The sequence below is a fragment of the Streptosporangium sp. NPDC000239 genome, from assembly GCF_040300765.1.
Taxonomy (GTDB): domain Bacteria; phylum Actinomycetota; class Actinomycetes; order Streptosporangiales; family Streptosporangiaceae; genus Streptosporangium.
Genome location: NZ_JBEPEI010000038.1, coordinates 1 through 40,604, shown reverse-complemented (window position 1 = coordinate 40,604; position 40,604 = coordinate 1). Strand labels below are relative to the sequence as shown.

The 40,604-nt window shown below is 68.8% G+C and carries 39 protein-coding genes and 3 pseudogenes; 23 read left to right on the top strand and 19 right to left on the bottom strand.

The window, feature by feature from the left end:
* Positions 1-693: zinc-binding dehydrogenase (locus tag ABT340_RS42290; protein WP_352016599.1), on the top strand; the 693-nt coding region annotated here is incomplete at its 5' end.
* Positions 690-1,343 (top strand): MBL fold metallo-hydrolase, encoded by a 654-nt coding sequence (locus ABT340_RS42285; RefSeq protein ID WP_352016598.1) that lies wholly within the window; start codon positions 690-692, stop codon positions 1,341-1,343. The genes ABT340_RS42290 and ABT340_RS42285, both read left to right, overlap by 4 nt.
* Positions 1,344-1,358: 15 nt before the next feature.
* Here the strand turns inward: ABT340_RS42285 and ABT340_RS42280 are convergent, their stop codons facing one another.
* The 4 genes from ABT340_RS42280 to ABT340_RS42265 are packed head-to-tail and all read right to left on the bottom strand — an operon-like array spanning position 1,359 to position 4,937.
* Positions 1,359-2,579: an ABC transporter permease gene (locus ABT340_RS42280; protein ID WP_352016597.1), complete on the bottom strand. Its 1,221-nt coding sequence runs from the start codon at positions 2,577-2,579 to the stop codon at positions 1,359-1,361.
* On the bottom strand, positions 2,579-3,286 hold the full coding sequence (locus ABT340_RS42275) for an ABC transporter ATP-binding protein (RefSeq protein WP_352016596.1): 708 nt from the start codon (positions 3,284-3,286) through the stop codon (positions 2,579-2,581). Before ABT340_RS42275 ends, ABT340_RS42280 begins: the two co-directional genes overlap by 1 nt.
* Positions 3,283-4,410, bottom strand: a complete 1,128-nt coding sequence (locus ABT340_RS42270) for a peptidoglycan-binding protein (protein WP_352016595.1) — start codon at positions 4,408-4,410, stop codon at positions 3,283-3,285. The genes ABT340_RS42275 and ABT340_RS42270 overlap by 4 nt, the downstream gene beginning before the upstream one ends.
* The gene (locus tag ABT340_RS42265; protein ID WP_352016594.1) at positions 4,410-4,937 is read right to left on the bottom strand and encodes a hypothetical protein; all 528 of its coding nucleotides are present in this window, start codon (positions 4,935-4,937) and stop codon (positions 4,410-4,412) included. Before ABT340_RS42265 ends, ABT340_RS42270 begins: the two co-directional genes overlap by 1 nt.
* 206 nt (positions 4,938-5,143) lie before the next feature.
* Between ABT340_RS42265 and ABT340_RS42260 the strand changes: the two genes are divergently transcribed.
* Both ABT340_RS42260 and ABT340_RS42255 read left to right on the top strand, forming a co-directional pair.
* Positions 5,144-5,800: a response regulator transcription factor gene (locus tag ABT340_RS42260; protein ID WP_352016593.1), complete on the top strand. Its 657-nt coding sequence runs from the start codon at positions 5,144-5,146 to the stop codon at positions 5,798-5,800.
* Positions 5,797-7,116, top strand: a complete 1,320-nt coding sequence (locus ABT340_RS42255; RefSeq protein WP_352016592.1) for a sensor histidine kinase — start codon at positions 5,797-5,799, stop codon at positions 7,114-7,116. The genes ABT340_RS42260 and ABT340_RS42255 overlap by 4 nt, the downstream gene beginning before the upstream one ends.
* A gap of 105 nt (positions 7,117-7,221) precedes the next feature.
* On the opposite strand, the gene ABT340_RS42250 is transcribed toward ABT340_RS42255, so the two are convergent.
* On the bottom strand, positions 7,222-7,857 hold the full coding sequence (locus tag ABT340_RS42250) for a M23 family metallopeptidase (RefSeq protein ID WP_352016591.1): 636 nt from the start codon (positions 7,855-7,857) through the stop codon (positions 7,222-7,224).
* A 221-nt stretch (positions 7,858-8,078) separates the two neighbouring features.
* On the bottom strand, positions 8,079-8,567 hold the full coding sequence (locus ABT340_RS42245; protein WP_352016590.1) for a hypothetical protein: 489 nt from the start codon (positions 8,565-8,567) through the stop codon (positions 8,079-8,081).
* A gap of 560 nt (positions 8,568-9,127) precedes the next feature.
* Here ABT340_RS42245 and ABT340_RS42240 point away from each other — a divergent pair.
* The 4 genes from ABT340_RS42240 to ABT340_RS42225 all read left to right on the top strand — a co-directional run bounded on the left by ABT340_RS42240 (position 9,128) and on the right by ABT340_RS42225 (position 13,228).
* The gene (locus ABT340_RS42240) at positions 9,128-10,003 is read left to right on the top strand and encodes a DUF1963 domain-containing protein (protein WP_352016589.1); all 876 of its coding nucleotides are present in this window, start codon (positions 9,128-9,130) and stop codon (positions 10,001-10,003) included.
* Positions 10,004-10,599: 596 nt separating this feature from the next.
* Entirely contained in the window at positions 10,600-11,421 is an 822-nt protein-coding gene (locus ABT340_RS42235) for a CPBP family intramembrane glutamic endopeptidase (protein ID WP_352016588.1), read from the top strand.
* The gene (locus ABT340_RS42230) at positions 11,418-12,572 is read left to right on the top strand and encodes a sensor histidine kinase (RefSeq protein WP_352016587.1); all 1,155 of its coding nucleotides are present in this window, start codon (positions 11,418-11,420) and stop codon (positions 12,570-12,572) included. Before ABT340_RS42235 ends, ABT340_RS42230 begins: the two co-directional genes overlap by 4 nt.
* A complete protein-coding gene (locus tag ABT340_RS42225; protein ID WP_352016586.1) occupies positions 12,569-13,228 on the top strand; it encodes a response regulator in 660 nt (219 codons plus the stop codon). The genes ABT340_RS42230 and ABT340_RS42225 overlap by 4 nt, the downstream gene beginning before the upstream one ends.
* Here ABT340_RS42225 and ABT340_RS42220 read toward each other — a convergent pair.
* The 4 genes from ABT340_RS42220 to ABT340_RS42205 all read right to left on the bottom strand — a co-directional run bounded on the left by ABT340_RS42220 (position 13,204) and on the right by ABT340_RS42205 (position 15,292).
* A complete protein-coding gene (locus tag ABT340_RS42220) occupies positions 13,204-13,482 on the bottom strand; it encodes a hypothetical protein (protein WP_352016585.1) in 279 nt (92 codons plus the stop codon). The genes ABT340_RS42225 and ABT340_RS42220 overlap by 25 nt on opposite strands.
* Positions 13,483-13,621: 139 nt before the next feature.
* On the bottom strand, positions 13,622-13,822 hold the full coding sequence (locus ABT340_RS42215; RefSeq protein WP_352016584.1) for a hypothetical protein: 201 nt from the start codon (positions 13,820-13,822) through the stop codon (positions 13,622-13,624).
* A gap of 217 nt (positions 13,823-14,039) precedes the next feature.
* Entirely contained in the window at positions 14,040-14,516 is a 477-nt protein-coding gene (locus tag ABT340_RS42210; RefSeq protein ID WP_352016583.1) for a nitroreductase/quinone reductase family protein, read from the bottom strand.
* Positions 14,513-15,292 (bottom strand): SDR family oxidoreductase, encoded by a 780-nt coding sequence (locus tag ABT340_RS42205; protein WP_352016582.1) that lies wholly within the window; start codon positions 15,290-15,292, stop codon positions 14,513-14,515. Before ABT340_RS42205 ends, ABT340_RS42210 begins: the two co-directional genes overlap by 4 nt.
* Positions 15,293-15,436: 144 nt before the next feature.
* On the opposite strand from ABT340_RS42205, the gene ABT340_RS42200 reads away from it, so the two are divergent.
* Positions 15,437-16,081, top strand: coding sequence for a TetR/AcrR family transcriptional regulator (locus tag ABT340_RS42200; protein ID WP_352016581.1), 645 nt, complete (start codon positions 15,437-15,439; stop codon positions 16,079-16,081).
* 289 nt (positions 16,082-16,370) lie between these two features.
* Here ABT340_RS42200 and ABT340_RS42195 read toward each other — a convergent pair.
* Positions 16,371-16,580: pseudogene (locus tag ABT340_RS42195) on the bottom strand (helix-turn-helix domain-containing protein); the annotation flags it as partial.
* Between the two features lie 208 nt (positions 16,581-16,788).
* Between ABT340_RS42195 and ABT340_RS42190 the strand changes: the two are divergent.
* Entirely contained in the window at positions 16,789-16,989 is a 201-nt protein-coding gene (locus ABT340_RS42190) for a hypothetical protein (RefSeq protein ID WP_352016580.1), read from the top strand.
* A 35-nt stretch (positions 16,990-17,024) separates the two neighbouring features.
* Entirely contained in the window at positions 17,025-17,633 is a 609-nt protein-coding gene (locus ABT340_RS42185; protein ID WP_352016579.1) for a DUF2637 domain-containing protein, read from the top strand.
* Here the strand turns inward: ABT340_RS42185 and ABT340_RS42180 are convergent.
* Positions 17,599-18,222 (bottom strand): hypothetical protein, encoded by a 624-nt coding sequence (locus ABT340_RS42180; RefSeq protein ID WP_352016600.1) that lies wholly within the window; start codon positions 18,220-18,222, stop codon positions 17,599-17,601. The genes ABT340_RS42185 and ABT340_RS42180 overlap by 35 nt on opposite strands.
* A gap of 614 nt (positions 18,223-18,836) precedes the next feature.
* On the opposite strand from ABT340_RS42180, the gene ABT340_RS42175 reads away from it, so the two are divergent.
* From ABT340_RS42175 to ABT340_RS42160, 4 genes are all read left to right on the top strand, one after another.
* Positions 18,837-22,577: an nSTAND1 domain-containing NTPase gene (locus tag ABT340_RS42175; protein ID WP_352016578.1), complete on the top strand. Its 3,741-nt coding sequence runs from the start codon at positions 18,837-18,839 to the stop codon at positions 22,575-22,577.
* 350 nt (positions 22,578-22,927) lie between these two features.
* On the top strand, positions 22,928-23,635 hold the full coding sequence (locus ABT340_RS42170) for a site-specific integrase (RefSeq protein WP_352016577.1): 708 nt from the start codon (positions 22,928-22,930) through the stop codon (positions 23,633-23,635).
* A gap of 43 nt (positions 23,636-23,678) precedes the next feature.
* Positions 23,679-24,122, top strand: a complete 444-nt coding sequence (locus ABT340_RS42165; RefSeq protein ID WP_352016576.1) for a hypothetical protein — start codon at positions 23,679-23,681, stop codon at positions 24,120-24,122.
* Positions 24,119-27,820 carry a tetratricopeptide repeat protein gene (locus ABT340_RS42160; RefSeq protein ID WP_352016575.1) on the top strand — a complete coding sequence of 1,234 codons (3,702 nt, stop codon included), beginning with the start codon at positions 24,119-24,121 and terminating at the stop codon, positions 27,818-27,820. Before ABT340_RS42165 ends, ABT340_RS42160 begins: the two co-directional genes overlap by 4 nt.
* Before the next feature lie 194 nt (positions 27,821-28,014).
* Here the strand turns inward: ABT340_RS42160 and ABT340_RS42155 are convergent, their stop codons facing one another.
* Entirely contained in the window at positions 28,015-28,407 is a 393-nt protein-coding gene (locus ABT340_RS42155; protein ID WP_352016574.1) for a hypothetical protein, read from the bottom strand.
* 240 nt (positions 28,408-28,647) lie between these two features.
* The gene (locus ABT340_RS42150; protein WP_352016573.1) at positions 28,648-29,001 is read right to left on the bottom strand and encodes a hypothetical protein; all 354 of its coding nucleotides are present in this window, start codon (positions 28,999-29,001) and stop codon (positions 28,648-28,650) included.
* A 67-nt stretch (positions 29,002-29,068) separates the two neighbouring features.
* Here ABT340_RS42150 and ABT340_RS42145 point away from each other — a divergent pair, with 67 nt between their 5' ends.
* Positions 29,069-29,530, top strand: coding sequence for a bacterial transcriptional activator domain-containing protein (locus tag ABT340_RS42145; protein ID WP_352016572.1), 462 nt, complete (start codon positions 29,069-29,071; stop codon positions 29,528-29,530).
* A 90-nt stretch (positions 29,531-29,620) separates the two neighbouring features.
* On the opposite strand, the gene ABT340_RS42140 is transcribed toward ABT340_RS42145, so the two are convergent.
* Positions 29,621-29,986, bottom strand: a complete 366-nt coding sequence (locus ABT340_RS42140) for a DUF6223 family protein (protein ID WP_352016571.1) — start codon at positions 29,984-29,986, stop codon at positions 29,621-29,623.
* Positions 29,987-30,237: 251 nt separating this feature from the next.
* On the opposite strand from ABT340_RS42140, the gene ABT340_RS42135 reads away from it, so the two are divergent.
* Both ABT340_RS42135 and ABT340_RS42130 read left to right on the top strand, forming a co-directional pair.
* Entirely contained in the window at positions 30,238-31,455 is a 1,218-nt protein-coding gene (locus ABT340_RS42135; protein WP_352016570.1) for a sensor histidine kinase, read from the top strand.
* Between the two features lie 20 nt (positions 31,456-31,475).
* On the top strand, positions 31,476-32,150 hold the full coding sequence (locus tag ABT340_RS42130) for a response regulator transcription factor (RefSeq protein WP_352016569.1): 675 nt from the start codon (positions 31,476-31,478) through the stop codon (positions 32,148-32,150).
* A gap of 841 nt (positions 32,151-32,991) precedes the next feature.
* Here ABT340_RS42130 and ABT340_RS42125 read toward each other — a convergent pair.
* Entirely contained in the window at positions 32,992-34,062 is a 1,071-nt protein-coding gene (locus tag ABT340_RS42125; RefSeq protein ID WP_352016568.1) for a beta-propeller fold lactonase family protein, read from the bottom strand.
* A gap of 184 nt (positions 34,063-34,246) precedes the next feature.
* Positions 34,247-35,146: a hypothetical protein gene (locus ABT340_RS42120; RefSeq protein WP_352016567.1), complete on the bottom strand. Its 900-nt coding sequence runs from the start codon at positions 35,144-35,146 to the stop codon at positions 34,247-34,249.
* A 483-nt stretch (positions 35,147-35,629) separates the two neighbouring features.
* Between ABT340_RS42120 and ABT340_RS42115 the strand changes: the two genes are divergently transcribed.
* The 4 genes and pseudogenes from ABT340_RS42115 to ABT340_RS42100 all read left to right on the top strand — a co-directional run.
* The gene (locus tag ABT340_RS42115; RefSeq protein ID WP_352016566.1) at positions 35,630-36,322 is read left to right on the top strand and encodes an arsenate reductase/protein-tyrosine-phosphatase family protein; all 693 of its coding nucleotides are present in this window, start codon (positions 35,630-35,632) and stop codon (positions 36,320-36,322) included.
* Between the two features lie 138 nt (positions 36,323-36,460).
* The gene (locus ABT340_RS42110) at positions 36,461-36,922 is read left to right on the top strand and encodes an HIT family protein (RefSeq protein ID WP_352016565.1); all 462 of its coding nucleotides are present in this window, start codon (positions 36,461-36,463) and stop codon (positions 36,920-36,922) included.
* 58 nt (positions 36,923-36,980) lie between these two features.
* On the top strand, positions 36,981-38,186 hold the full coding sequence (gene chrA, locus ABT340_RS42105) for a chromate efflux transporter (RefSeq protein ID WP_352016564.1): 1,206 nt from the start codon (positions 36,981-36,983) through the stop codon (positions 38,184-38,186).
* Positions 38,187-38,216: 30 nt separating this feature from the next.
* Positions 38,217-38,363: pseudogene (locus tag ABT340_RS42100) on the top strand (IS3-like element ISMyma3 family transposase); the annotation flags it as partial.
* A gap of 60 nt (positions 38,364-38,423) precedes the next feature.
* Here the strand turns inward: ABT340_RS42100 and ABT340_RS42095 are convergent.
* A pseudogene (locus ABT340_RS42095) lies at positions 38,424-38,531 on the bottom strand (IS5-like element ISFal3A family transposase); the annotation flags it as partial.
* 130 nt (positions 38,532-38,661) lie between these two features.
* On the bottom strand, positions 38,662-38,970 hold the full coding sequence (locus tag ABT340_RS42090; protein ID WP_352016563.1) for a hypothetical protein: 309 nt from the start codon (positions 38,968-38,970) through the stop codon (positions 38,662-38,664).
* A gap of 609 nt (positions 38,971-39,579) precedes the next feature.
* Here ABT340_RS42090 and ABT340_RS42085 point away from each other — a divergent pair.
* Positions 39,580-40,263: a hypothetical protein gene (locus tag ABT340_RS42085; protein WP_352016562.1), complete on the top strand. Its 684-nt coding sequence runs from the start codon at positions 39,580-39,582 to the stop codon at positions 40,261-40,263.
* Positions 40,264-40,604: the final 341 nt, after the last annotated feature.

The window sequence follows — 40,604 nt, the reverse complement described above, 5'->3', positions numbered from 1 at the left end:
GGCGCCTTCGCCGAGAAGACCCTGGTCGCCGCCGGGCAGTGCACCAAGGTCGACCCGGCGGCCCCGGCGACGGCCGCCGGGCTGCTCGGCTGCGGCGTGATGGCGGGCATCGGCGCCGCGATCAACACCGGCGGTGTGACCAGGGGCGACAGCGTGGCCGTCATCGGCTGCGGGGGAGTGGGCGGCGCCGCGATCCTGGGAGCCTCGCTCGCAGGCGCGGCGAAGATCATCGCGGTGGACGTGGACGACAGGAAGCTGGAGTGGGCCCGCTCGTTCGGCGCCACCCACACCGTCGACTCCCGCGAGAGCGACCCGGTCGAGGCCGTCCGCGACCTCACCGGAGGATTCGGCGCCGACGTCGTCATCGAGGCGGTCGGCCGTCCCGAGACCTACGTGCAGGCGTTCCACGCCCGCGACCTGGCCGGGACCGTGGTCCTCGTGGGCGTCCCGACCCCGGAGATGACGATCGAGCTGCCGCTGCTCGACGTCTTCGGCAGGGGCGGGGCGCTGAAGTCCTCCTGGTACGGCGACTGCCTGCCCAGCCGTGACTTCCCCATGCTCATCGACCTCCACCTCCAGGGACGGCTGAACCTGGACGGCTTCGTCTCCGAGACGATCGGCCTCGGCGACGTCGAGGAGGCCTTCGCCAAGATGCACCGCGGCGAGGTGCTGCGCTCGGTGGTGGTCCTGTGATCGAGCGCGTGATCACCTCGGGAACGTTCTCGCTCGACGGGGGTACCTGGGAGGTGGACAACAACGTGTGGATCGTCGGCGACGACACCGAGGTGGTCGTCATCGACGCGGCGCACGACGCCGGAGCCATCCTGGAGGCGGTCGGTGATCGCCGGATCGAGGCGGTCGTGTGCACACACGCCCACAACGACCACATCAACGCCGCCGCCCCGCTCGGCGCGCCCATCCGGCTCCACCCCGCCGACGACGTGCTGTGGAGGCGGCACCACACGGACGGCCTGCCGTACCTGCCGCTGGAGGACGGTGAGACGATCACGGTCGGCGGGATCGAGCTTGAGATCCTGCACACACCGGGGCACACGCCCGGTGCGGTGTGTCTGTACGCGGCCGCCGAAGGGGTGGTATTCACCGGCGACACCCTGTTCAGGGGCGGTCCGGGAGCGACCGGACGGTCGTTCTCCTCCTACGACACGATCGTCGAGTCGATCCGGACCAGACTGATGACCCTGCCACCCGACACGGTCGTGTACACCGGTCACGGCGACACGACCACGATCGGTGCCGAAGCCGTCGCCCTCGCCCGCGTCAGAACGGCCAGTGGCGGTGACCCGAGCCCGGGCGGCTCGTCGACGCCACTGGCCGTTCGGTGACCGCTCGACCCCCGTCTACGGCGTGGACAGGGCCTCCGTCGGGGACAGGCGGGAGGCGCGGACGGCCGGGTAGAGTCCGGCGACTGCGCCGATGAGGAGGGTCGCGGTGAGGCCGCCGACCGTGGCCCAGGCCGGCACGACCGAGGGCCAGCCGCTGTAGAGCGCGTACCCCGTCGTCACCCCTGTCCCCAGCAGGGTGCCGCCGGCGCCGCCCAGCGCCGACAGCAGCAGGGACTCGACCAGGAACTGCGTCCTGATCTGCCCCCTGGTGGCCCCCAGCGAGCGGCGCAGCCCGATCTCGGCGCGGCGTTCCAGCACCGAGATGACCATCGTGTTGGCCACCCCGACCCCGCCCACGAGCAGCGCCACCGCGCCCACCCCCAGGAGAAGGCCGGTGAACGCCTGGCTGGTTGCCTGCTTGGCGGCCAGCGCGTCGGACGGGCGGGAGATGTCCACCTCGTTCGGCGCCTCCGGGTTGGCCGTGCCCGCCAGCACCTGGCGTACGGACTCCAGCTTGGCCTCCTCCGAACGGGTGTAGAGCGTGGTCGGGTGCCCGTCGAAGCCCAGCCGTTCCTCGGCCACCGGCCAGCCGACGAGAACCCCGCTGTCCAGCTCCGCGGCCAGCGCCACGGGCTTCAGGACGCCGACGACCGTGAAGCGGATGCCGCCGACGACAACCTGGGTGTCCGGCCCCGCCGCGCCGATACCCAGCCGTTGGGCGGTGGACGAGCCGATCACGGCGGCGGGATAACGTTCGGTGGCCGCGTTCAGCCAGGTGCCGCTGTGCAGGGTCGCGCCCACCGTGTCGAGCAGGTCGAGGCGGGCCGCGTACGTGTTGAGCCCGCCGGTCTGGGCCTGCGGGATGTGCTCCGAGCGGTAGACCTTGGCCTCGGTGATCTTCGCGATGGACGAGGCCGACTCGACGGGCCCGATCCGCTCGATCATCGCCTCCGCGCCCTTCGGCATCTGGGCCGCCTCGCCGGTGATCGTCGAGCCCGCGGAGACGGTGAGCAGGTTCGTGCCCAGCGCGGAGAGCTGACGGTCGAGCTCGGCGCCCGAGGAGGACGAGAGCCCGACCACGCCGACCATGGCCGCGATGCCGATGGCGATGCCCAACGCCGACAGGAACACCCGCAACGGCCGGGTACGCAGGCCGACCGCGCCGACCCGCATCACGTCGCCCGGCCGCATCCGGGCCGGGGCCGGTCTGGGCCGCCGCGTCTCGACGACCGCCATCACGCCACCCCTGGTTCCACGGGCTCGGGCTGCCTGGCGGAGTCGGAGACGATCTGGCCGTCACGCATGCTCACCCGCCGGGGCAGGCCGGCGGCGATCTCACGGTCGTGCGTGATGATCACGATGGTGGTGCCGCCCCCGTTCAGCTCGTGCAGCAGCTCCATCACCCCGGTGCCCGAGACGGAGTCGAGAGCACCGGTGGGCTCGTCGGCCAGGAGCAGCGGCGGATCGCCCGCCACGGCCCTGGCGATGGCCACGCGCTGCCGCTCCCCGCCCGACAGCTCGTGCGGCTCGTGGTCCATGCGGCGCTCCAGCCCCACCCGCCTGAGCGCCGCCGCCGCGCGGTGGCGCCGCTCGGACCTGGTCAGGCCGGTGTAGACGAGACCGTCGGCCACGTTGTCCAGCGCGGGGACCCTCGCGGCCAGGTGGAAGGACTGGAAGACAAACCCGATCGTGGTCGCGCGCAGCGCCGACAGATGGTTGTCGGACAGCTTGGAGACGTCGTAGCCGTCGATCTGGACGGTCCCCGAGGAGGGCTGGTCGAGCGTCCCGACGACATTCAGCATGGTCGACTTGCCCGATCCAGAAGGCCCGGAGATGGCGACCAACTCGCCATGCTCGATCCGCAGCGACACCGACTTCAGGGCCGCCACCCCGCCCGAATACGTCTTGGACACGTCCGTCAGCGCGATCATGGGGTACGTCATCTCGGCATCCCCACGATCATGCCCTCGCTCAGCCCGTCTCCGGACACCTCGACCCGACCGCCGGCAAACAACCCCGTCTCAACAGCGATATAGCTGGACTTTCCGCCCTTGATGACCTCCAGGCCGAAACCGCCCTCCCGCAGCGCCACCAGCGCCGCCACCGGCACGGTCAGCACGTCCTTGCGCTGCGACGCCGTGAACGTCACGTCCACCGACGCCCTGTCCAGCCTCCTGGCCGACCTGGCGGCCCCGATCGAGACCAGCGCCTCCACGCGCGTCTCCGGCTCAGCGTTCTGGCCGTCGCCCGGCTCGATGATCGTGGCCACCTCGGTGACCTCGCCCTTCACACTCCTGCCGTCCGGCAGCGTGACCTCGACCATGGCGCCCTCCTTGGCCATCGGCTGGTCCTCGGCCGCCAACCGCACCGTGATCACCTTGGACGTGCCCGTGTACGTCAGCACCTGCTGCCCTGGCCGGGCCGGCTGACCCTCCTCCGACTCCAGGCTCTCCACCCGCACCTTGCCGGGGGTGAAGACGACCCGGCCCAGCTCGACCACGCCGGTCTCGTCCAGGCCGCGGTCCTCCTGCCACTCCCTGACGGCCACATAGGTGGCGTAGGTGTACTCCTCGTCCACCGTGAAGCCGTCGTAGCCAAGCTTGCTGAGGTTGCGCTCCAGGTTCTCGACGTCCTTGCCCTTCATGCCGATCCTGAGATCCCGGTAGGCGGGCACATTCCCGTACAGAAGCATGACCGGCTTGTCGTCCAGGCGGTACAGCGACTTGCCACGTGTGATCGTCGCGCCGCTGTCGGGCAGCCAGGTGACCGTGCCGGCCTGACGGGCCATGGCCGAGGTCACGGGACCGTAGCCGAGCTCGCCGTCGGCCTCCCTGGTGTCGTTCAGGGTCTGCCTGGTCACCGTCGTGGTGGCCGGAGGCAGGGCCGCGGCCGACTGCGTGCGACCGGCGCCGCCCTCGAACAGGCCGACGCTGTTGACCGCGACGAACCCGCCGCCCGCCGCCGCTGCGAGCAGCAGTCCGGCCACCAGCCTGCCCCTGCCACGGCGGCGCCGCCTGGGAGGCGTGGCCCCCGGCTCCGTCCTGCCGTCGACGGTGGCCGTCGCCATCAAGAACCTCCCGGGCCGGCGTCAGCCGACTCCTGCTTGCACTTCTCCTCCGCGGCCTTGAAGTCGGGGTCCTCGCCGACCTCCCGGGTGATGCGCATCATGCCGCCCTCGGGGTCGGGATAGGCCTCGACGCCGTTGTCGCGCATGCACTGGGCGAGCCTGCGCAGGTTCTCGGTCGCCTTGGGGTCATTGCGGACCTGCCGGCCGCTGGGGGCGTACCGCCTGCACGCTTCCTGAGCCGCCTCGACTTTCCCCTGTGGCGTGTCCTTGTCGAACTTCATCATCATCTTGCCGCTGGAATCGGGGTCCGGCATGTCGACGCCGTTCTCCCGCATGCACTGGGCGAACTTCAACGCCATCTCCCGCGGGTCCGCGCTGGGCGGGGCGCTGTCCGCGGCCCTGGCACCGGCGCCGTCGTTCACCGAGGCCACGTCCGCGCCGCCTCCGTCGCCCGAGCCGCAGCCGGCCAGAAGCAGGGTGAGCGCGAACGGTGCCGTGACCAGCGCGCTGAGGACTCGTCGTCTCATGGGAGCTCTCCTTGTCGAATGAACCGTCGGATGAACTGTTCGAGGGTTGGGGCCGGACACGTTCGGCGTCTCCGCTGCACGGCTCATCTCGTCGTGATCCTCTCTGCGGGAACGTTGAGAGGGATCACATCTACCGGCCGGCGCCTATCGACGGGCGATCGGCGGACCATACGTGGTCCATATGCGAGCGTTGCGATACTGCCCGGATGCGTGTGCTCCTGGTCGAAGACGAGCAGCCCCTCGCCGGATACATCCAGGCGGGGTTGCGCAAGCACGGCTTCACCGTCGACGTGGCCCTGGACGGCCGCAGCGCGCTGGACAAGTGCGAGCTCACTCCGTACGAGGTGGTGGTCCTGGACCGGGACCTGCCCATCGTGCACGGCGACTCCGTCTGCCGTCGGCTCGCCCAGCGAGGCGAGTCGCGGGTGCTGATGCTGACCGCCTCCGACGCCGTGGAGGACCGGGTCGGCGGACTGATGCTGGGAGCGGACGACTATCTCGGCAAGCCGTTCGCCTTCTCCGAGCTGGTCGCCCGGGTTCACGCCCTGGTACGGCGCAGCGCACCGGCCCGTCCGCCGGTGCTGCGCATCGGCGGGGTGAGCCTGGATCCGGCCCGGCGCAGCGCCGAGCGGGACGGCAGGCTGCTGCGCCTGACCCCCAAGGAGTTCGGCGTGCTGGAGCAGCTGCTGGCCGCCGACGGTGACGTGATCAGCGCGGAGACGCTGCTGGAGAGGGTGTGGGACGAGCACGCCGACCCGTTCACCAACGCGGTCCGGATCACCGTCGGCACGCTGCGCCGCAAGCTCGGCGACCCGCCGTTGATCGAGACCGTCATCGGCGCCGGTTACCGGATCGGCCCGTGAGGCTGACCGCCCGGGCCCGGCTCGCCATCTTGCAGACCGCCCTCGTGCTGGCCGCGGGGGCCGCGCTGACCGGACTGACCTACCTGTTGACGAGGCGGCGCCCGGCGTTCTTCACCCGACTGGTCTCGCCCGGGCCCAACCCGCGGGGCGTGTTCCAGCCGGTGCCGCTGTGGCCACAGCCGCAGGACCTGCTCTATCTCGCCGACCAGGTACAGGCCGACACTCTGGCCGCGCTCCTGCCCCAGGCCGGCCTGGCGCTCGTCACGGTGACCGCCCTGGCCGCCGTACTGAGCTGGCTGGTGGCCGGCCGGGTACTGCGACCGATCCGCGTCATCTCCGTCGCCGCCCGGCGGCTGTCGGCCGAGAACCTCACCGAGCGGGTCCCGGTCACCGCCCCGGCCGACGAATTGTCGGCGCTGGCCTGCACGGTCAACGACATGCTGGACCGCATCCAGCGCGGCGTCGCCGAGCGAGACCAGATCCTGGACAGCCAGCGGCTGTTCACCGCCAACGCCGCCCACGAGCTGCGCACCCCGCTGACCACAGCCCGCACCGCCATCGACGTCACCCTGGACGGCCACCCCGGCCGTGACGAGCTGCTCACCATGGCCGGCGACGTCCGCGACGCCGTCACACACATGCAGCGCGTCCTGGACGGGCTGCTTCTCCTGGCACGCAGCCAGGCCGGTCTTACAGCGCGGCAACCAGCCGACCTCGCCGCCATCGCGGCCACGGCCCTCGACGCCGCCCAAGCGCGAGCGGCGGTCGCCGACGTCACAGTACGGCCCCGGCTCCGGCTGGCACCGGTCACCGGCGAACCAGTCCTGCTGGAACGAATGATCGGCAACCTGATCGATAACGCGATCCGCTACAACCAGGCGGGCGGGCACCTGGCCATCGACACGGACACCGCGGGTGGATGTGCCGTCCTGCGGATCTCCAACACCGGCCGGGAGATCCCGCCCGAGGCGGCGGAGACGCTACTGGAACCGTTCGTGCACGGGCAAGATCCCCGAGTCCGCACCGACGGCCTGGGACTGGGACTGACAATCGTCCGCGCGATCACCCTCGCCCACCGGGGACGCATCGCGATCAGCGCCCGCTCCGGCGGTGGCCTCGACATCACCGTCGACCTCCCGCACGACCCGACGGCCACGGAGATCGGCCGGCACGACGACGCGACGCGGTCGCCGCTCACGCCTGGCGTCCACCACGCGCGCGGCAGAGCCAAGAGCCGTCCTGTCGAACGAGCGCACCGGCACCTGCCGGATGCGGGACGCCCCCGGCGGTGGCCTGGCTCAAGGAGACGACGCTGAGCGCCTCCTGCCGGGTGGTGGGGCATGACGAGCATTCGAGCTGTGGAGCGGCTGTCGTGACTTTCCGTTCGAACGCGCCTCGCCGAAGGGGTCACGGCTGACACTTCACCGGCTGTTCCGGTGCGGCTCCTGCGCGGTGATGACCTCGCCGTCGCGCGGCAGTGATCCTCTGAACGTCACGGGCACCGCGTTGGCGTGCTCGACGTCGCGATTGTCGATCGCCTGGACGTGGACGTGGGGCTCGGTGCTGTTGCCGGAGTTCCCGCAGCGGCCGAGCACGTCGCCGACGTGCACTCGTTGCCCGGGCCGGACCTCGACGCCGCCGTGTCGGAGGTGGCAGAGGGCGACCACGACGTCCGCGTGCTCGATCAGCACATGGTTTCCGGCGAGTGCCACCCAGCCTGCGGCGGCTCGCCGGCGCTGGCTCAGGGCGTAGCCGATCGAGGGCAGGCCGCGATACGCCGGGTGGTCAGGCTCGGTGTCGTGCACGGCCAGGACGACACCCGCGACGGGTGCCAGGATCGGGCGTCCGAAGCCGGGGAACCTCTCGGGCGGTTCCGGGCGTACGAGAGAGCCGAACGTGATCGGTGCCGTGCGCCCGGTGCCGCCGACGGGCACGAAGTCGATCGCGTAGGACGTGGCGAACAGAGTTGTCCCGTGGCTGGGCACCCGGTTGGCGGGGCTGTTCTGGACCAGCCAACGGCCGGTGAACGGGTAGTCCAGATCGATGGAAGCGGCCACGCGGTTCCTCTCTCCGACCTGACGCGAGCCCGTGAACGCGAACGAGCGGGTGTTCTCATTCTCCCACCGTGACGACAACGGCAGGGGAAGCGGCCAGATCGTGACCGCTTCCTGCGGCATGACGACCTTCATGCCGAAACCCTCAGCACGGCTGCCGGTGTTGCCGCCGCCACTCCAAGCCCGCTTCCAGTTTCGGCGGTATCGCGAAAGTGCCGTTCCCGCTAATTGAAACAGTCCTGCTTGCTGAGCGAGATACTGTAATCGGCGACCTTGCCGCGCGTGATGTCGAACAAGTAGTAGGCCTTCTTGTTGCCGGGGACCGTGATCGAGTAGAAGCCCTGGAAGGTTTTCTCGATGTGCGGGTAGGCCGCCTTCAACTGCTTGGCGGTGGAGCCGATCTTGATGCCTTCCGGGGTTGTCATGCCCTTCGCGGCGAAGATGGCGGCCAGTCCCACCTTCGACGAGATATAGACGCCAACCGAGTCCTTGGGGGTCGGGAACTGCTTCAGGTCCCAGCCGGAGCAGCCGTCGTTGCTCGGGGCGCCCGGCGTCTTCTTGACGACCTTCCTCGTCGCCTTGGCCTGCTTGACGGTCATGCCGAGCTTGACGGCGCCATAACCGTAGGGGCCCAGCGTCGGCTTGGCCTGGGCGTTCGCCGCGGTGGCGCCGGAGACCAGCAGCGAGCCGGCGAGGAGCGAGGCCCCGATCATCGTTTTCATCATGTTCTGTCTGACTGCGAAACGCCGGTAAAGGTTTTGGGTAGAGCTACCTTTCCTCCGGTGACGCCGATCCGAGCCAGGGGCCGGGAAATTTGATGTCATGAGGATTCCTCCGTGCATCAGGGGTGGATGAGACCGTCGCCCATAGGCGCCGCCCGGTAGAGCCGCAGATGATTACCGTCGCTGCGGAGTTTCCTCTGGCCAGGGCGTTGACATGTCAAGCATTCTGAGAGGCGCCTCCGAGGAGGGTCGATTTTTGGCGGCAGCCCGGTATCGGCCGGGCATAAACAACACATCGGGGGCGCGGACGGTGTCTCCCATGGCGCTGTCCTCCGAACTACCGATGGCCGCGATCCGGTTTCGCGGTCGACCGTGGTTGTCGGCCGCTGATGAGAAAGGTAGGAACGCAGGACCCCGCCCCGAATCACCCCGTGGTGGACATTCCGTGTAGCTCGCACGAGGGACAAGTGAGACAACGGCGTGGGGACCGTAGGCCGGCTGATCGCCGGATTTTCCCTCTCGTCGTCACCTTCATGGCATCATGCTGCGCCATGGATTATCAGGGGCGGTTTCGTCGTGCAGCGCTCGCCTTGAACGTCCCAGAGGACGAGATCAGCAGATTCATCAAGCACCTCCGGTTGTCGATCGGGTTGTGCGGAGGCTCCGGCGGTGTTCCGGTCGGGCGGTTCGGCGGATCGCCCCGACTGCCGGTGGGCCGGGACCGGCCGTCCCACCGGGGCAACCGGTTGCCGTTCGTCTTCTCCGTCGACTGCGCGAAGCTGCCGAAGGTCGACGGCTCCGGCCTACCGGCAGACGGCTCGCTGCTGTTCTTCCTCGACCATGAGAACGACTACGGGGCCGGCAGGGTGGAAGGAGATCGGGGGTACGCGTGCGTCGTGTACGTACCGGTCGGCACCGGTACCGCGGTCGCAGAATCACCCGACTCCGAGTTCGTCGGCAAACAGTACGACCTCAGCGCCACACTCCTGGCAGAGCTGCCCGACTGGTTCCCACCACACGACGAGGACGAGGAGGACCTGTCACCCTTCCAGCGGCAGCTGGCCCGTGACCTGGAACATGACATGCCGCACCTGGACGAACTCCGCTCTGTGGCCTACGACCTCTGGCCGCCCGACGAAGGGCTCGCCAGCACCTATATCGGCGGGTATGTCGACGACGAGGTGATCACGAGCATCGCGGAGCAGACCCTCGCGGGGCGTGAGAAGGCCGGCGAGATCGTCATCCCGATGGGGAAATGGTATTCCCATGTGGAAGAGGAGAAACACCGGCTGACAAGTGAGTGGATGTCGCTCGCCTGTTTTCCCGTGGCCGATGAGTTTTATTCCGGGAGTTTTGTGACCCGCTACGACGACCTGGCCGCCGGTCGGCTGGACAAGGCGTATTCCGTGACCGAGTTCAGCGAGTAGAACCCCCGGCGCCCATCGCGATGACCGGCCGGCCACCCCTGCTGAGCTTCGGAGTGCCGTGGAACTCGGTGACACGAGTTTTAACGACACCTCCTGTAGGGAGGAGACACCTGAGGTGCCGTACCGGCTGATAACCCTTGAGGTCAACTGGCTTCTTGGGCCTTTTTCAACCTGACGGTGCCGGTCAGCGCGGGTGCAGGGAATTGGGGGAGACGAGTCCCCCGGCAAGACAGCAGCCGCCCCAGATCCGACACCCCAACCGGAGCCTCGTCGCTGTCTACCCCGCCGCGATCGCGCTGTCCAACCGCGCTCTTGTCCGCCTGGCCGACCTGATCCGCGCTCACCACGCCGAACGGTGCTCCCGATGGCGCCGGGGGAAGGCCGCAGTCGCCGCTCCCTGCCGTGTGGCGCGGGATCCGCTGGGGAGGCGCGCCGTCTGCGGCGGCGTCGGAGGCCGCCGAGGGGCGTTGTTGTCCCCCATGCGAGCTACTGGTGATTGTCCACCTGATGGGGACGATCCCGGCGCGCCGGATGCCTAGCGTTTCCCGGTGTAGCGGCGGAGCCCCGCCGTGTGACCCGCACGTGAGGGAGTCGTCATGCGGTTGTTGAAACAGTTCGTGCCGGTCGCGGTGGTCGCCTTCGGCGGTAATGCGATCATGGGCGTGGTGCAGGGCAGTCCACTTCTCACCCTGCTCTTCGGCGTTGCGATGGCCGCACTCGCCGTGTTCGTCTACGCGCGGACGGTGCGGTGGTCCGAGGGCCGCACACCGGCTGAGGTGGCGACGCAGGGAGCCGCCGGCACCGTCGCGAAGGGGGCGCTGATCGGTGTCGCGCTGTTCGCGGCAGTCATCGTGAGCATCGCCGTCGTGGGCGGCTACCGGATCGACGGTCTGGGTTCACCGGCGGCTGCGGTCGGGCTGCTGGGCGTCATGGCCGCCGTCGCGGTGAACGAGGAGCTGTTGTTTCGCGGCATCCTGTTCAGGATCGTCGAAGAACGCGTCGGTACGTGGCTGGCGCTGGTGCCGACCAGTCTGCTGTTCGGCCTGTCGCACCTGTTGAACCCGCATGCCAGCCTGTGGGGTGCGATCGCCATCGCGATCGAGGCGGGCAGCATGCTCGCCGCGGCCTACGCCGCCACGCGCACTCTGTGGGTGCCGATCGGTGTGCACTTCGGTTGGAACTTCGCGGTGGCCGGCATCTTCGGCGCCGAGGTGTCGGGCGGCGGCGTGGCGCAGGGGTTGCTGCGTGGTGTGACGTCGGGTCCCGCTGCGCTGACGGGCGGTGCGTTCGGTCCGGAGGCGAGCCTGTTCGCGGTGGTGGCCGGCCTGCTGCTGACGGTCGTGTTCATGCGACTGGCCCGTCGGCGCGGAAACGTGGTCCCGTTCCGGCGCGGCGCGGACGCTACGCTCGCACGGTGATCGATCTGCGGCGGATCATGGAGCTGTGGCGGCGGTGTGACGTCGTGATCCGGGATTCGGTGTTCGGGCTGCTGGTCGCCGTCGCGTCGCTACTACCGGCCCTGCACGGCAAGGGGACGCAGGTCGGTGACCTGCCGATGGGCCCTTTCGACGGGCTGGCCTTGGTGGCGATCGCCCTGCAGTGCCTTGCGCTCGCCGTGCGTCGACGGTGGCCGGCGATGTGCCTGGTTCTGGTGTCGCTTGGTTTCGTCCTCGACCAGGTACGCGCCTACCACGTGTTCGCGAGCAACGCGATGCCCATCGCGCTCATCAGTGCGGGCGCGCACCTGGAGCGGTACCGGCGCGTCACGGTGGTCGTGCTGTCCATGGCGTATGTCGCGCTGGCGCTGGCGCTGGACCGGTTGGGCGGGACCGAGAGGGTGGAGGGTTATGTGGCGTTCTACCTGGCGCTGACCCTGGCGTGGGGCACGGGGGCGTGGTTGCGCTCGTCTCGCGCGGCCGAGGCCGAACGCCGTCGCCATGCCGCCGAGGCCACCCGTGCCGCCGAGCGTACGCGGATCGCCCGCGAGCTCCATGACGTGGTGACACACCATGTGACGGCGATGGTCGTGCAGGCCGAGGCCGCGCGTTATCTGACCGCGGCTCCCGACCGCCTTGACGCGGCGCTGGGTACCGTCACCGACACCGGTCGGCGGGCCATCTCCGATCTGCGCCACATGCTCGACCTGCTCAAGGCCGATCATGACAGTGAGGCCGGGGTGCCTTCCGCGGGTGAGCTGGGCACGCTCGTGGAGCAGACCCGTCAGGCCGGGCAGCCGGTGGAGTTCACCGAGGAGGGCAGCGCGGCGGAATCGGCGGGCAGTGCCGAGTTCGTGGCCTACAGGGTCGTGCAGGAGGCCCTGACGAACGCGCTCAAATACGCCTACGGCAGCCGTACCGTGGTTGCGGTGCACTACGGGGAGAAGGAGATCGGCGTGGAGGTGAGCACCGACGGTTCGGGTTCGCGGACCGGTTCCCCCGGTGGTAGCGGGCGAGGGCTGGCCGGGCTCCGCGAGCGGGTCAACGCCTTGGGCGGTGAGTTCAGCGCGGGCCGGCGGACGGGTGGCGGCTTCGTGGTGCGGGCCCGCATCCCGGCGGGACGCCCGTCGTGACGGCGCCGCTTCGCGTGCTGGTCTGCGACGACCAGGCGCTGATCCGCACCGGTTTCGCGACGATCATCGATGCTCAGCCCGACCTTGAGGTGGTGGGCGAGTGCGGCGACGGCCGTACCGGGGTCGATCTGGCCCGGCGGCTGCGTCCGGACATCGTGGTGATGGACGTGCGGATGCCGGTGCTGGACGGCATCGAGGCGACTCGCAGGCTGGCCGGCGCCGGGGTGGCCGACCCCGTCAAGGTGCTCGTGGTGACGACGTTCAACCTGGACGAGTACGTCTATGAGGCGTTGCGGGCCGGGGCAAGCGGGTTCCTGCTGAAGGACGCGCCGCCGGCGCAGTTGCTGCACGGTATCCGCACCGTCGCGACGGGTGCGGCCCTGTTGGCGCCGGAGGTGACGCGGCAGCTCGTCGGCAGGTACGCGGCGCGCATCCGTCCCGTCAGAGGAACGGAGAACGATGTCCCGTTGACTCCGCGTGAGCTGGAGGTACTGCGCTTGATCGCCGATGGCCTGTCCAACGGCGAGATCGCCGCCGCGCTGGTGATCAGCCAGGAGACCGTCAAGACGTACGTGTCGCGCATTCTCACCAAGCTCGATCTGCGCGATCGCGTGCAGGCGGTGGTCTACGCCTACCGCCGGGGCCTGGTGACCTGAGAGGCGCTGCGCGACCCGGTCTGCAGGGTCAGCAGGGCGCTGAAGTGCGGGCTGAGCGTCAGCCAGTCAATGTCGTCCCGGCTGAGCTGCCCGCGCGGCTGGCTACGGGCCTCGGTCACCCACGACAGGTACTGCCCGTGCAGCTCGGCGACTGAGGACGGGCTGTGCGCGAGGTTGACGGCGGCCGTGTGCACGTGACGCAGAGCCGCCAGCACGTTGGACCGGTCGGCGTTCGCGTCAAGGGTGATCAGCACGCAACCCAGCGTGCCCGACTACGGCGGCCCGCCGTCACCGACTAAGCGAGGGCGCGCACCGGCAGCCCCACGGCCCCGCCCCGGCAGTAGTCTCCGATGCCGCCGGGCGGCGTCCCTGGGTACCCGTTTCATGAGCGGGTCACAGGGTCTGGACCTGCCACTGCCACCCGGTCGCCTCCTGGCAGGCCGCATGAATGGTGTGGCCCTGAGGGGAAGTCGTCATGAGATGGTTGATCTTCGCCAGCAGTGCGATGGCGAACCCCTGGGGCAGGTCGGGCTGGCCATGGGCGCGGGAGACGATCTGGATGGGCTCGCGGCCGCTGGCGGGAACAATCTGCACACCGCGAGCATCGGCGTGCGCCGCAACGATCAAATCAGCGCGAACGGCGCGCCCCTGAGTGTGGACGAGCGGCCAGGGCGTTGGCCCGTTTCAGAGGTCAGTTCGGTGACAAGGGCCGCCCACCCGCCAGTCGCGTACCTGACCTCTCAGGTCAGTACACCTAGCCGCGACTACACCCCAGTCCCTGGGAACAGGTCACGTGTCGAGGAGTCCGCGATCACGGCCGCTGGCGGAAGCTGATACGCATCAGTCGGCTGTCGGCCCAGTCTTCGAGTCGTGTCGGCCGGATGGTGCCGGGGTCGTGGGGTTGATTGAGATCCGCGACGATCTCGGTCAGCACGGTCTGACGTTCAGCTGGGTCGGTGACCGGCATGGCTCGTGCGGGCAGGTCCGCACGGGTCCCGTTTTTGAGGTGGAAGGTGAAGTTGGGATTGGCGAGAAGGTTCGCATGCCAGTCGGTCGCGGCCCCGCCCGCGCCGCTGCACAGGTAGGTTGCGCCCGCAGCCCGGTAGAAGAAGATCTCGATGCGGTGTGGCCGGCCGGTGCGTCGCCCCAGCGTCGTGATGTCGATGATCCGTTCTCTGGTGCCCGCGGCGGGGGTGATCTCGATGGCTCGCCGGACGTGGTCGGGCAGGTGGGATAAAGACGCGTCCCGTGCGGAGTCGTTCGACCCGGTCGTGTCTGGAGTGCTCATGCGGTCTCGGTCTGAAGGGCGGGGCCGAGGAGGAGTCCACCGTCGATGACGTACTCCGACCCTGTGATGAACGACGCGTCCGATGACGTGAGGAACAGGAGGAGCCGGGTGACGTCGGTCGGCTCTCCGAGCCGGGGGACGGCGAACGGCTCGGGTGAGTAGAAGTCGGCGATCGCCGCGGTGGCGCCGGCCGCTGGTTCGTGGATGAAGGAGGTCGCGATCACACCGGGGTGGATGGTGTTCACCCGGATGTGGTCGCGGCCGAGTTCGAGTGCTGCCGTTCGGGTGAGGCCTCGTACGGCCCACTTGCTGGCGACGTACGGTGCGTAGTGCGCCGTGCCGCCCAGGGCCATGGTCGAGGCGATGTTGACGATGGCTCCCCCTGCCGCGCGGCGCAGAGCGGGGGCGGCGACCTTGATGCCGAGGAAGGTCCCTGTGAGGTTGGTGTCGAGGATGCGCGACCACGTGGCCTGCTCCGTGTCTTCGATCGTTGCCGGCGGGTTCTGCACGCCCGCGTTGTTGACGAGCACGTTCAGGGCGCCGAAGGCGCTCTCGGCGGCTAGCACAGCGTCGGACCATGAGCTCCCGTCGGTGACATCGAGGCGGGTGAAGCGAGCGCGGGTCCCGAGCTCGTCGGCGAGAGCGGTGCCGCGTTCGGCGTCGATGTCGCCGATCACCACGTTTGCTCCCTCCGCGTGAAAAGCGCGTACGTGGCTCGAGCCCTGGCCGCCGGTCCCACCGGTCACGAGCACGGTCTGGTCGTCGAAGCGGGGCATCAGATGTTCCTTCGGTACGGGGATGACCGGCCGGGAGTTTCGGAGACGAACGCCGGCCGATGGTGAGCTGATTGACTCACCACTGCCCTGACACTAGATCGATGGCAATGGTGAGTCAAGCCACTCATCTTGTATGCTCGGCCCATGAGCAGGGTCGTGACGACGTACCACCAGCGCGTCGCCCAGGAGAAGCGCGCGCTGATCGTGACGGCCGCGACCGCACTGTTTCTTGAGTTGGGCTACGACCGGACGTCGCTGGCGCGGATCGCAGAGCGCTCGGGCGTTTCGCGGGCCACCTTGTTCAAGCAGTTTCCGAGCAAGGCTGCCCTGTTCGACGCCATCGTGACCGAGTCCTGGGCAACCGCTGACGAAGAGGATCCTCCGTCGGCAGGCAACATCGTCGACGGGCTCAGCACCATCGGTCGCCGCTACGCCGAGCTGTTGAGCCGCCCCCAGATGACCGACCTGTTCCGAATCGTCATCGCCGAGCTGCCGCGATTTCCCGAACTCGCCAATGCGCAGTTCTCGCACGGGAAGATGCCCTACTTCGAGTCCGTACGCGGCTATCTCCTGGCCGAGCACGAGGCGGGAACGGTGCGGATCGAGGACGTGGAGCTCGCAGCCACCCAATTCCTGGGCATGATCTCCAACTACGTCTTCTGGCCGACACTCCTCGTGCCGGGCTGGAAGGTGAGCGCCGAACGCGTCGCTCAGGTAGTGGACGAGGCCGTCCACACCATCGCCGCCCGGTACGCCGCGCCCGGACCAGGGCCGTCCACCCACGACTGACCCGCCGACCGCGACTGAGTTCCACCGCCGCCAAGGAACTGCTGCTTGAGCAATCGAGTCTGTCGGCCCCAAGGACGTTCGCGAGGCACCTCCGTGGAGGCAACAACGCCCGTTCCGACCAGGTCACGGCTATGCATGGACCAGGCGTGATATCAGAGGGAGCCGGTAACGTCGAATTCCTCCGGGAGAGGTCCAGGGGGAAAAATCGGTGATGCCGCCACTCGGCTGGGGTCGTCCGGGAGATCAGGCAGATGCGCTCTCGCACCCACTCACCGATCCTCCGCGGACGGCCTCCGCTCCATTTTGGGTCCAAAGCCTCGAACCCTCGCTCGTCGAACGCATGCACCACCTGGCGAACGTAGTCATCACTGACCTGCATCAACGTCTTGATGGCGGAAGCGGACTGTCCTTGTGCGGACATCAGCACCACGATCGCCCGCCGCAGCTTCACCGGATCCTTGGCTGAGCGGGTGATCCTCTGCAGGCGCCGCTTCTCCATCGTCAACGCACGGACGAACACCTCGGGTTTACGTGCCACGGCCACCTCCCAAAACTCCTCCGGGACCAGGCTGGCCTGCTCCCCCGCCGAGATCAAATAGCCCAGCAAGGTTCGGTGACACTAGCCCGCCGTACTGGGGCTGCGGCACTACTGCGACGGCGAGTATGGCCAGGAGCCCACCCCCGAGGCGTACGTCGAAAGACTCCGCGTGACCTTCGCCGAGACCCGCCGGGTCCTGTCCGAGGCCGACCCGAACGACAAGGCCGAGGTCCACGCGCAGACCGGCCTGCGCCTGACCTATCAGCCCCAGAAAAAGCTAGTGGAGGCTCGGGTTCAACCCGGCCTCCACATGTGCGAAAGGTACGTGTCCGAGGGGGAGCCGTACCAAACGCACACGCTTTCACGCTGACCACCAGGTTCCTGCTGGGCCAGGGGTGAGCGGCGATGGTGCCGAACTCGCTCACGGTGCGCCGGATCCAGCGCACGACCATCGCCTGTGTCGCTCTTCTGACGGTCATCGCGGCCGTCGTCCCGTTCCGCCACATGCACGAACTGTGCCTGCGCCACGGTGAGGACCACCTGGCGGCGGTGCTCATCCCGCTGGCCGTCGACGGCATCATCGTGGCGGCCTCGATGTCCATCCTGCTGGCCAACCGGTACGGCTCCCGCGGCGGAGCCCTAGCCTGGACCCTGCTCGTCGTTGGCAGCCTGGCCGGCCTGGGCGCCGACATCGCCGTGGCCGAACCCGGGCTGATAGGCCGCGTCATCGCCGCTTGGCCGAGCGTCGCGCTGATCGGTAGCTACGAGCTCCTGATGTCCCAGATCCGCCGGGTCTCCTGGAACACCGGACGGCAGCCTCAGCAGGACGGGGAGCAGGAGCCAGAAGACGATCGCCCCCGAGAAGGTGTGGTGGTCTTGCATCGGGAGGCGTGGCGGTGGGCGAGGGAGAACCGGACGCTCCCTTCGGGACGGGCGATCGCCGAACGTTTCGAGCGCAGTCCCCGCTGGGGCCGCTGGATCAAACGAGCGGGCCTGACCGGAAAACTGGAATGAGGCGGCTTCGTGATGCTGCTCTGGCGGCCTCCGCCGCTCTGCTGTCGAACAGCTCTAGGGAACCGAATCGGTGAAGGAACCGGGGTAGGGGCGTTGACCTGGGTGACGACGCTAGGCGAGGACTCTCGCCCCTGTTCTGGTCCAACGCCAACCTGTACGGCACGATCGACATCGACATGGGTCGCCGTCTTGACCTCGACCTTGTCGCCTGACCCTTCCCGTCGATCACGCCGATGGCTGAGGCAGGACGCCCTGGCCGGGTAGGAGGTCGGCCAGGGCGGTTCGCACGGCCGCCCGGCTTACGCCAGAAGCCCGTGCCAGGGCCGCGATCGAGGGAAGGCCGCCCGCACGTCCTCGCGCCGGTCACCGTCCAGCGCGGGCGGCTGGCCGCGGCGGCGGCGACCCCCTCGACGGTGAGCTTGTTTTGGATGTCACGTTGGAACTGGCCGACTGCGGTGATCACGTTGATGACGGCGGTGGTGGCGTCGCCTGCGGCCAGGTCGTGGAAGTTCGACAGCGGTCCGGACAGGGCGTGCAGGGCGATGCCGCAGGCTTGGCATCGGTCGCGGACGGCGTGGATGTCGAGCAGGTCGCGGCAGAGCCGGAACAGCTCCGAGACCGTCAGGGTGTCGCCGGGGTGCGCCTTGCGGCGATCTTGGGGTGCCGTTAAGAAACGTGCAATGAGCCGCCAAGCCTACGGAGCTGGATCATTGTCCTCGCGTGACGTCGTTGAGGCTCTCACTGATCGACATCCTCAAGGAGGCGATTCTGTGGACCGGTTCCCGGCCAAGATCACTGATGACCGCGCTGTGCCTTCGCGTCTTGCATACATCGCTCTCATGGTGAACGCCTTGGTACTGCAGGGCGTCCTGGCCGAACCAGGTTGGCCGCCCTGCTCACCCCGGCCGACCGGCGCGGCCTGATCCCGTTGTTCTGGTAGCGCGTGCGTCCGTACGGCGAGGTACGGCTGGATGTCTACGTCCGCTTGGAAATCCGACGGTTCACCGCCGGTGCGTGACAGGCGACAGGCGATCGGTGAGCGCTTACCGGTCAGGCCAGACCGATGTGCTGGGGATGGGTAGCGCTCGGCGGGGTTAGGCCGATAAGGCCATGGACGCCGTGAGGGGCCGAGATGCTGCTCCACTGCGGCCTCTGCCGTCGTCACGCTATGTCGGCCTGTCATATCGCATGGTCAGGAGCAGTGTGAGCCATCCCGGTGAGCAACTCCCCGAGCCGCCTGAGCCGCCCGCGCCGGATGGTCATGGCCTGCCGCCCGAGCAGATCGCCGCGGCCCAGAACGGGGCGCGCGGCTGGGTGCGGCAGGCGGCGTCCCAGTCCGCGCGGGGGATGGGCTGGGCGAGCCCGCGGGCGCTGCTGGCCGTGCTGTGCGCGAGCGCCCTGGCTCCCCTGGCCTTGGCCGAGCCGGGCCTGGCGGTGGCGGCGGCCGGGATCAACGTGGTCGGCTCGGTCGGGGCGAACCTGCTGTCGGACATTGTCGGCGCCTCCCTGGCCGCCGCCCGCGCCAAAACCAGTCTCAAACCCCACGGTGATGCGCACGCCGCTGCCCAGAGTGCCGACGGCCGGGACGTTGCCGGCAACGATGAGGCGTCGGCCGCGCAGCTGGCCGACCGGGTGCGGCAGGTGGAGCGGGAACTGGCGGCGCGGCTGGAGCAGGTCCTGCAGGCCGGAGACGCGCACGCCGAGGCGCTCGCCGAAACGCTGGAGAGGGTGCTGGCCGAGGTCGAGGTCACCCAGGTGGTGATCGGTGAAGCACTCACCCGGGGAGATGCCCGGCTGCTGGAGCAGATGATGGAGGCCTTCGCCGAACTCGGCCGGCAGAGCGCGGCGCTGGCACCGATGCTGGGACGGCTGGATGCCGCCGTAATGCGTATCCAGCAGACCCTGTATCGGCAAGATGCCGAGTATCACTTCGACCGCACCCAGACCCAGCAGCAGATCGCCTTGCTGCTGGTGATCCACGAGCATTTGAGTGAGCTGATGGCCCGTCAGCCCGCTGCCTCTGCTTCGGCGCCGAACGCGAGAGACACCGTGTGGACGGGCGGGTGCCCGTATCAGGGGCTGGCGCCGTTCGGTCCGGCCCAGGCAGGCGTCTTCTATGGCCGAGGCCAGGCCACCGCGCAGCTGAAGGCGATGGTCACCGCTCACCGTGACGACGGCTTGATCGTGGTGACGGGTGCGTCCGGAGCGGGCAAGTCCTCCCTATTGCACGCCGGGCTGCTGCCCGCACTGATCGCCCCCGCATCCGCCGCCGTCTCTTCTGCCGACCCCGATCGCGCAGGGTGGACGCCGGTGGCCTTCACCCCCGGGCAGCGGCCGCTGCGGGAACTGGCCACGCACCTGGCGGTGCGCTGCGGCGCTGACCCCGACACCGTGCTGCAGGAGATACGTGCTGACCCCGCCCAGGCCCGCCAACGAGCCTTGCAGGTGCTGTCCGCCGAACGGATCCGCCGCCACCAGCAGGGCACGAGTGGCGATGGCCCGCAGCGCCTGGTCGTGGTCGTCGACCAGTTCGAGGAGCTGTTCACCCTGGCTACACGTGAACATGGCGAACAGGCACAGACGTTCATCGCCGCGCTGGAAGCGATCACCACCGGCAGCGGTGTCAGTGGCAGGCAGGGGGCGGGCGCGCAGGCGCCCGGAGTCGTGATCGCGGCGGTACGCGGGGACTTCATTGACCGGTGCGCCGCCCACCCGGCGCTGGCGCGAGCGCTGCAAGAACGGGCGTTCGTACTGGGCCCGATGAGCGAGCAGGAACTACAGCGGGCGATCACCGGCCCCGCAGCCGCAGCCGGACTGCGGGTGGAAGAAGGGCTGGCCGAACAGGTGGTACGGGAGCTGACCGGCCACCTGCGCACCCCCGCCAGAGAAGGAACCGACGGAACCACCCCGGCGGAACTGACGGGGGCGTTGCCGCTGCTGTCGATGGCGATGGTCCGCACCTGGGCTCAACGGGAGAGTGGGCGGCTGACCCGGCAGGGCTATGACCGCTCCGGCGGCGTCGCCTCGGCCGTCAAGGGCACCGCAGAAGAGGCCTACGCCTCCCTCACCCCCCGCCAGCAGCACATCACCCAGCGCCTGATCTTGGCGTTGACGATCACCGGCGCCGACGGGCAGCCCAGTCGGCGCCGCACCACCATGGGCGAGCTGACGGCCTTGTGCGTCCCCGAGCCCGAGCTGGCCCGGCAGGTCGTGAAGGTGTTCACCGCCGCCCGGCTGATGGTCACCGGCCCCCCACCCCTAGCGGGGGCGGCCCCAGCCGATTCCGCATCAAACACCATTCCGGGCACCTCCCCGGCATCTGATTCTCTTGAGATGGCGGGGGCGGCTGGCACGGTCGAACTCGCCCATGACGCGCTGATGAGTGCCTGGCCACGCCTGCGGACCTGGCTGGCCACCGAGCACACCGACCGCGTCTTGCACGGGGAGATCCTCCGCGCCGCCACCGAATGGAGCCGAAACGATCGTGATCCGGCGTTCCTATATCGGGGGATCCGGCTGGAGAACACCCACAGCGCCGCCACGCGCTGGCAGGCCGAGCCCAGCCGCTACGTTGGTTTCGATCTGCCCAGCCCTGCTGAGGCGTTCCTGCGGGCTGGTATTCACGCTGCCAGCCGGACCCGGCGCCGCTGGCAAGGTGTATCCGCCGCCTTAGCCGGACTGCTGGTAGTCGCGATCATCACCGCGGTGGCCGCAGTGCGTTTCGGCCAAGACGCCAATCAACAACGCGCCGAGGCCAACCAGCAACGCACCCTGGCGCTGACCCGCAGCGCCCAGGCTGCCTCCCGGGAGGCAGCCGCCTACAGCCGATCTCTGCCCGACGACCCAGTGGCCTCGGCACGACTCGCCGCCGCGGCGTGGACCATTACCCATACCGATGAGGCACGGGCGAGCATGGCCGCGCTCCTCAGCCAGCCTGCGCGCGCTGTTCTGGCCGGTCACACCGGCGCGGCGTGGTCGGTGGCGTTCAGTCCGGACGGCACCCGCCTGGCCAGCGGCGGAGACGACAGGACGGTGCGGATCTGGGATGCGGCCACCGGCAAACCGGTCGGCGCCCCCCTCACCGGTCACACCGGCGCGGTGGCGTCGGTGGCGTTCAGTCCGGACGGCACCCGCCTGGCCTCAGCCGGGAAGGATAAGGTGGTGCGGCTTTGGGATGCGGCCACCGGCAAACCGATCGGCGCCCCCCTCACCGGACACACCGACATGGTGAATTCGGTGGCGTTCAGTCCGGACGGCAAACGCCTGGCCTCCGCCGGGTACGACGGGACGGTGCGGCTTTGGGATGCGGCCACCGGCAAGCCGATCGGCGACTCATTCACTGGACACACCGGCGCGGTGATGGCGGTGGCGTTCAGTCCGGACGGCAAACGCCTGGCCTCCGCCGGGTACGACGGGACGGTGCGGCTTTGGGATGCGGCCACCGGCAAGCCGATCGGCGCCCCCTTCACTGGACACACCGGCGCGGTGATGGCGGTGGCGTTCAGTCCGGACGGCAAACGCCTGGCCTCCGCCGGGTACGACGGGACGGTGCGGCTTTGGGATGCGGCCACCGGCAAGCCGATCGGCGCCCCCTTCACTGACAACACCAGCTCGGTGATGGCAGTGGCGTTCAGTCCGGACGGCAAACGCCTGGCCTCCGCTGGAGCCGATAAGGCGGTGCGGATCTGGGCGGTGGCCACTGGTAAGCCGGTCGGCGCCCTCCTCACTGGACACACCGACATGGTGAATTCGGTGGCGTTCAGTCCGGACGGCAAACGCCTGGCCAGCGCCGGGACCGACGAGACGGTGCGGATCTGGGATGTCGAGCTGCCGAATGATCTTCTGCGAGCGGTGTGCGGTATCGCGGTACGAGCCTTCACGCCTGAGGAGTGGCGGCAATACATTCCCAACGAGCCATACCGGCCCAGTTGTCCGGCCCGCTGATGGGTGCCGCCGTGACTCACGTGCTGTAGGTGACAGGTAATTCGCATTAGGTGTCACACTGGTCTCCCGGGCCGGGCAGATGCCCAGCTCGTCGCCGCCGCCGTCCACAGGTACCTCGACTCCGTCCAGACCACGACGACCCCGACAGCTACGCCGAGACCCTTGCACGGCTCACCGCGCTCGTCGGGGACCTACCCGCCAACATGCTTGCCCCCGAGGACTACGCCGCGGTGATGAAGCGATGGGCCGAGACCGCGGCCGCGACCTGGAACCGGCACCTGTCCATGCTCATCTCCTTCACCACCTGAACACAGCGCCAAGAAATCCTCGCCACCGACCCCGCCCGGCGGATGCAACGCCGCAAGAACGCCCGCCGCGGTGACCGCTCCATCCCGCGCGCCCGTCTGGGCAAGCTGTTCACCGACGACCGGCACCGTCTGCGCGAGCGGCTGCTGTGGCGGATGCTGTATGAGACCGCCACCCGCGCCGAGGAACTCCTGTCCCGCAACATCGAAGACCTCGAGCTGGAGTTTCGGCGCGGCCGCGTCACCTCCAAGGGTGGCGCGATCGAGTACGTTCACTGGCCCACCGGGACCGCCCGGCTCCTGCCACGTCTGCTGCGCGGCCGTACCACCGGCCCGCTTTTCCTCGGCGACGCCTTCGGTGCGCACGAGAAGGCCGGCCTCGGTGAGGATGTGGCGCTGCTACAGCAGGGACTGGGTCGCGGTGGAGACGCGGAGAGTAGACGATCTGCACCAGGCTTTCCTCGGGAAGGGGGGAGCCCGATCTTCCTGTTGGGAAATCCTGTCGTCAATTCGTGTGCGGAACCGGCCATCCGACATCACGATTTGTCACTTGATGTCCGGTTTTCGGGAGGGGTTGCGGGGCCCCGCCAGAGGGGGTCGGGAAGTCTTCTAATTCCGATACCCTCTGTCGCCGATGGGCCTCCACTGGGGAGCGCGCCTCTTGTCACTGTTGTTGTCGCTGTCCGGGGCGCAGGATTCGGTCGATACGTGATCACGCAACCGCATTGCGTGGCTTTGCCGGGTGATCGATGATGCCGGTATGCGCGGGCGTGGGCTGGTATGGGGTGGAGCCGCGGTGGCGGTGGCAGCGCTGGGTGCCTACTTCACGACGATGGAACTGGAGCAGGCCGATCATCTGGCTGGTGTGATCAGCCTGTTCGTCGCGGTGGCGGGGCTGGGGGTGGCGATCGTCGGGCTGCGCTCCGGGCCGGGGGGCCGTGTGCGGCAGGTGGCCAAAGCCCGGGGAAACAGCCGGATCTATCAGGCCGGTCGCGATCTGACTCAACATCCGTCGGCGCGGCCTGGGTCGAAGGCGGGTGAGAGCGGGCGGAGCTCTGATGGCGCGCAGGGTGACGGCTCGCAAGAGGAAGGGGCGCTGGGGGACGGCCCCCGCGAGGTATCGCAGCAGGCCGAAGCCGATAGGGGCAGCCAGGTGCGTCAGGTCGGCCGGGACCTCACCACGAGCGATGCCGACGAGGGCTACAGCGACGACGCGGACGAGGAGGGCGACGCGCGGTGAGTCTGTTCCGCAGGTCAGGTAAGGCGGCTCAGCACGCGCGGGCCACGGGGCTGGCGCAGATCTTCCAATCTGCCGGTGACATGGTCGTCTACGAAGACGGAGAGCCGTACCGGTGGGCGACCTGGCCCGCGCCGTCGGCGGACGCGGCGGGGTCGCAGGTGTGGCAGCCGAGTGAGCTGCTGCGGGCGGCTCACGCGGTGGTCGGCTTCACCGGCCGTGAGGGGGTGCTGAAGGACCTGCTGGCCTGGCGGGAGGGCAGCGGGCCGACCTCCCCGGGCGGGGCCTCGCGTTCGGAGGTCGCGGTCGAGCTGATCCACGGGCAGGGCGGCCAGGGCAAGACCCGGCTGGCCGGCCACCTGGCCGGACTGTGGCAGGGCGAGGGGTGGGCGGTGCTGTCGGCCCACCACCGGCGGGACCGCTCCGTCGGCAAGGCCTTCGCCGTCCCGGACCTGAAGCGGGCAGCCGGGATGCTGGTGGTGGTGGACTACGCCGAGCGGTGGGACACCGCCGATCTGCTGACGCTGCTGGGCGACACGTTGATCCGCGGGCGGCTGCCGGTGCGGGTGTTGCTGCTGGCCCGCCCCTCGGGCACCTGGTGGCAGAGCCTGCACGGCCGTATCCAGCGTGACCTGGGCGTGATGGCGAGTTCGCGCGAGCTGGGACCGCTGGAGAACGAGGCGGGCATCACCCGCCAGGGGCTGTTCGCCGCAGCTCGCGACCGGTTCGCCGACCTGCTGGACCTGCCCGCCGCCCGGCGGGTCGCCCCGCCGGCGGCGCTGGAACACCATGAGGCCTACCGGCTGGTGCTGACCGTGCAGATGGCCGCGCTGGCCGCGGTCCTGTCCGCGGCCGGTGGACAGGACCCGCCCACTGACCCGGTCGAGGTGTCCCAGGTGTTGCTGGCCCGCGAGCGGGATCATTGGGAGGCGCTGCACGATCGGCGGGAGCGGCCGCTGGCGACCTCGCCGGAGGCGATGGGCCAGCTGGTCTACACCGCCACGGTGACCGGCCGCCTCGGGCACGCCGACGGCGGGGCCGCCCTGGCGCGTGCCGCGATCGAGTCGCATCTGCATCCCGGGCAGATGCTGAAGGATCACGCGGTCTGCTACCCGCCGTCCGGGGCCATCGCCGGTTCTGACCGCGCGCCGGAGGCGGTGGGCGGGGGTGAGGTCACGGTGTTGGAGCCGTTGTATCCCGACCGACTGGGCGAGGACTTCCTGGCGTTGTCGACCCCCGGCCACTCCTACGCGTTTCCAGCCGACCCGTGGGCCGCTGACGTCCTGGCCCGGCTGCTGACCGTCCCCGGCGGTACGGCCGAGCCGGTACGCGGCGCCGATGGTGATGCGCCGGTGTGGATCCGGCAGGGGCTCATCACCGTGGTGGAGGCCTGTCGGCGCTGGCCGCATCTGGCCCGGCTTCAGCTGTATCCGCTACTGGAGGCCCGCCCCGACCTGGCGTTGCACGGCGGAGGGGCCGCGCTGGCCGCGCTGGCCGACCTGCCCGGGATCGATCGGGGGCTGCTGGAGCGGATCGAATCGGTACTGCCCAACCATCGGCACATCGATCTGGACATCGGGATCGCCGCGGTGGCCGTCCGGCTGGCCGAGCATCGACTGAGCGAGGCTGACCCCGCCAACCCTGCCGCCCGCGCCCACATCCACACCACGCTAGTCATTCCCTTGACCAACGCCGGTCTGTACGCGCGCGCCCTGACCGAAAGTGATCAGGCCACCCGGTTATGGCGTCGGCTGGCCGAGCTTAACCGCGATGCCTACCTGCCCAACCTGGCCTCCTCACTGACCAACCACGGCGTCCAGCTGGCCGAAGTCGGGCAGCGCCAGGAAGCGCTGTCAGTCAGTGAGGAGGCCGTCCGTCTCTACGGCGAGCTGGCCGAACTCAACCGTGACGCCTACCTGCCCAACCTGGCGATGTCGTTGAACAACCACGCCAACCGGCTGGCCGAGACCGGCCAGCGCCGGGAGGCGGTACCGGTCAGTGAGGAGGCCATCCGTCTCTACGGCGAGCTGGCCGAACTCAACCGTGACGCCTACCTGCCCAACCTGGCGATGTCGTTGAACAACTACGCCAGCCTGCTGGCTGAGAGCGGTCAGCGCCGGGAGGCGGTACCGGTCAGTGAGGAGGCCGTCCGTCTCTACGGCGAGCTGGCCGAACTCAACCGTGACGCTTACCTGCCCAACCTGGCCGCCTCACTGGCCAACCACGGCGTCCAGCTGGCCGAAGTCGGGCAGCGCCAGGAAGCGCTGTCAGTCAGTGAGGAGGCCGTCCGCCTCTACGGCGAGCTGGCCGGGCTTAATCGCAATGCCTACCTGCCCAACCTGGCCGCCTCATTGACCAACCACGCCATCCGGCTGGCCGAGAGCGGCCAGCGCCGGGAGGCGGTACCGGTCAGTGAGGAGGCCGTCCGCCTGCGTCGAGAACTGGCCGAACTCAACCGTGACGCCTACCTGCCCAACCTGGCGACGTCGTTGAACAACCACGCCAACCTGCTGGCCGAGACCGGCCAGCGCCGGGAGGCGGTACCGGTCAGTGAGGAGGCCGTCCGCCTGCGTCGAGAACTGGCCGAACTCAACCGTGACGCTTACCTGCCCAACTTGGCGATGTCGTTGAACAACTACGCCATCCGGCTGGCTGAGACCGGCCGACGCCGGGAGGCGGTACCGGTCAGTGAGGAGGCCGTCCGTCTCTACGGCGAGCTGGCCGAGCTTAACCGTGACGCTTACCTGCCCGACCTGGCGATGTCGTTGAACAACTACGCCATCCGGCTGGCTGAGAGCGGCCAGCGCCGGGAGGCGGTACCGGTCAGTGAGGAGGCCGTCCGCCTGCGTCGAGAACTGGCCGAACTCAACCGCGATGCCTACCTGCCCGACCTGGCGATGTCGTTGAACAACCACGCCAACCGGCTGGCCGAGACCGGCCGACGCCGGGAGGCGGTACCGATCAGTGAGGAGGCCGTCCGCCTGCGTCGAGAACTGGCCGAACTCAACCGTGACGCCTACCTGCCCGACCTGGCGGTGTCGTTGAACAACTACGCCGTCCTGCTGGCTGAGAGCGGCCAGCGCCGGGAGGCGGTACCGGTCAGTGAGGAGGCCGTCCGTCTCTACGGCGAGCTGGCCGAACTCAACCGCGATGCCTACCTGCCCGACCTGGCGATGTCGTTGAACAACTACGCCAACCGGCTGGCTGAGAGCGGCCAGAGCCGGGAGGCGGTATCGGTCAGTGAGGAGGCCGTCCGCCTGCGTCGGGAGTTGACCGGGCTCAACCGTGACGCCTACTTGCCCGACCTGGCGACGTCGTTGAACAACCACGCCATCCGGCTGGCTGAGACCGGCCAGAGCCGAGAAGCGGTACCGATCAGTGAGGAGGCCGTCCGCCTGCGTCGAGAACTGGCCGAACTCAACCGTGACGCCTACCTGCCCAACTACGTTCAGAGTCTTACCGCGATGGGATATGTCCTGGTCAAAGGAGCCCGGTTCGGTGAGGCGACCGCCCCGTTGGCCGAGGCGCTCATCGCCGGGCAGCAGCTGCCCGAGTACGCCCAGGGCATCATGGAAATGGTCGTCGGTCTGCTGCGCCACGCCTATGTGGGGGATGTCAGGGGGGTGAGCAGAAGCTTTCGCGAGGTCACCGGTCAGGGCGTCCCCGATTGGATGAAGCAGCCGCCCACCGTCGAGGGGTGAGGAGATCGCTGGTCAGCTGTGCCATGACCTGCGGTTGGGCCGTTCGGCAGGGGCGTACATTTCTGGGCCACCTACGGCGGGTCATGCATCGTTGTAGTTCCGAGCTTCGAGCCCGAATCTGCCGTATTCCGGTGACATCCGATCACCGTGGAGAGCTACGCGGCTACGTCGCCGAGTACGGTGAGCCCGCATAGTCACGGAGGTAGCTGGCCATGCGCAATGCTCACCTGCGAACGTACGCGGACAGGCAGGAGGAGCCGCCATCTGACGCCGACCTCATGCGGGAGTCGTTCTCCATCGATGTCCCAGGTGAACTGGTCGTCGGTCGCCGTAAGGACCGGACCGGTGTCGACATCCAGCCCGCGGGACTGAGCCTCGGTCTGACCGGTCCGGGAGCCGACGACGCGATCCGCGTGATCGTCCTGGACTTGCTGCGACAGGCTGATCGTTTCCGGGTTGAGGTCATTCTGAGCGCCCCTGACGGGCAGCGCCTGTTCGCCGTCTCCGCGGAGGAGTTGAAGGCCGTACCGGGCCTGATCGTCACCGGAACTTCTGATGCCGCCGTTGACCGTTTCGTGGGGACGCACTTCACTCGAAGCCGCATGCTCGTCGAGCGGGGAGCCGACGGCATCGACGCCCTCAGGAGGGAGGATCCCGGCGAGGTACTGCCTGCCGTTCTGCTCGTCACCTCGGTGCCCGACGAACTCTTCGACCAGGGTGTCGCCGAGATCCTGATGTCCGCCGACCGGAGCGGCGTCGGAGCGCTGTTGAAGGGGAACTGGCCGACGGGGACCACATGCGATGTGCGGGAGGACGGCAGGGTCGGCTCAGCCGAGGGGCCGAAGGCGGCCGGCTTCCAGGGCGCCTACTTCTTTCGCCTTCCCGTTCGGGACGCGACCGACTGCCTTCGGCAGCTTGCCGACGCCCACGAGGGTCACGCAGAAGTCGAAGAAGAGGCCTTCGCCGGGCTGGGAGATCCTGCCTGGGATGGGCCCGGACTTGTTCGGCTGTCGGTTCTCGGCCGACCGGTCGTCCAGGTCATAGGCCGTTCCGGGACGGTGCCGCTGACCGGTCTGCAGCTGCAGTTGTTCGTCTTCCTCGCCCTTCATCCGAACGGAGCCACGCGTGATGAGATCTGCGCCGCTCTGTGGCCGGAGAAGGCGGTGGACGTAGGTGTTCACGACCCTCTCCGCCATCTGAGAGACGCCCTCCGATCGGCCACCGGCTACGTGAACACGGGACGTCGCGGTGCCCCTTCGTCAAGGCACACGGCCGGACGTACCGCATCGAGTCGACCTGTGGGATTTCCAGAACGCGATCAGCGCAGCCCGTACCGCCGGCGACAAGGCGGCACGAGTCATCGCTCTCGGCCAGGCCGCTCAGCTCTGCCGTGGCGTGCTCGCCGAAGGACTCACCTGCGGATGGATCGACGAGAGACGCGGTCCCCAGACGCGGATCCAGGCCGACGTGCTCAGCCAACTCGCCGAACTCCAGGAACGGGACGATCCGGAAGCCGCTCTCGACGTCCTCGAACGAATCATGGTCCTCAACCCGGACCCGGAGGAGACCTGGCGGCGCATCATCCGCCTCCGACTCCGCCTGAACCGCCGCGACCAGGCACGAAACACGGCGGCGCTCCTGCGGAAACGCCTGCAGGAGTTGGGAGTGAGGCCTATTCGCGAGACGGAGAGACTGTTCTCGGAGCTGTGATCGTTCCGATACGGCACGTCCGGGGTCGAGCACGAACCAGGAGGTGCCGTTGAAGAACGACACGGGCACTGGCCCGGCCTCAGGGCCGGGTCAGGCTGTGCGACGGGAGCGTGCCAGAGCCAGCCCACCGAGGACCATGGCGATCAGCCCGATCGCCAGATCCACGAAGCCCCCGACTATTCCGTAGCCGGTGCCGGGACCACCTTCGGCGGCGGCCACGACCAGCCCGCCGATGACCATGCAGGCCAGCCCTGCCACCAGGGCCACGATGGCCCTCTTTCTCCCGGTGTCGGCACCGATACGACCGGCGGAGCGGGCCAGAGCCAGCCCGCCGATGACTACGCCGGGCAGTCCCAGCAGAGCGGCCACCACAGTCCAGAGACGCCCGGAGGTCAAGGTGTAAGCACCGACGGGCTGGACCAGGACGTGCGCGGCTGCCGGTGTGGCGAGTCCCACGATTCCGATTAGGGCGGCTGCGGCGGTGGCTAGCGAGTGACGGATGGACATGAGGATCCTTTCTGTCGGTAGCGTGTTCAGCGCTCGCGGAATCGATCATCGTGCCGTCGAGGTGGTCGCGGCCTCCGACAGCGGACGGCAGTGTCTACGCAGTTCCGCGTAGACACCTCGTGCCTGGCTACATCCGTCGTCGTATGCGGTCGCGCATCTGGGCGGAGTGGTCTCATGTGCGGGAACCGTAGGATCGCGGGATGAAACACCGCGTGGTGTCGTTGCGTCTGCCTGCGCTGGTGCAGGAGGTGTTGCTCGCGCTCTTCATCACCGTGACGCAGGTTCAGGGCACGATCGTCCGAAACGCCGGCGAGGTGGTGCAGCGACCCCTTACCGACCTCGGAAACCTGGGATATGTCCTGCTGGTCGTGAGTGGCGTGGCCGTCGCCGCCCGCCGCCGATGGCCGTTGCCGGTGTTCGTCACCACCGCCCTCGCCAGCTTGGTGTACTACGGCCTTGACTTCCCGGACGGACCTGGCTGGCTCGGGCTCTACGTCGCCCTGTACACCTTGGCAGCCTATGGGGACGGGCGCCGGTCGCTGGTGATCGCCGGTGTCGGTACTTCGGTGCTCGCCATCGCCTGGCTGGTCGCCGCGGCTGACATCGAGCCACGCGCCGCCATCGGCTGGGTGTGGTTCCGGATCGGCGCGTCGGTCATGAGCGCGGCCCTTGGCGAGTCCGTCCGGTCCCGACAGGTCATCGCGGCCGAAGCCAAGGAGCGCGCTGAGCTGGCCGAACGGACTCGCGAGGAGGAAGCGCGGGCGCGTGTGGACGCCGAACGGCTCCGGATCGCGCGCGAGGTCCACGACACCGTCGCCCACGCCATAGCGATCATCAACGTCCAGTCCGGTGTCACCGCGCACGTACTCGACAAGCGGCCGGAAGTGGCGCGCGAGGCGCTGCGAACCATCGAGCAGACCAGTTCCCGGGCGCTGCGGGAGATGCGGGCCATTCTCGGGGTGCTCCGTGACGACGACGGTGACGGTGACGGGCGGGCGCCGTACCCCGGGCTGGGGCAGATCGACGAACTGGCCGCCAAGGCACGTGAGGCCGGACTCGACATCACGCTTGAGGAGACCTTGCCCTCGGTGCCGTTGCCCAGCGCGGTGGGAGGTGCCGCCTACCGAATCCTTCAGGAATCGATCACCAACGTGATCCGCCACGTCGGTCCGACTCGGGTGACCGTAGCGCTGAGCCCCGGGATCGACGCCTTGGAGATCCGCGTGACGGATGAAGGCCGCCGTGCCGCCCGGCATCCGAGCGGCACGGGCGACTCGGCCGAACCCGGTCGCGGGATCGTCGGCATGCGCGAGCGCTGTCAACTGCTGGGCGGAGAACTCGACGCCGGGCCCCTTCCAGGCGGCGGGTTCGAAGTCAAGGCCCGACTGCCCCTCACACCGACCGGGTCAAGCCTATGAACACAGCGGCCGTCTCACCGTTGACCAACGCTCCGATCAAGGTGTTGCTCGCCGACGACGAGGGTCTCGTGCGATCCGGGTTCAGGGTTCTGCTCGACCTTGAGGACGACATCACCGTGGTGGGAGAAGCCACCAACGGTCACGAAGCAGTCGAGCGGGCCCGCGCCATCCGCCCCGACGTCGTGCTGATGGACATCCGCATGCCCAAGGTGGACGGGATCCAGGCCACCGCCCAGATCGCCGGGACGCACGGCTTGGAGCAGGTCCGGGTCCTCATCCTCACCACCTATGACACCGACGCTTATGTCTTCGACGCCTTGCAGGCCGGTGCCAGCGGCTTCCTGCTCAAAGACGCCGGGCCTGCCGAACTCCTGCATGCCATCCGGGTGATCGCCGCCGGAGACGCGCTGCTCGCGCCGCGGATCACCCGACGCCTTATCGGCCAGTTCACGGCGCGACGAACGGCTGTCCGTGCCGCGGAGGACCGGCTCGCAGTGCTGACCGAGCGCGAGCGCCAAGTGCTTGCCCTGGTGGGGGAGGGCCTGAGCAACCATGAGATCGGTGCCGAGTTGTTTCTCAGTCCGGCCACCGCGCGCACCCATGTCAGTCGCGCGATGGCGAAACTGGGTGCGCGCGACCGTGCGCAACTGGTCGTCATCGCTTACCAAACAGGACTGGTCAGCCCTGCGGTGTAGGGCACGGCCACGCCGCGCTCGTACGGCGACCGAGCGTAGATGATCACGTCGTTGTCGAACGCCGGGGACGCCCGCCGTCGCGGCCGCGCTCGCGGTCGGCGGATGAGAGAACGTGGTGTCTGACCGGTATTTCTGCGAGACCGAACGCTAAGGGTTGTTATCGCAGATAGTGAATGATTGCCTGGGGTGACGTCGATCCCGTCCCGGGAGATTAACGGGGGCGACTCTCGCTGCTTGTCTGCGATAGCCCGTGGGAGGGCACCGGGGGGTCGCTCCACCGCCTGTAATCGCCGTCGGCCGCTCTGGCGCTGGAAGCGGCGGGTGCGTTTCTCACTCAGGTCGCCAACGCCAACGCTGCCCGCGTCTACGGCATCGCCTTGCGCGCCCTGGTCGCCGAACGCTTCGAGACCGCCATGCCCAACGTGCGGGCGGACCGTGGGCCCTGCAGCGGTTGCGCCACTCCGCTCTTACCCACGCCGCCGAAGACGGCGCCAACACCTCCACTCTGCTGGTCTACTCCGGCCACACCTCGGTCGCCTTGCCGGCCCGCTACGCTCGCGTGTCCCCGAGGCGATGGCCCGTTGGCAGGCCAACCGGGGCCTGGCGACGCGACGCCGGTAACACCCACGACGCCGAAACCCCAATTCCGGGGCAGGGCCATGGCTCCTGTTCGGCACGCCGATCACTCGATCTTCATGCGGTGCCTGGCCGGTGGGGAACCGGACGTCCGCCGCGCCCGGCCATGAAGTCGTGGGGTCGGGTGCGGCGGGTACGTCCCTGGAGGGGCTGGGTTACGGTCCCCGTGCATCGTCAGATGGAGCGCCCCTTCTGCGGGATGGGGTCACCGGGCGAGGGTGAGTACCGAGACGCTGTGGGAGCCGGTGTTGGTGACGTAGAGGAAGGTGCCGCCGGGGCCGGAGGCGGTCCAGCGGGGGTCGTCGCCGACGGCGACCTCGCCCAGGACGGTGTTGGTGCGGGTGTCGAAGGTGAAGACGCTGTCGGAGCCGGAGTTGGCGACGTAGGCGATGCGGTTGCCGGTGTGCAGGGCCAAGCCGCGCGGGTTGGCGCCGACGGTGATGGTCGCGGTGACGGCGTTGGTGCGGGCGTCGATGACCGAGACGGTGCCGCCGATGGTGTTGCTGACGTAGACGGTGCGGCCGTTCGGGGTGACCAGGACGCCGCGGGGCTCGTCGCCGACGGTGATGGTGGCGGTGACGGTGCGGGTGGCGGTGTCGACGACTGAGACGGTGTCGGAGTCGGAGTTGGCGACGTAGGCGGTGCGGCCGTCGGGGGTGAAGGCGATGCCTCTGGGGGAGCGACCGACGGTGATGGTGGCGGTGACGGTGTGGGTGGCGGTGTCTATGACGGTGACCGCTCCGGAGCCGGTGCTGCTGACGTAGGCGAAGCGGCCGTCGGGGGCGATCGCCACCCAGCGGGGGGCGTCGCCGACGGGGATGGTCTTGATGACCTTGCGGTGTGCGGTGTCGATGACGGACACCTCGTCGGAGTCGCGGTTGGCGATGTAGGCGAAGGCGCCGTGGCGGACGAAGCCGACGCCGTAGGGGAAGGCACCGACGTCGATGGTGTCGATCACGGTGCGGCGGCGCACGTCGATGACCGAGACGGTGTTGGATCCGGCGTTGGCGACATACGCCTGGCGCCAGCCGGGGGTGAAGGCGACCGCGCGGGGGTTGAGGCCGACGTCAATGGTGGCCAGCACCACGGGGCGTCCTGGGCCGGGGTGGGTTTCGACGTGGCCGTTGGCCGTCACGCCGGACAGCGGGCCCGCCGGTGTGGTCACGGTGACCGCCGCGGCCGGTGTGCCGACGGTGATCAGGGCGGCGCAGGCCAAGAGGGGCGGCAGGAGGCGGCGGGCGATGTTCTGGCGGGGACCGAGACGGTCAGGTGACATGGGTGAGGTGACCTTTCGTGAGGAGGGAAGGCTGCGGGGCCGGTCATAGAGGACGCAGTGGCCGGCCCGGCGGCTCGCCGTACCAGGAGGCGAAGCGCGCATGCCTGGGGTGGCGAAATCGGCACCGACGGTTCGGTGATCGGTGCGGCGGGTGAGCGGAACGAGGAGCGGTCAGGGGAGCGGGTCAGGCGGGGGCGCCGGGTGCCGCCGTAGTCGGCGGGGACAGCGGTTCGGTGCGGGTGCGCGCCAGGGCGTAGGCGGCGGCGCTGACATACAGCGTGATCGGCAGCACGTAGTCGCCGTCGCGTTCGACGAACTGGAACCACTCCTGGCCGACCAGCGGACGCAGCAGTTCGGTGCCGAGTTTCCAGACCAGGACGAACAACAGCAGCGACCGCCACGGCTTTACCAGGATCGCCAGGCCAAGCAGGATTTCGAAGGCGCCGACCAGCACCATCAGGTTGGCCGAGTCCACGGCTGTCTTGCCGAGGCCGAAGAAGGCGAAGAAGTCATACCAGTAGCGTTTGTGCTCGAAGGCGCCGAAGCCGCCGTGGCCGATCAGCAGCAGGGCCAGGCCGCCGCGCATGGCCCAGTGGATGGCGATGAGGGTGCGGTCGGAGATGGCGGCGGGCTCATCCACGCGCTGCAGCCAGCGGCGCAGTGACCAGCCGCCCCAGCCGGCCATGATCAGCAGTGCGAGTGGCATGCCGTAGTTGCCGCCGCGCTCGAGGAACTCCCACCAGCCTTCGCCGACGGTGGGGCGTAGCAGGGCGGTGAAGATGCCCCACACGGTGGTGTGCAGCAGCAGGATGCGGGCGGGCCAGAACAGGATGAGCAGCCCGATGGTGATGTCGATGGCGCCGGTGACGTACATCAGGTAGTTCAGGGCGACGTCGGAGGAGATGCCGAACAGGTCGTAGTAGGGCAGCCAGGCCCGTGAGCGGCTCAGGCCCGCCCAGCCGTGCCCGATGAACTCGATGCCTACCCCGATGCGCAGCAGCCAGTAGAGCTTGGTGGTGACCGAGGCCTCGGCGATGGTTTCGCGCAGGGATTTTCGGCCTGGAGAGAAGAGGGTTTGGCTCATCACGGACGCCCCAATCTTGGACGGTGGGGGTGATATCCGAAAAATAGGCTTAAGAGATGAGCAAGGAAAGAGGGAAATTGCGCATATTTTTGCGGAAGCGTGCCACGTATTCCGAATCAAGGCGCGCAAAATTCGCCTCTGAGCTGCAGCTTCCGTTGACGCGTCAATATGACGCCGGGCGAGGCCGGTCGCGCGACAAATCGCCTGTACCGATGGCTTCGCGATGCGGCAAAAAGGCGGGGATTCTATTTTCGGTCCCATTTTTTACGAGTAGGGGAAATAAGAAATCCTTTCCGTCGTCATGTCACTGGAGTGCATGGGGTTGCCGGTGGCCGTCGACGACCGGGTCCATGCCGTGAACGCCTTGGGGGCGCGGGTCCGACGGCCCCCTGGGGGTGTCGGCGAACGGGGTGAGGGGGGTGCGGGGCGTGGTGATCAGGTGCGGCGTTGACTCATGAAAACACCTCAGCCACCATTGACTCAATGGACATTGAAGGAAGGGTGTCGCCCGAGCGCCTCGCCCTGCACCAGGCCCTGGCCGACCCGGCCAGGCTGGCGATCATCGACGCCCTGGCCGTCGGCGACCTGTCGCCTGGAGAGCTGGGCCACGCCCTGGACCTGCCGTCCAACCTGCTGTCCCACCACCTGCGTGTACTGACACAGGTGGGCCTCATCACCCGCGGCCGCTCCCACGCCGACCGCCGCCGCGTCTACATCCGGCTGATCCCCTCAGCCCTTGAGGCCCTGAACCAACGCCGGGTCGTCACAGCGCCGCGGGTGGTGTTCGTGTGCACCCGCAACGCCGCCCGCTCCCCCCTGGCCGCCGCGCTCTGGACATCACGCAGCGCCGTCCCGGTCACCTCCGCCGGCACCCAACCCGGTCCCCGTCTCAACCCCCGCGCCATCGACACCGCCCGCCGTCACGGGCTGAGCCTGGAGCGGCACGGCACCGCCGACGTCCGCGACGTGCTCACCCCCCACGACCTGGTCGTCGCCGTCTGCGACAACGCCTACGAACACCTCGCCCCGGGCCTGCGACAGGTGCACTGGTCGATCCCCGACCCCGGCCCCGTCGACACCGACGAGATCTTCGAGGACGTCCTGGCCCTGCTCGCCGAGCGCGTCGACCGGCTGGCCACCCTGACCGGGCCCACGACGGCACCCGGCCCGCCGTGAGCGGCGCCCGCCAGGTGATCGGCGCTGATCGCCGCAGAACCGGCCCGCCGCACCGGTCCCGCTGTGCACCTTGCCCCGCGTTTCCCCTCATGCTCGGCGGCGTCGTCGGCGGGCATCGACCCGTCTCCAGGAGGAGCCATGACCGGTGAGCGCGAATGCCCCTACTGCCACCTGCAGGAGGGCGGCCAGGACCCGATCGGCGGATGGGTTCACAGCGACGAGCACTGGCTGGTCGGGCAGGGGCCCGCCGAGACCACCATGCCCGGCGCCCTGAAGATCACCTCACGGCGGCACTTCATCGACTTCGCCGAGATGACGCCGGACGAGTCGGCCTCCTTCGGCGCTCTGCTCACCCGACTGGACACCGCGCTGCGCGCCACGACCGACGCCGAACGCGTCCACCTGGTCTCCACCCGCGACCGCGTTCAGCACTTCCACGCCTGGCTGTATCCGCGCCCGGCCTCGCACGCGCTGCGCGGCACCGCCTTCCTCAACGCCCCGCAGCGCAGCGATCCCGCCGACGCCGCCGAGACCGCCCGAGCCGTCCGCGATCATCTGGACCACACGATCACGGCCGGCCCCACCTCACCGGCCCCCTGACCCGCCAGCGAACACCGATAACCGATATCGGCCCGTGTAAGAAAGACACCGGTTTCCCGTGAGCCCGCAACCACCCAGCCCGAACGGCACCTCGAACGACCCAGGCGACCCCGACCGCGAAGCAGCCCGGCGCCGCCTGCGGGAGGTGACGCTGGTGTTCCTCAAACTGGGCACGATCGCCTTCGGCGGCCCGGCCGCGCACACCGCGATGATGCGCGACGAGCTGGTGCGCCGCCGCGGCTGGGTCAGCGACCAGCGGTTCGTCGACCTGATGGGCGCCACCAATCTCATCCCCGGCCCCAACTCCACCGAACTGGCCATCCACCTGGGCTACGACCGGGCCCGCCGGCGCGGCCTGCTCGCCGCAGGCGTGTGCTTCATCCTCCCGGCCGCGCTCATGGTCACCGCACTGGCCTGGGCGTATGTCACCTACGGCCACACCCCCGCCATCCAGGGCATCCTGTACGGCATTGTCCCGGTGGTGATCGCGATCATCGCGCACGCCCTGTTCAGCCTGCTCCGCACCGTCGTCAAGAACATCTGGCTCGGCGCGCTGGCGGTCGCCGCCCTGGCCGCCTACCTGCTGGGCGTCAACGAACTGCTGATCCTGGCCACCGGCGCCCTGTCGGCTGCGGCCGTCCGGCTGGCCCGCCGGCTACGCCGCGATTCCCCCCAAGGGATGCTGGCCCTGCCGCTGCTCGGCCTCGGCGGCTCCCCGGTCTTTCCCGATCCAACCGGCGGGCAGCTGGCGCAGTTGTTCCTCACCATGCTGAAGATCGGCTCAGTGCTGTACGGCAGCGGGTACGTGCTACTGGCCTTCCTGCGCGGAGACTTCGTCGACCGGCTCGGCTGGATCACCAACCAGCAGCTCATCGACGCCGTCTCCATCGGCCAGGTCACCCCGGGCCCGGTCTTCACCACCGCCACCTTCATCGGCTACCTGGTGGCCGGGCCCATCGGCGCGTTCCTCGCCACCGTGGCGATCTTCCTGCCCTCCTTCCTTTTCGTCGGCCTGCTGACCCGGCTCACCGACTGGCTGCGCTCACGGGCCTGGACCGCCGCCCTGCTGGACGGCCTCAACACCGCCGCGCTCGCCCTGATGGCCGGAGTGTCGTATGAGCTCGGCCGGACCGCGATCGTCGACGGGTTGACTGCGGCCATCGCTCTGGCCACGCTGGTGCTGCTGTGGAAGACCCGGCTCAACAACGCCTGGTACATCGCGGCAGGCGCCCTGATCGGCTTTGCCCACACCCTGCTCGGCTGAGAGCCTCGACCGGAGCCAGGTCCCCTTCACCACACCTCCTTCCGGTTCACCACCCATCTGCTGGCGGCCGGGATCGATGCCTCCGTCGGTACCGTCGGAGATGCGCTCGACAACGCCCTGATGGAGGCACAGATCGGCTTGTACAAGACCGAGCTGATCAAGCCCCGAGGGCCTTGGCGAAGCCTGGCCGACCAGCACCTGAAACAGCAGCCCGAGCGTGTCCACGACGATGTGCCGCTTGCGGCCGTTGATCTCCTTGCCGCCGTCGTAGCCGCGCGTCGCGGACCGGACCGAGGCGGCGGCCTTGACCGACTGCGCATCGATGTTGCCCGCGGTCGGCTCCACCGCCCGGCCCTCGGCGATGCGGCACCGCGCGCAGCCGGTCGTGGAACTCGCCGGCCAGGCCTTGGCCGCGCCAGCGGCGGAAGAACGCGTAGACGCAGGTCCAGGCCGGGAAATCGGCTGGCATCGCCCGTCACTTGATCCCGTTGCCGACGGGGAAGCGCACCGCGTCGACCATCTCCCGGTGGCAGTACGCCTCCGGCTGCCCGCCCCGCCCTTCCAACCAGGCGGGCACCGGCAGCGCCGCCCGCACGACCCGCCACTCGGCGTCGGTCATGTCCGACGGGTACACGCGTGCCCGGACCGGCCGGTCGTCCGCGTTCCCGTACATGTGCGCGAGGCAGTCACACTCACGGTGGAACGGACCGGACTCGCCCGCCGCGACCGTGTACAACCGTGGCAACAGGGCCTCCTGGGCCTCCCGTTCGGCTTCGACAACCACTGAGATTCCAAGAGGCCCTGCTCGCATGCGCGACAGCACAGAAATCGCCCTGCCAGGAAACCAAGTCCTGTAACCCGACGCCGAGGTCGGCACGACAACGGCTTCTCAGGCACCCGTCGATCGGGTCGCTGCGGTACTGGATTTCGCGGAGTCCCGCCGAAGGTGACGGACGAACTGATCGGTGCCGGTAAATGCGGTGTTGGCCTGCGAGCCGCGCCGGAGCAGCGACCTCTCCAGCACCGCGAACAGGTCCGCGCGCAGTTTGGGCCTGGCCCCGGTCCGCGACGCCGCCAGTTTCACAGTCCCGTCGCCAGCCGTCATCGCGCATGTGCCACGCCTGTGGTCGCACCTCATCGGACCGGGAGCCTACGTCCTGCGTCTGACAACGCCGCGACAGGTCTGGACCTCGGGATCGACGCCTTCGGCAGCAGGGCTCGGACGGATCGTGACCTGCGACGGGCGACGCTCGGATGAAGGAACTCGGAGAAGTGACCTTCACTCGGATCGCCCGTCAGCATGCTGTCGTAGCTGTGAGGGAGGATCACGGCAGCTATCGAACGCTGCGGCGGCGACCACCCGCCGATGACCCCACTGTCGAAAGGGAGAGGCATGTTTCTCGAATCGCCCACCGCAAACTGGGATGCCGTGCCAGTTGAGGAGGCGCTGGAGCAGTACGACATGGCCGAAGCGAGCAACCGCACCAGCTGGGATGTCGACGACTATTTCGGTGAGGAACCCGAGCATTTCTACGTCCACCGCGGTGACCTGACGATCGACGGTGCGCTGGCGCTGGGCAACACGCCCTGCGAGGACGAGGACACGGTCTACGTCATCGATGGCGATCTGACCGTCAGCGGTCCCATCACCTTTTGCAACGCGGATGTCTACACTTCGCTCTACGTCACCGGCTCGGTCGTGGCACAGGATCTGGTGTGCCTCTGGGACAGTTGCCTGTTCGTCGGCCGGTCTTTGACCGTCCGGAACCTTCTCGCGACTTCGCTGTACGACCCGGCCGCCCTCGTCGTCAAAGGGCCGGTGTCTGCACACACCTGGCTTGAGATGGGCGGCCGGGGCTGTATCTACTTCGCCGGCAAACCAACGACCGACACCTGTGTTCGCGGTCACCTGGACGAGTACGCCGAGGGAGCCAATGCCGCTGTCTACCTCGGCGGGGAAGGCAAGGTCGCCAGCGTGGCGGAGGCGGTCCTGCCTGAGTTCCTCGAAGAGGACGGAATCGGCGACAGCCTGAAGATCCTGAAGGCGGTGCTTGAGGGCAGGCCCGTCCTGCGGTAGGCACCCGCCCAGGCGCGCTGTTGTGCCGGTTCGGGGTTCCCGCGAGCGCGTGGACCCCGACCGTCGAGGCCGACGGCACCGTCGGCGAGGACGTGTGGGACGGGGCTGGTCGTGCGGAAGGAACGCCCGCACCCCGGCGCCCGATTGTGGGCCACCGACGTGGACGTAAACCGCGTTCGCTGCGAACACCCTGGGCTCACCAGCGGAAACGCAGGAACTACATTCGGTAAGACAACGGCTTTTAAGGGGTCACGTCCAGTGAAGTGGTGTACGAGCTGACCTTCGCGTGATCCTGTTTCTGCAGGTTAAGCGGTAAGTGTCTGCGGTAGTGGGTTGTGGGC

Coding starts and splice junctions, on each gene's coding strand:
- ABT340_RS42275 (WP_352016596.1), bottom strand. CDS start 3,286: ATGACGTACCCCATGATCGCGCTGACGGACGTGTCCAAGACGTATTCG.
- ABT340_RS42235 (WP_352016588.1), top strand. CDS start 10,600: ATGCGGTTGTTGAAACAGTTCGTGCCGGTCGCGGTGGTCGCCTTCGGC.
- ABT340_RS42205 (WP_352016582.1), bottom strand. CDS start 15,292: ATGCCCCGCTTCGACGACCAGACCGTGCTCGTGACCGGTGGGACCGGC.
- ABT340_RS42265 (WP_352016594.1), bottom strand. CDS start 4,937: ATGAGACGACGAGTCCTCAGCGCGCTGGTCACGGCACCGTTCGCGCTC.
- ABT340_RS42170 (WP_352016577.1), top strand. CDS start 22,928: ATGCAACGCCGCAAGAACGCCCGCCGCGGTGACCGCTCCATCCCGCGC.
- ABT340_RS42210 (WP_352016583.1), bottom strand. CDS start 14,516: ATGAGCACTCCAGACACGACCGGGTCGAACGACTCCGCACGGGACGCG.
- ABT340_RS42200 (WP_352016581.1), top strand. CDS start 15,437: ATGAGCAGGGTCGTGACGACGTACCACCAGCGCGTCGCCCAGGAGAAG.
- ABT340_RS42280 (WP_352016597.1), bottom strand. CDS start 2,579: ATGGCGGTCGTCGAGACGCGGCGGCCCAGACCGGCCCCGGCCCGGATG.
- ABT340_RS42120 (WP_352016567.1), bottom strand. CDS start 35,146: ATGAGCCAAACCCTCTTCTCTCCAGGCCGAAAATCCCTGCGCGAAACC.
- ABT340_RS42185 (WP_352016579.1), top strand. CDS start 17,025: ATGGTGCCGAACTCGCTCACGGTGCGCCGGATCCAGCGCACGACCATC.
- ABT340_RS42270 (WP_352016595.1), bottom strand. CDS start 4,410: ATGGCGACGGCCACCGTCGACGGCAGGACGGAGCCGGGGGCCACGCCT.
- ABT340_RS42125 (WP_352016568.1), bottom strand. CDS start 34,062: ATGTCACCTGACCGTCTCGGTCCCCGCCAGAACATCGCCCGCCGCCTC.
- ABT340_RS42115 (WP_352016566.1), top strand. CDS start 35,630: ATGGACATTGAAGGAAGGGTGTCGCCCGAGCGCCTCGCCCTGCACCAG.
- ABT340_RS42135 (WP_352016570.1), top strand. CDS start 30,238: ATGAAACACCGCGTGGTGTCGTTGCGTCTGCCTGCGCTGGTGCAGGAG.
- ABT340_RS42260 (WP_352016593.1), top strand. CDS start 5,144: ATGCGTGTGCTCCTGGTCGAAGACGAGCAGCCCCTCGCCGGATACATC.
- ABT340_RS42085 (WP_352016562.1), top strand. CDS start 39,580: ATGTTTCTCGAATCGCCCACCGCAAACTGGGATGCCGTGCCAGTTGAG.
- ABT340_RS42245 (WP_352016590.1), bottom strand. CDS start 8,567: ATGATCGGGGCCTCGCTCCTCGCCGGCTCGCTGCTGGTCTCCGGCGCC.
- ABT340_RS42240 (WP_352016589.1), top strand. CDS start 9,128: ATGGATTATCAGGGGCGGTTTCGTCGTGCAGCGCTCGCCTTGAACGTC.
- ABT340_RS42110 (WP_352016565.1), top strand. CDS start 36,461: ATGACCGGTGAGCGCGAATGCCCCTACTGCCACCTGCAGGAGGGCGGC.